We start from the raw sequence: 55,614 nt of genomic DNA on the forward strand, positions 1-55,614 counted from the left end.
CCTACGTGTCGATGGCGTGCGGCGACCCGTGGGAGGGCGACGTGCCGATCGACCAGGTGGTGCGCGTCGCGACCCGCATGATGGACCTCGGCTGCGCGCAGCTCAGCATCGGCGACACCATCGGCGTCGGCACGCCCGGCCAGGTCACCGCGCTGATCGAGGCCCTGGTCGCCGCGGGGATCGGCGTCGACCGGCTCGCGGTGCACTTCCATGACACCTACGGCCAGGCCCTGGCCAACACGCTGGCCGCCCTGCGGGCCGGTGTCACCACGGTGGACGCCTCCGCCGGCGGCATCGGCGGCTGCCCGTTCGCCGAGAGCGCCACCGGCAACCTGGCCACCGAGGACCTGGTGTGGATGCTGCACGGCCTCGGCATCGACACCGGCGTCGACCTGGACGCCCTCGCCGCCACCAGCCGCTGGATGGCCGAGCGCCTCGGCCGTCCCAGTCCCTCCCGCGTCGTCGAGGCCCTGTCACCCAAGGAGCAGTAATGATCGACTTCACGCTCACCGACGAGCAGGAGGAACTGCGCCGCACCGTCGAGCGGTTCGCCCGCGAGTCCGTCGCGCCGGTGATCGGCGACCTGTACGAGCGGGGCGAGTTCCCGTACGAGATCGTCGCCGCGATGGGCAAGATGGGCCTGTTCGGCCTGCCGTTCCCCGAGGAGTACGGCGGCATGGGCGGCGACTACTTCACCCTCTGCCTCGCCCTTGAGGAACTGGCCCGCGTCGACTCCTCGGTGGCCATCACCCTGGAGGCCGGGGTGTCCCTGGGCGCCATGCCCATCTACCGTTTCGGCTCCCAGGCGCAGAAGGAGCGGTGGCTGCCGGTGCTGACGTCCGGCGAGAAGCTCGCGGCCTTCGGGCTGACCGAACCGGGCGGCGGCTCCGACGTCCCCGGCGGCATGCGCACCACCGCCCGCCTGGACGGCGACCACTGGGTGCTCAACGGGTCCAAGTCGTTCATCACCAACTCCGGCACCGACATCACCGCGTTCGTCACCGTCACCGCGCTGACCGGCGAGAACGAGATCTCGACGATCATCGTCCCGAACGGCACGCCCGGCTTCACCGTCGGCCGCAAGTACTCCAAGGTCGGCTGGTCGGCGTCCGACACCCGCGAACTGGCGTTCGACGACGTCCGGGTGCCCGCCGAGAACCTGGTCGGCGAGCGCGGCCGCGGCTACGCCCAGTTCCTGCGCATCCTGGACGAGGGCCGCATCGCCATCGCCGCGCTGTCGGTCGGCCTGGCCCAGGGCTGCGTGGACGAGTGCCTGCGCTACGTCCGCGAACGCGTCGCCTTCGGCCGTGAGATCGGCCGCTACCAGGCCGTCCAGTTCAAGATCGCCGACATGGAGACCCGCGCGCACACCGCCCGCCTGGCCTACTACGCCGCCGCGGCCCGCATGCTGGCGGGGCGGCCGTTCAAGAAGGAGGCGTCCATCGCCAAGCTGGTCGCCTCCAACGCCGCCATGGACAACGCGCGCGACGCCACCCAGATCTTCGGCGGCTACGGCTTCATGAACGAGTACGCCGTGGGCCGCTTCTACCGGGACGCGAAGATCCTCGAAGTGGGCGAGGGCACCTCCGAGGTCCAGCGCATGCTCATCGCCCGCTCCCTGGGCCTGCCGCCCGCCGCCTGACGCCCGGCGGCCCCGTTCGGTCTTTCCACGCGCCGCGACCAGGCAGGATGTGTCAGAGGACCCCGGTGCAGTCACGTTCTCCGGTCCAGGGCCGCATGGGGGGTGAAGCATGGGCGAGCCTACGGCACGGGAGGCCGGCCTCGGCGTGGGCGCGGTGGCACGGCGCCTGGGCGTGGCCGCCTCCACCCTGCGCACCTGGGACCGCCGCTACGGCATCGGTCCCAGCGGACGCAGCCCGGGCGGTCACCGGCGCTACACGCCGGCGGACCTGGCACGGCTGGAGGTCATGCGGCGGCTGATCCTGGCCGGCGCCCCGCCGGGTGAGGCCGCGCGGGCCGCCCTGGGGGCGCCTCCCGGTGAGCCAGCGCCGCCGCGCGCGCACGGCGCGGGCGGCCACCGCCTGCCGCTGACGGGGACGGGAGCGCCCGCCGAACGCGGCGGCGAGCGGACCGCGCGGGTGCGGGGCCTGGCGCGGGCGGTGACGGCGATGGACGAGGGCGCGATGAGCGCCGCCGTCCGGTCCGCGTTGCGCCGGGACGGTGTGGTGCGCGCGTGGGACGAGCTGCTCGTCCCGGTCCTGGTCGGGATCGGCCGCAAGCACGCGGCGACCGGCGCCTGCGTGGAGATGGAGCACCTGCTGTCGGAGGTGGTGCTGCGCTGCCTGGCCGAGGTGCCCGCGCGGCGGCCGCCCGACGGCCGCGCCGCCCTGCTCGCGTGCGCCCCCGACGAGCAGCACAGCCTGCCGGTGCACGCGCTGGCCGCCGCGCTCGCCGAGGCGGGCGCCCCGGCCGTCGCGCTCGGCGCGCGCGTACCGGCGGCGGCGCTGTACGCCGCGATCGACCGGGTGGGCCCGCACGCGGTGTTCGTCTGGTCGCAGACCCGCGCGACCGGGGACCCCGCCTGGCTGGCGGACCTGCCGAGGACGCGTCCGCCGCTGCGGGCCCTGGCGGGCGGTCCGGGCTGGGCGCGGCACCGGTTGCCGCGCACCGTCGGGTTCGTGACCACCCTCGCCGAGGCGGTCGCCGAACTCACCGCAACGTCCTACTGATCCGGTTTTGTACGCCTTTTACCGATTTGCGGTTGTTTGCGGGGCGCCCCTCCGACTATGAACAAGTTTTGAAGCGATTCGTCGGAGATGGTGCCCATGTTCCCGGCAGCACGGACGTCCTGCGACACGGACGCCGCCCAACGGCGCGAGAGCGTGCCGGCACAGCCGCGGCCACGGCTCGCGGTGTCCGGCTGCCTGCTCGGCGCCGCCGTCCGTTACAACGGCGGCGACAGCCGCGACCGGTTCCTCACCGGCCCGCTGTCCCTCCACGTCGACTGGGTACCAATCTGCCCGGAGATGGAGATCGGCCTGGGCGCGCCGCGCGCCCCGGTGCGCCTGCGCACGGACGGCGCGCTCGTCGCCAGGGACGGGACCGCCGACCACACCGCGGCCATGGTGCGGCTCGCGCGCGACCGCGTTCCCGAGCTGGACCGGCTCGACGGCTACGTGCTCAAGTCGCGTTCCCCCAGCTGCGGGCTGTTCGGGCTGCCGCGCTACGCGCCCGGCCGTCCGGGAGAACCCCCCGGCGGCTGGCCGGCGGACCGCCGCGGCCGCGGCCTGTTCGCCGCCCTCGTCGCCGAGGCGCTCCCGGGCCTGCCCGCCGAGGAGGACGGCCGGCTCAACGACCCGCTGCTGCGCGAGCACTTCCTCGAACGCGTCTTCGCCCAGGCCCGGCTGCGTGAGTTCTTCGCCGGCGACTGGCGCGCCCGCGACCTCGTGGCCTTCCACAGCAGGCACAAGATGCAGTTCCTCGCGCACGACCCCGCCGCCTACCGCCAGACGGGACGGATCGTCGCGCAGGCCGGGGCCCGCGACCCCACCGAACTGGAGGCCGAGTACCGCCGCGCGTTTACCACCGCGCTCGCCGCCCGCACCACCCCCGGCCGCCACGTCAACGCGCTCCTGCACCTGCTGGGCTTCCTCAGCGACCGCCTCGACCCCACACGCCGCCACGACATCCTCACCGCGATCGACTCGTACCGCCGCGGTGAGGCGCGCGTCGTCCCGACCGCCCTGCTGCGCCACCACGCGGCGGGCGAAGAGCTCGGCTTCCTGTCCCGGCAGACCTACTTCGCCCCCTTCCCCGCCGAGCTCCTCCTCCCTCACCACCTGTGATCGACGATGACGGCCGCCCCGGATCCCGCGCAGCTGTTCGACGTGCTCCCCGTCCCCGCCGCCGTGCTGTCGCCCGACGCGGTGTTCGTCACCGTGAACCGCGCCTACCAGCGGATGTCGGGGCGCTCCCGCGACGAGCTGGTCGGGCGGAGCCTGTTCACGATCTTCCTCGGCGGGTCCTCCGGGCACGGCGCCGGCGAGCTGCGGGCCTCGCTGGACCGGGTGCTGGCCGAGGGACGGACCGACGTCATGGCGACGCGGTGCTTCGCCCTGGAGGCCCCCGGACGGCCGGGAGTCCTCCAGGAGCGGTACTGGAGCACCCTCAACGCGCCGATGCTCAGCCCGGACGGCGAGGTCACCGGCATCGTCCACTGCGTGGCGGAGATCACCCCCCGGTCCGGCGCCCCGGCGGCCGCGGACGGGCGGGCGGCCGAGACCGAACCGCGGGCCCCGGCCCGTGAGCCGCACGAACTCAACGCGGGTCTGCGCCACGCCTACACCGAGGAACGGCGGACCGTCCGGGCGCTGCGGCAGGCGATGGAGCGGCAGCGGCAGGCCGTCAGCGACACCTCCCACGACCTGCGGGCCCCGATCACCGGCCTGCTGACGCGGCTGGAGGCGGCCCTCGCCGACCCCGCGGCCGATCCCCGCGAGGCTCTGCGCGCGGCCCTGCGCGACGTCGAAAGGCTCGGCGACATCGTCGCCGACCTGCTCGAACTCGCCCGGCTCGACGGGGACGTCCAGCTTCCCGCCGAACCCGTCGACCTGGCCCGCCTGGTCGAGACCGACCTCGCCCACCGCACGCCCGTGATCGTCCTCAACGTCCGCCTGCAGCCCGGAGTCGTGGTGAACGGCTCCTCGGTCCGGCTGGCCCGCCTGCTGGGCAACCTGATGGCCAACGCCGAACGCCACGCCGGCTCCCGGGTCGAGGTGACGGTCGCCGCCGACGGCGACCATGCCGTCCTGCAGGTCAGCGATGACGGGCCGGGGATCCCCGCGCCGGAACGCGAGGAGGTCTTCCGCCGCTTCTACCGGCGCCACGACGCCCGCCACCGCGATCCCGCGGGCACGGGCCTGGGCCTGCCGATCGCCCGTGAGATCGCCCGCGCCCACGGCGGTTCCCTGAACATCGCCGACACCGCGAGCGGAACCCGCATGGTGCTGCGCCTGCCGCTGCACGCCTCGTCCACGGCACAGGCGGCCGCCGAGGTCCCGCCCCAGGACGCGAAGACGAACGCCGCCCCGCCCCGAGAACACGACGGGGACGCCTAGAACACCGGCGGCCTCCCCCACCGCACCGGCCGCCGGGCGCCCGGCCGGACACGAATCGGGCGGAACGGTGACGGGCGAAGTGGCTCTCGATCGCGGCGGGTTGCCGGGATACTGGTGCCTTCAAGTGAATTGGGGGTGCCGTGTCCGTCGAAGGGGTCGCGCTGGGCGTCGGCAGGTCGGTGGTGCAGCTCGCCGTGGGGCGCCTGGTGGCCGGACGCGCCGACCGCAAGGCGCAGGGGCAGGACCTGGTCGATCTGATCAGGCTCGGTTTTCCCGACGAGATCCGGCGGCGCCGGGCGCGGCGACAGTTCGAGGAGATCGCCGACTCGGTCGGCGAACGGCTGATGACGTACTGCCGCCAGGAGTTCGGCGGCCTCACCGACGGCGACCGGGAGGCGGTCCTGCACCAGGTGGTGCTGACGCTGGAGCGCGCCGACCTGTCGGACGAGGCGCTGCTGTCCGTCGACGCCGATCCGGTGCGGCTCGCCCGCGCGTTGCGCGCCACGCTGCCCGCCCGACAGGCCGGGTTCCAGCTCGGCGAGGCGGGCGCCCGCCTGTACGAGGTGGTGCTGGACGAGTGCTGCGACTGCCTGGCGCGCATCATCGTCCACCTGCCGCAGTTCGGGCCGCGCGCGTCGGCCGAGACGCTGGCAAGGCTCTCCGGGCTGGCCGACCAGGTGACCGCCGTCCTGGCCCGGCTTCCCGCACGCTCCCTCGTCGCGCCGGAGGGCGAGTCCGACGACGAGGAGTTCACGCGCCGCTACCTGGCCTCGATCAGCGAGAGCCTGGACACGCTGGAGCTGTTCGGTGTCCGTTTCGAGCGTTTCAGCCGCCCGCAGACGAAGCTGAGCATCGCGTACATCAGCCTGAACGTCCTGCGGGAGGACAACGCGGACCGGCGCAAGGCCGACCATGGCGCGGTGCCGGTGAGCGAGTGGCGGATCGACGACCGGGAGGCCGGTGCCGTCCGCGTCGAATCGGCGCTGGGCGAGCACCGCCTGATGCTCGTCCGCGGGGAGGCGGGCGGCGGGAAGAGCACGCTGCTGCGCTGGCTCGCCGTCACCGCCGCACGCGGCGAGTTCTCCGGCGACCTGGCGTCCTGGAACGGCTGCGTCCCGTTCCTCATCAAGCTGCGCAGCTATTCGGGTGCGCGCCTGCCCCGGCCGGAGGAGTTCGTGGACGGCGTCGCCGGTCATCTGGCCGGGCTGATGCCGCGCGGCTGGGTGCACCGGCGGCTGCTGTCGGGCCGGGCCCTGCTGCTGGTGGACGGGGTGGACGAGGTCACCGCGAACCAGCGTCACGACGTGCGGCAGTGGCTGCGCGATCTGGTCGGCCAGTTCCCGGGCGTGCGGGTGGTGGTCACGTCCCGCCCGGCGGCGGCCGGTTCCGCATGGCTGCGCGCCGAGGGGTTCGCGACCGCGTTCATGGAGCCGCTCGGCCCCGCCGACCTGCGGGCCCTGATCGAGCACTGGCACGACGCCGTCCGCCACTGCGCCGACCTGCCCTGTGAGCCGGAGCGCCTGCCGGGCTACGAGGCGCGGCTGCTCGCCCGTCTCGAAGCGGCCCCGCACCTTCGCACACTCGGTTCCAGTCCCCTGCTGGCCGCGATGCTGTGCGCGCTCAACCTCGACCGCGAGACACTTCCCCGCGACCGGATGGGGCTGTACGCGGCGGCGCTCGACCTCCTGCTGGAGACCCGCGACGCCAAGCGCGGCATCCCGAGCGCCCAGACCATCGACCTCGAACGCGACCAGAAGATCCGCATCCTGCAGGAACTGGCCTGGCACCTGTCGACCAGCGGGCGCGTCGAGCTGCCGAAGCCGATGGTCGAACGCGTCATCGCCGAACGGCTGCGGACGATGCCGCGCGTGCGGGCGCAGGCCGCCGACGTCCTCGATCTGCTCCTCCAGCGAAGCGGCGTCCTGCGCGAACCGGTTCCGGGCCGGATCGACTTCGTGCACCGCACCGTTCAGGAGTACCTCACCGCCAAGCAGGCCGCCGACCTCGGCGACATGGACCTGCTGATCCGCAACGCCCACCGCGACCAGTGGCGCGAAACCGTCATCATGGCCGCCGGACACGCCAACGAGCCGCTGCGCCGCGAACTGATCGGCGGCATCCTCGAACGCGTCGAGGCCGAGCCGCGACGCGCCCGCTTCCTGAAACTGCTGGCCGTGTCGTGCCTGGAGACGCTTCCCTCGGTCCCCGACGACCTGCGCGCCGCGCTCGACCGCTGCATCGACGCCCTCGTCCCGCCCCGCAACCTGGCCGCCGCCCGCTCCCTCGCCACGGCCGGCGAACCCGTCCTCGCCCGCCTCCCCGAGACCCTGGACGGCCTCTCCGAAGCCTCCGCCAGGGCCACCGTCCGCGCCGCCGCCCTCATCAACGGCCCGGAAGCCCTGGACGTCCTGGCGAGATACGCAACCGATCAACGTACCCGGGTGCAGGTCGAACTCAACGAGTCCTGGGACTACTTCGACGTGGCCGAGTACGCCGAACGCGTACTGGCCCATATGCCCCCCGGTGGAGAGCTCTACCGGGTGAACTCGGCCAGGCGATTGGCCACCCTGGGCATTATCGCTCCGCTCGCCCAGCTCTACGTCAACGTGGAGGAGGTGCCCGACTTCGGCTTCCTTGATGGCCACGCCCATTCGCTGAGAACGCTCAACCTCTGGTTCCGCCGACCGGGAACGGATTTGTCCCGTCTATCCGAACTGCCGGCCCTCCGGGATCTCACGCTGACGTCACCCGGACTGCCCGATCTCCGTTTCCTGAGCGCGATGCCGCCGCTGGAGAGAATCTGGCTGGGAAAGTGCTCGGAGATCGACGACTTCTCCCCCCTGGAGCGCCACACCGACCTGCGAGAACTCTCCTTGGCGGGCGGCCGCCGACTGACGACCCTGGAAGTGCTGCCCCCGTTGGACAAGGTGGTCGCCCTCGGTCTCAACGGCACCGGGCTCACCAAGGGCCTCTCCGAGGTCGCCACAACGGCGCCACATGTCCGCTCTTTGTACGTGGGGGAATGCTCGTGGGTGAACGACCTTGCGGAACTCGACGGCCTTCCACTGCGACATCTCAGCCTGTACCGCTGCACAGAGGTGAAGGACCTGTCTCCCCTCTCCGCTTTCACCACGCTCGACAGACTCGATCTAGAGGGGACGAATGTCCACGATCTGTCCCCGCTGGCGGGACTCACCAACCTCAGCGTCCTGTGGTTGGAGCACTGCCACAAGGTGACCGACCTGACTCCCCTGGCGTCTCTTCCGAATCTCTCCAGGCTTCACATCAAAGGAATCGCACCCGGGACCGACCTTTCGCCGCTGGCTGGGAACCGTAAGCTCACCGTTTACATCACTCCGGGGCAGGACGTCCGCGGCGCGAAGGCACTGGGGCGTCGACTCAAGACCCTCTGATCTGGCCGCCTCTCCGCTCCTGCGGGCGCACCGGACCGAAAGCACGCGACAGTCAGTGAGCCGCGCCTGAATGCACAGACGTCGCGCTGGGAGGTCCGCCGCGGGTCAGGGCGTTGCAGGGCCGGAAACCGCCGCCGGCGACAGAGGGGCAGTCCGCGCGTCAGGCGGAGGCCGCAGAGCGGGCCGGGCGCGCGGCGCGCCGCGCGGGCGGACGGGCGGTCAGAGGGAGATGGCCTGGGATTCCATGTCGGCGACCGTCCACTCCTCGACCTCGTCCAGGTGGACGGCGGCGGCCTCCTGGGCGGCGGCGACGTCGCGGGCGGCCATGGCGTCGAGGATCTGCAGGTGGCGGCGGGTGGATCCCTCGGCGCGCCGGGGCCCGGTCGCGCCGAGGACGCGCAGCCAGGCGACGAACGGCTCGACCGAGGCGCGGGCGCGGACCAGGCGCTCGTTGCCGGTGGCGGCCACGATCTCGCGGTGGATCCGCATGGCGCTGGCGAAGAACGGGTCGAAGTCGCCCTTGCCGACCGCCTCGGCCGCCTCGACGGCCTCGGCGCGCAGGTCGGCGATCTGGCCGGCGGGCATGCGGGTGGCGGCGATGCCGGTGGCCACCCACTCGATGCCCTTGCGCAGCTGGCAGACCTCGTGGACGTCGTTGACGCCGGGCCGGGCCACGAACGTGCCCGAGCGGGGGCGGGTCTCGATGAGCTGGTCGTGTTCCAGGCGGGCCAGCGCGTCCCGTACCGGGGTGCGGGACACGCCGAACTCGTCGGCCACCGCCTGCGGATCCAGCCGGGAGCCGGGCGCGTACACGCCGGTGATGATCCGGTCGCAGAGGATCCGGTAGAGCTGACCGGCGATGGACTCGACGACCAGCGACTGCGTGTCGGATGGACGCGGGGCCACGGCTGACTCCCTGCTGGTGTGAGATGTCTGATCCATCAGGTTAGCCGCCCGGTCGCGGCGACGGCCGAGCAGGCCCATTATTTGACATGTGGTGTCTGATATATTAGTGGTCACGTAGAACGTGCACCACCTGCCCCCGGGGAGACCGCACCGTGACGTCCAGCACGCCCTTCCATCCCTCCGACGGCGATCCCGTCCCGCCCGCGCTGCGCGGCTTCGCACGGGCCCACGCCGACCTCGTCGAGCTGCACGAGGACCCCGCCCACCTGGTCGCGCGGCACCGCGCGCCGGGCCGGCGCGTGGGACTGGTGTCGGGCGGCGGGTCCGGTCACGAGCCGATGCACGCCGGGTTCCTCGGCCTCGGCATGCTCGACGCGGTCGCGCCCGGCAAGGTGTTCGCCTCCCCGCACAACCGGCAGATCCTGGAGGCCAGCCGGAAGGCGGCCGGGCCCGGCGGCGTGATCCACGTGGTGAAGAACTACACCGGCGACCGCATCAACTTCGGCATCGCCGCCGAGCGGCTTCGGCTGGAGGGCGTCGAGGTCCGCCGCGTGCTGGTGGACGACGACCTGGCCACCGAGTCCGCCGAGACCGCGACCGGACGGCGCGGCACCGGCGCCACCGTCGTGGTGGAGAAGCTCCTCGGCGCCGCCGCCGACGACGGGCTCGGCATCGACGAGCTGGCCGAGCTGGGCGCGGCCTTCGCCGGCGCGTCCCGCAGCCTGGCCGTGGCGTCCCGGGCGCAGACCTCCATGCACACCGGCAGGCCGTCGTTCGAGCTGGCCGAGGGCGAGCTGGAGTACGGGGTCGGCATCCACGGCGAGCGCGCCGCCCGGTCGATCCCCCGGCCGTCCACCGAGGAGCTGGTGGCCCGGATGCTGGACGAGGTGATCGCGGGCCTCCCGGCGGGGCCGGACGAGGTCGTCGCCGTCGTCAACGGCCTGGGCGGCACCACGCTGCTGGAGCTGTACGGGCTGCACGAGCTGGTCGCCGGCGGCCTGGAGCGGCGCGGGATCGCGCTGACCGGTTCGCTGGTCGGCACGTTCGTCCCCGCCCTGGACATGGCCGGGTTCTCCATCACGCTGACCCGGATGCGGCCCGAGTGGAAGACCTGGTGGGCCGCCCCCGCCATCACGCCCGCCTTCCCCCGCCCGACCACCGAGGAGACCGTCTGATGCCCGCCACCGACGTCGACCAGGAGGCCGTGCTGCGCCGCTACGCCGCCGCGGCCGAGGACGCGCACGCCGAGCTCACCGCGCTCGACCGGCACAGCGGCGACGGCGACTTCGGCGACAACCTGCGGGGCGGGCTGCGCGACGCGGTCGCCGCGTTCGAACGGTCCGGCGGGTCGGCGTTCACCGTGCTCGGCACGGTGTTCCTGGACGAGGTCGGCGGCACCAGCGGCCCGCTGCTCGGCCTGCTGTTCACCGAGATCGCCCGCGCGCTGGAGTCCGGCGCGGGCGTGGCGGCCTGGGCGGAGGGCGCCGCGGCCGGGCTGGCCGCCATCCAGCGCGTCGGCGAGGCGAAGGTCGGCGACCGCACGCTGGTGGACGCCCTGGCGCCCGCCGTCGACGCGCTGCGCGAGGGCGGGGACGACGCGTTCGCCGCCGCCGCGCGGGCCGCCGCCGACGGCGCCGCCCGCACCGCGGAGCTGCGCGCCCGCATGGGCCGGGCCAGTTACATCGGCGACCGCGTCAAGGGAGAGCCCGACCCGGGAGCGGTCGGGGTCGCGCTGCTGTTCTGGGCCGTCGCCACCGCCGCCGACCCCTCCGCGGACGTGCCCGCTCCGGTCCGCTCCCTGTAACGGGCACCCCCCACGACAGGAAGCCCTCCCGTACCAGCGTCGCCGTCACGTCCACCCTCGACGCGCTCACCCGCGACTGCCGGACGGCGCGGCCGTGCGCGGCCCGGCGGGCCGCCGCGTCCGCGCCGCTGGAGCGGCTCAGTCGCCCCGGGACGGGTCGGGCCGCACCAGCCCGTGGTCGTAGGCGAACACGACGGCCTGGATGCGGTCGCGCAGGTCCAGCTTGGCGAGGATGCGTTTGACGTGCGTCTTGGTCGTGGCCTCGCCGACGTGCAGGGCGCGGGAGATCTCGCCGTTGGACAGGCCGCGGGCGACCAGCAGCAGCACCTGGCGCTCGCGGTCGGTGAGCCGGTCCAGGCGCCGCCTGGTGTGCGCGTCCGGCGGAGCCAGGGACGTGCGGGCGAACTCGTCCAGCAGCCGCCGGGTCACCGACGGGCCGAGCAGCCCCTCCCCCGCCGCGACCGTCCGGACGCCCTCGATCAGCGTCTCCGGCGGGGAGCGCTTGAGCAGGAACCCGCTGGCCCCGGCGCGGACGGCGGCGAAGACGTACTCGTCCAGCTCGAAGGTGGTCAGCACCAGGACGTGCGGCCGCGGCCCCCGCGCGGTGATCTCCCGGGTGGCGGTCACGCCGTCCATGATCGGCATGCGCACGTCCATCAGCACCACGTCGGGCGCCAGGTCCCGCGCCATCCGCACGGCCCGGGTGCCGTCGGACGCCTCGCCCGCGACGGTGATGTCGGGCTGGGTCTGCAGCATCATCCGCAGCCCGCCGCGCATGAGCTCCTCGTCGTCGGCGAGCAGGACCCTGATCACGCGGCACGCCCCTCGGACGGGGCGGGGACGCGGACGTCGACCCGCCAGCCGCCGCCCGCCGCCGGCCCCGCCCGGCACGTCCCGCCGAGCCGTTCCACGCGGTCGCGCATGCCGGTCAGGCCGCGTCCGGGGACGTGCGGCCCGCCGGTCGGCGGGGCGGCGGTTCCGTCGTCGGTCACCGCCAGCACGACGTCCTCCCCGTCGCGGGACAGGCTGATCCGCACGGTCGCGGCGGACGCGTGCCGGACGACGTTGGTCAGCGCCTCCTGCGCGGCGCGGTAGACGGCGCGCCGGACGGGCTCGGCGAGCCCCGCGACGTCGCCGTCGACCGACAGCTCGGCCGTCAGCCCGCCGGGCAGCCCGTCGACGAGGCGCCGCAGCGAGTCCGCCAGGCCGGGGGGCGGGCCCGCGTCGCCGAGCAGCCCGAGGACCTGGTCGAGGCCGGCTGGGCGAACCTGCGGCCGGCGATCGCAGCGAACCAGACGACCGCGGCGACCCGTACCACCGGCGGGCCGTGGAACACCGAAGCGGTGACGTCGGAGTCGCCGATCGGGATGGTCGCCGACGTGTAGGCGACCAGGACGTCGACCGCGACCCAGCGCCACCTGCGGTCGGCGCCGCGGTCCGGCCGCAGGCGGCCGGCGGGCCGCGGCGCGGGCAGCGGGGACCGCCGCATCGCGGACCTGGAGGCGATCCGGCGGCGGATCGGCGCGCGGCGGATGATCCTGGTGGGCGGTTCGTGGGGCGCCACGCTCGGCGCCGCCTACATGGCCGGGCATCCCGGTCGCGTCGCCCGGTCGGTGTTCGTCTCCCCCGGCGCGCTGTGGGCGCCGGAGTGGGAGAAGACCGGCGAGGGCGAGCTGTGGGACCGGCTGACCCCGGCCCAGCGCGCCGCGATGGACGCGCTGGAGGCCCGTCCGAAGCTCATGGCGTGGTCGCTGCTCGTGGAGGCGAACCCGCGCGCCGCGCACGCGCTGCTGCCGGACGAGGAGATCGACCCGCTGTTCGACCGGCTGCTGGCCACGGTCGGATCGGCCGCGACGTGCCACCCCGGGCGTCCCTTCACCGAACCGTCGTCCCGCTCCGGCTTCTACGCCAACCAGATGACCTCGGCCGACGCGCTCACCGTCCCCGACCCCCGGCCCGCCCTGCGCCGCGACCCCACGCCGGTGCTGGTCCTGCGCGGCGAGTGCGACTACAAGAGGTGGGAGATCGCCCGCGAGTACCGGGACACCCTGCCCGGCGCGAAGCTGCTGTACGTGCGCGGCGCGGGCCACGTCATCGAGGCCGAGCAGCCCGCGCTCTACCGCGCGGCGGTCACCTCGTTCCTCACCGGCGGGCCCCTGCCGCTCGCGCCGCACACCGGCCGCTGACCACGGGTCACCGCCCCGCCACCACCCCCTCAGGCGGCACCGATGAGTTCTCGCTTCGCGGCGGGTCCGTACCGGTGTCCGAGGAGCCTGAGGGGGGTGTCGGCTATGTCACATCCGCATGGCGGCGCAGGTCACGGCGCGTTGCGGGAGGAGATGGCCGACGTGCACAGAAATGTCAGACCCCGACGGAATACTCCCGGACAGGCGGGGGTTTAATCGTTCGCGAAAGTGTCAGTCGCTGCAGTATTTTGCTGCGGCATCCCCAGCCCCGTCATGATCCCCTCGTGCCCGCATGCCCGGGCCCACATGATTGGAATACCGTCTTGACCGCTCCCGCGTCTTCGCAGACGAAGGCCGATCCGCCGGACTCGGCGTCCGCTGGAGGGCTCGACCGCGGCGTGCTCGCGGTGGCCATGGTCGTCGTCCTCGGCGCGATCATGTCCATCCTGGACGTGACCGTCGTCAACGTCGCGCTCAAACATCTGTCCGAGGACTTCGACTCGCCGCTCGCCACCATCCAGTGGGTGGCCACCGGCTACACGCTCGCGCTGGCCACGGTCATCCCGGTGACCGGCTGGGCCTCGGCTCGGTTCGGCACCAAGCGCCTGTACATGCTGTCGATCGCGCTGTTCGTCGGCGGGTCGGCGCTGGCGGGCACGGCCTGGAGCGCCGAGTCCCTGATCGCCTTCCGGGTGCTGCAGGGCCTGGGCGGCGGCATGATCATGCCCGCCGGCATGACGATCCTCACCCAGGCCGCCGGCCCGCAGCGGGTCGGCCAGGTGATGAGCATCGTCGGCATCCCGATGCTGCTCGGCCCGATCACCGGCCCCATTCTGGGCGGCTGGCTGGTCGACGACGTCTCCTGGCGCTGGATCTTCTACATCAACGTGCCGATCGGCGCGGTGGCGCTGATCATGGCCGCGCGCATCCTCAAGCGCGACGAGCCGCGTCCCGCCGAGCGGCTGGACTTCCTCGGGCTGCTGCTGCTGTCGCCGGGTCTGGCCGCGCTGATCTACGGGCTGGCCACCGGCGCGGAGAAGTCCGACTTCGGCCGTCCGGGCGTGCTGATCCCCACCGTCGTCGGGGCGGTGCTGACGCTCGGCTTCGTCTTCCACGCGCTGGGCCGCCACAACGGCAACCCGCTGATCGACCTGCGGCTGTTCCGGCGCCGTTCGGTGGCCACCGCGTCCGGCACGCTCGTGCTGTTCGCCTGCGCCTTCTTCGGCGCCATGCTGATCCTGCCGCTGTACTACCAGTCGGTGCGCGGCGAGAGCGCGTTCGCCGCGGGCCTGCTGCTGGCCCCGCAGGGCCTGGGCGCCATGGTGACGATGCCGATCGGCGGCAAGCTCACCGACCGCGTGGGTCCCGGGCGGGTCGTGTGGATCGGCCTCACCGTCGTGGTGCTGGGCGTCGCGGGCTTCGCCTCGCAGCTCACCGCCGACGCCTCGTACTGGGCGCTGGGCGCCGCGCTGTTCGTCATGGGTCTCGGCATGGGCCTGACGATGATGCCGACCATGTCGGCCGCCATGCAGACCCTGCAGCACGACGAGGTGCCGCGGGCCAGCACCGCGCTGAACATCATCCAGCAGGTGGCGGGCTCGATCGGCACCGCGTTCATCGCGGTCCTGCTGGCCTCCCAGCTCAAGGACCGCGGGCTGCCCACCGGCGGCGCCGCGGCCGAGGCCCCCGCCGGGGCGCCGCAGCCGCCGCCCGAGGTCATGGCCCCGATCCTCGCCAAGATGGCCGACGCCTTCCAGACCACCTACTGGTGGTCGCTGGCGCTGCTGGTGCTGGCCTTCATCCCCGCGCTGCTGCTGCCGCGCAAGAAGCCGGACGGCGCCGTCGACGCTCCCATGCCGATGCACTGAGCACCCCTCACAGCCGAACGCCCCGTCCCGAGGTCCTGCGACCTTCGGGGCGGGGCGTTCGCCGCTCTGAGCCCCCCTCAGCCCGCCGCGAGGGGCGAACGCGGCACGACACCGGGCGCAAGACCGCGATCTCCATGGTCAGCGCTCGGCGCGGGCGGCTTCGGCGCGGGACACGAGGGTCGCGGTTCAGGGGCGCGGCCGGGAGTCGGAGTCCTTCCAGTATTCCTCCTTGAGCAGGCGCTTGTAGAGCTTGCCGGTGGCATGGCGGGGCAGTTCGGCGCGGAAGTCGACCGAGCGCGGGCACTTGTAGTGGGCCAGGCGGTCGCGGCAGTAGGCGATCAGCTCGGCCTCCAGGCCGGGGCCCGCGTCGTCCATGGACACCGGCTGCACGACGGCCTTGACGGACTCGCCCATCTCGGCGTCCGGGACGCCGATGACCGCCACGTCGGCGACCTTGGGATGGACGGCCAGGACGTTCTCGGCCTCCTGCGGGTAGATGTTCACCCCGCCGCTGATGATCATGTACGAGCGGCGGTCGGTCAGGTAGAGGAAGCCGTCGTCGTCCACGTAGCCGACGTCGCCGAGCGTCGTCCAGCCGCGCCCCCTCGGGTCGCGGGACGCGGCGGTCTTGTCGGCGTCGCCGTGGTACTCGAACTCGGGGCCGGCGCCGAAGTAGAGGGTGCCGGGCGTGCCGGGCGGCACCTCGTCGCCGTTCTCGTCGCAGACATGGATCTCTCCCAGAAGGGGTCTTCCGACCGTCCCCTTGTGGGCGAGCCAGTCCTGGGAGTTGGCGTAGACGAAGCAGTTGCCCTCGGTCCCGGCGTAGTACTCGTGCAGGATCGGGCCCCACCACTCGATCATCTGTTCCTTGACCGGGACGGGGCAGGGCGCGGCGGCGTGCACGGCGCAGCGCAGCGTCGACAGGTCGTAACGGGCGCGGACCTGCGGCGGCAGCTTGAGCATCCGGATGAAGTGGGTGGGCACCCACTGGCTGTGCGTCACCCCGTGCTTGTCGATGGCCGCGAGGGCCTGCTCGGGGTCGAACTTCTCCATCACCACGACGGTGGCGCCGAACCGCTGGAAGGTCAGGCTGTAGCGCAGCGGCGCGGCGTGGTAGAGCGGCGCCGGGGACAGGTACACCGAGTCGCTGTCGGGCTGGAACAGCAGGGAGATCAGCTGGTAGAGGGCGCCGGGCGTGCCCATCGGGTCCAGCCGCAGCTGCGGTTTGACGCCCTTGGGCCGGCCGGTCGTGCCCGACGAGTACAGCATGTCGACGCCTTCGCACTCGTCCGGGATGGGGGTCGGCGGATGGGCCGCGACCCGCTCCTCGTAGGACTCGAAGCCCGGCGCGACGCCGTCCAGCATCAGCCGCAGCCGCACCCGGGGCGTGCGCTCGGTGACGGCCGCCGCGGTGCCGGCCAGGGCCCGTGAGGAGACGAAGACCTTCGCCCCGCAGTTGTCGACGATGTAGGCCAGCTCGTCGGCCTGCAGCCGCGAACTGACGGCGGTGTAGTAGAGCCCGGAACGCTGCGCCGCCCAGGCCACGGCCAGGAACAGCGGGTGGTTCTCGAGCATGAAGGCGACGTGGTCGCCGGGGCGCAGCCCCTCTGCACGGAGGAGCTGCGCGAGCCGGTTCGACTCCTCGTCGAGTTCCCGGTACGTGACGATCCGCCCGGAGCCCGCCATGATCACGGCGGGCCTGCCGGGGGTTCGCTCGGCGATCTGGCCCAGGTGCATGCGTCAGCACGCTACCTGGCGGAACACCGAAATGGAACGGGATTCGGTTTACTGACGGTCCCGACCGGACCGGCGGTTCAGACCAGCATGTGGTCGAAGTCGCCGTCCTTGGCACCGCCCACGAACGCCTCGACCTCCTCCCGCGTGTAGACGAGGATCGGTCCGTTCGGATACCGGGAGTTGCGCACCGCGATCTCCCCTGTGGGGAGTTCGGCCAACTCGACGCAGTTGCCGCTCGGGTTGCTGCGGCGGCTCTTCTGCCAGACGAGTCCGTGCCGCCAGAGGTCCGACAGCTCGTCGCCGTACATGCGTGCCCCCTTGTCAGGCCGTCTCGCCTCCCTCGCGGGAGGCTGCGATCTCGCCCCACCCCTGTAGTCATGGTACGAGATGCACGTGCATTCGTTCTTGCATTGGTTCATGCAGACGGTCTTGCATCTGCACGACATGGGGAGCAAGATAGCGAACGCCGCGCACTGCACACCCGCTCGCCACTGGGGTCTGACAATGATCGTTGACCAGGCAGACGACGTCGCCGCTCCGCCCGCGCACGGGGGGAGGCGGACCTGGCGGCCCGCGACCGCCGGGCGCGCGCTGTGGCCGGACGCCGGCCCGACGGCGCTGGTCCCGCCGGCCACACCGGGGCTGGCCGGCCACTGGCCGACCCCGCCCTCGGGCCGTCCCCGCACCGCCCGCCGGGTCCTGCCCGCCGACGCCGCCTCACCGAAGGCGGCGCGCGAGTTCACGCTGGCCACGCTGGAGGACTGGGGGCTGGCCGACGCCGCCGAGGACGTCCTGGTCGCCGTGTCGGAGCTGGTCACCAACGCGTTCCGGCACGGCCTGACGGGCCTGCTGCGCCCGGCGCCGCCGTGTCCCATCCAGCTCGTGCTGCTGGGCCACCCGCGGCGCCTGGTCGTGGCCGTCACCGACCCGGGCACCCAGGTCCCCGAGCAGGCCGAGCCCGACCCGGACCGCTTCGGCGAGGCGGGCCGCGGCCTGGTGGTGGTCGGCGCGGTCAGCGACGCGTGGGGCTGGGCGCCCCTGTCCACAGGCGGCAAGGCCGTTTGGGCGGCCTTCGACCTACGCCCCGCCTCCACCGACCGCTGACGGAGCCCTCACCGGCCCTCTGGCAGGGGCACCCGGTACGCACGCCCTGACCAACGGCTGCCCGCCTCCAGGCGCCACCTGTCCGGAACGGGCGGGCGCCGTCGCCTGCACGACGAGCCCACCTGGCCTGGGACGGCTGGTCCGGCCGGCAGCTCACCTGCCACGTCCCCGAAACCGCTCGCTGCTCACGGGACGCTGCCCCGCAGTGAAGTCGGCGCGGGTCGCGAACCCGGCGTCCCGGTCTGGCGTCTGGAGCGCCGCCCGGACGGCGGGAGGGCGCCGAATGCGTGTGGCGCGGGAGGGGCTGGGGCGCCGCCAGGAGATGCGGCGTTCGGCCTTGCGGTCACGGGACGGCGGGTGCGCTCGGCGGCGCTCCCGGCCGTGACCGGGAGGCGCGCCGCGGCCGTGAGCGGTGAGCCGAGCCGCCGGCTGACCCCCCGCAGCGGCGGGGCGCCGCACCCGGCGGAAGGCGACCTGGGCTCCGCTGGCAGGTCGTGGACGCGGCGTCCCCGCGCTGGTCGGGCGGGACCACGGGCGGTGGTGACGGCACGTCCGTCGTGTCGGTGGCACGCTCCAGAAGAAGCGCGCGAGGTGTTGCGCCGGTGGGCGCGGTCGCCTCAAGGCCGGGCGGCGTGGAGGGTCCGAGCGGGGGGCCGTCCTTTCGGGTGGGTCAGGGTCGCGTTGCTCAGGGGTTCGAATGTGGTGTCCCCCTGGGGGGACGGCGGGTCAGTTGACCCGTTGCGGCTGTTCCAGGGCGCTGAGGAAGTCCTGGGCCCAGCGGTCGACGTCGTGTTCGAGGACGCGCTTGCGCATCGCGCGCATGCGGCGGGCCTGTTCCGCCGGGTCGGCGTTCATCGCGGCCAGCATCGTGTTCTTGAGCCCGTCGATGTCGTACGGGTTGACCTGGAAGGCCCGCTTGAGCTCGGCGGCCGCGCCGGCGAACTCGCTGAGGACCAGGGCGCCGCGCAGGTCGTCGCGGCAGGCGACGTACTCCTTGGCGACCAGGTTCATGCCGTCCCGCAGCGGGGTGACCACCATGACGTCGGCGGCCAGGTAGAGGGCGGCCAGCTCGGCGCGGTCGTAGGAGGTGTGCAGGTAGTGCACGACGGGGAAGCCCAGTTCCCCGTAGTCGCCGTTGATGCGGCCGACCTGCTGCTCGATCTGGTCGCGCAGCAGCTGGTACTGCTCGACCCGCTCCCGGCTGGGCGTGGCGATCTGCACGAACACCGCCTGGCCCGGCTTGAGGTGGCCGTCCTCGAACAGCTCGCCGAACGCCTGCAGGCGCTGGGCGATGCCCTTGGTGTAGTCGAGCCGGTCGACGCCGAGCAGGATGGTGGGGTCGCCGAGGTCGGCGCGGATCTCCTCGGCCCGCTCGCGCACGCTGGGCTGGGCGATGAGCGACTTGAGCTCGCCCACGTCGACAGAGATGGGGAACGCGCGCGCCCGCACGACGCGCTCCTCCCACAGCACGTCCTGGCGGAAGTGCCGGGCGTCAAGCAGGCGGCGGCACAGCCGGACGAAGTTGGCCGCCGCGCCGGGCAGCTGGAAGCCGACCAGGTCGGCGCCCAGCAGGCCCTCCAGGATCTGCCGCCGCCACGGCATCTGCCAGAACAGCTCCAGCGGCGGGAACGGGATGTGCAGGAAGAAGCCGATCCGCACGTCGGGACGGCGGCGCCGCAGCATGGCCGGGACGAGCTGCAGCTGGTAGTCCTGCACCCAGACCACGGCGTTCTCCGCGGCCACCTCGGCCGCCGCGTCGGCGAACCGTTCGTTGACGCGCACGTAGGCGTCCCACATCTCGCGCGAGTACACCGGCGGGGCCACCACGTCGTGGTAGAGCGGCCACAGCGTGGCGTTGGAGAACCCCTCGTAGTAGAGCTCGACGTCCCGCCTGGTCTGCTTGACCGGCCACAGGGACATGCCGTCCTCCTCGAACGGCTCCAGCTCCTCGTCGGGCGCGCCCGCCCATCCGATCCACGTGCCGTGACGCCGGCGCATCACCGGTGCGATGGCGCTGACGAGGCCCCCCGGGCTCCGCCGCCAGGACGCCGTCCCGTCCTCGCCGACCACCCGGTCCACCGGCAGCCGATTGGCCACCACCACGAACTCACTACCGTGCGTCACCAACGCACCGCCTTCCCAGGAATCTTGACGATCACATGCCCAGAAACGGGCATCTGGAACTTCTCGTCATTCTGCCGTGATCCATATGACATCGACATGACAGGGCGGTCGACGTAACCAGTCGGTACATATCGGTACAGATAGTGGTATGCCGGGACCTGGCAACTCTTCCGGCCGCTTTCACGCGGACGTCCCGCAGCGGGCGTTCGTCCCCGCCCGAAACGAGGCCCGGTCAGTGGGTGCGGGTGACCTCGCCGGAGCGGGCGGAGGCGATGTGGTGGTACGCGGGGTCGGCGGGGGTCAGCGCGGCGGCGGCGAGCCGGGCGTGCACCTGACGCAGCGCGTCCGCCCGGGCGCGGCGCTGGTCCTCGTTGACGCCGAACGCGGCGATGCCGGACGGCGTGTGGTCGACCCGGATCGTCGTGGGGGCGCCGGGGTCGCGCGTGCAGAGCAGGCCGATGGTCAGAGCGCCGGGGTCGGCGGTGGCGTCGGGGACGTCCGGCAGGACCGTCACCCGCGCGAGGGCCCTTCCCTTGGCGTGCAGGCCGTTGTCCGTTTTCAGGGCCGCCCAGGCGCCGGGGCCGCCCTCGCCTGCCGTGATCCCCAGGACGGCGTGCGGGCGGGGAGCGTCGAGCCGGCCGTCGAGGGGTGTGACACGCCAGCCGGGGCGGGCGGCGGCCTGGTAGTGCCGGGCGAGCCACAGCGCGTCGTCCGACACGGCGTCGATGAAGAGGACGACGTCGTTGGGGTCGTAACGGTCCCAGCCCGCCAGCCGCGCGGACAGGGCGTCCTGGAGGGCGGCCGACCGGGCGGCGAGGGCGGCGGCTTCGGAGTGCCACTCCAGCTCGCGCGCCGCCGTCAGGTCGTCGCGCGTGCTCCGCAGGTGGACGGCCGTCTCGTACAGCGGACGCAGGTGGTCCCGGCGGCGTCGCAGCAGGCGGGCGAGCCCGTGGTCGCGGTGGACGGCGGGGTCGCACAGGCGGGCGTCCAGCGCCGCGTACTCGGCGATGATCTCCCGCTCGTCCACGCCTCCATGATGCCGGGCGCCGGGCCGGCGGAAGGACCCGGCGCCCGTGCGGGACCGTCAGGTGCGGGCGGGCTCGCGGCCGGACGCCTCGCGGCGGCCGAAGACGACGGCGTCGACGCCGAAGCGGCCGCCGCCGGCCAGGGCGAGCAGCAGGCAGGTGGCGCCGAGTGCGAGGACGAGCTCGTAGCCCCCGTCACCGGCGAACAGGCCCTTGTCGGCGTGCGCGTACCAGAACGCGCCGGCCATGTCGACCGCCAGCAGCACGCCGGCGACCGGGACGAGCACCCCGAGGACGAGCGCGGCGCCGCCGAGCAGCTCCACCCACGTGGCGAACGCGGCCGACAGCGACGGGAACGGGATGCCGAGGCCCTCGAACATCGCGGTGACGCCCGAATGCCCGGTCTCGGTGAGCTTCTGCCAGCCGTGCGCGATGAAGATCACGCCGATGGCCAGGCGGCCCACCAGCAGACCCGCGTCGGGCAGGTAGGGGAAGCGGCGAGCGGGGTTCATGCTCTCCTCCTGCGAGATAGGCGGCCGCCGCACGCGCCGGACGGCGGCGCATACGGCGGCGGAAATAGTTCAACTCTCAACCGACGCTAGCAACATTTAGTTCAAATCCAAACCAACTATGATGGTGATGTGACAGGCACCTCACCCCTCGATCCCCGGCAGATGCACGCCTGGCTGGGCTTCCTGACCGCCTCGCACCTGCTGGAACACGAGATCGAACGCCAGCTCAAGCGCGACGGCGGGCTGTCGCACGCGGAGTTCGAGGTGCTGGTCCGGCTGGACTGGGCCGAGGGGCACCGGATGCGCATGTCCGACCTGGCCCGCGAGGTGATGGTCTCCAAGAGCAGGCTGACCTACCAGGTGTCGGGGCTGGAGAAGGCCGGGCTGGTGCGGCGCCGGCCGTGCGACGCCGACCGCCGCGCGGTGTGGGCGGAGCTGACCGACGAGGGCGCCGCCGCGCTGGCCCGGGTCCGGCCCGGCCACCGGGCGGTGGTGCGCGAACTGCTCATCGAGGAGCTGTCGGACGACGAGCTGGAGGTGCTCGGCGAGGCCCTGAACCGCGTGGCCGACCGGCTGCGCGAACGGGCCCGGCAGCGCAAGCGGTAGCGCGGTGGACGACTTCGGCGGCATCGTCCGCACCTCGCCGCTGCGCGTGGCGCGTCCGTCGTGCGCGCGCGACGTGGCCGACGCGGTGCAGCAAGCCGAAGCGGACGGCCTGGCGGTGGCGGCGCGCGGGTGCGGGCATTCCACGGCGGGCGAGTCGCAGGCCCCGGGCGGCGTCGTGATCGACATGCGCGGCATGCGGGCCGCCCACGAGGTGGGCCGCGGGCACGTCACCGTGGACGCGGGCGCGACGTGGCGGGAGGTGCTGGACGCGACGCTGCCGCACGGGCTCACGCCGCCGGTGCTCACCGACCACCTCGACCTGACGGTGGGCGGGACGCTGTCGGCGGGCGGTGTGGGCGGGGCGTCCCATGTGCACGGGACGCAGGCCGCCAACGTGCTGGAGCTGGAGGTCGTCACCCGGCAGGGCGAGATCGCGGTCTGCTCGGCGTCGCGCCGTCGCGGGCTGTTCGACGCGGTGCGGGCGGGCATGGGCCGGTACGGCGTCATCACGCAGGCCACGCTGCGGCTGGTCGCGGCGCCCGAACGGGTGCTGGTGTGCACGGTGCCGTGCCGGGACGCGGGCGAGCTCGTCGGCCTCCAGCGCCGCGTCCGGGCCGATCACGTCTCCGGCCAGGCCAAGCCCGCCGAGGCGGGGTGGCGGTTCGAGGCCAAGGCCGTGGTGTACGACGGGACGCGTCCGCCCGAGGGCGTGGAGCCGTCCGAGGTGGAGCGCCTGGCCTACCGCGACTTCGCCGACCGGATGCGGCCCGACGTGGCGGAGCTGGTCCGGCTGGGCGAGTGGGCGCGGCCGCATCCGTGGGCGATGGTGTTCCTGCCCGCCGCCCGCGCGGCGGAGCTGATCGGCGAGGTGCTCGCCGGGACGACGGCCGGCGATCTGGGGCTCAGCGGCGTCGTGCTCGTCAAGGCCCTCAGGATCGGCCGCGTGCCGATGCTGCGCTCCCCCGCCGACCCGGTGCTGTTCGGCATGCTGCGCACCGCCTCGCCCGGCTGCCGGACGGCCGCGGAGATGACGGCCGCCAACCGCCGCCTCCACGAGCGGGCCACCGCCGCCGGCGGCACCCCCTACCCCGCCGCCTGATCAGCCGTGTTCCTCCGCCCGGCCTTCCCGAGCCGCCTGCCCGTCCCGGACCGGGTGGGCGGACTGGAAGGCCAGGCGGTCGTCGGCGCGGGCGGCGATGCGGTCGAGCACGTCGTCGAGCTTGAGGAACGTCTCCCAGGCCTGCTCGCCCGAGGCGGCGGCGAGCCGGTCGACGACGCGTTGCTCCAGGTCGGGGACGCGCTTGGCCTTCCAGACCTTGTCCGCGAGGCTGACGAGCAGGTCCTCGATCGTGACGCCGTCGCCGTCCCAGGCGGCGTGGGTGCGGGCGAACCGCGCCAGCCTCTCCTCCACGCCGTGCGCGCGCAGCAAGTCGTGGCCCGCCGGCTCGTGCCGGGCGCCGGGGCCGGACAGCTCGGCGGGATGCAGCACCTTGCCGATGTCGTGCGTCGCCGCGCCGAACAGCACCGCCTCCGCGTCGACCGCGACGTCCGGGTACGTCGCGGCGACCCAGTCGACCAGCTCGCCGGCCGCCTCGTGCACGGCGCGCAGGTGGGCGGCCAGCCGGGGCGGGGCGTTCAGCTCGGCCAGCAGGCGGGCGGCGTCGACGGGCAGCGGCGGCGGCCCGGGTGCCGTCAGCGCGCGTCGCAGGGCGGCCGAGGTCACGCCTGGGCCAGTGCGATGACCTCGGCGCCCGGCAGCGCGGCCAGGGCCTTGCCGGGCACCAGCAGCTTGGACCCGCGGATGCCGCTGCCGACGACGGCCCGCGGGAGCGCGGCGGCCGCCTCGTCCACCAGCACCGGCCAGTCGCCGGGGACGCCGAACGGCGTGATGCCGCCGTACTCCATGCCGGTGAGGGAGGTCGCCTCGTCCATGGGGGCGAACGACACCTTGCGCGCGCCCAGGTGCCTGCGCACCGCGCCGTTGACGTCGGCGCGGTCGGTGGCCCGCACCATGCACGCGGCGTAGCGGACCTCGCCGCCCCGCTTGGCGGCGACGATCACGCAGTTGACGCTGGCCTCCAGCGGCACGTCGTAGTGCGCGCAGAACTCGGCGGTGTCGGCCAGGGCCGGGTCGATCGGCGCGACGTACGCCTCCGGCACGTCGCGCACGGCCGCGACGACCGGCTCGGCGAGCAGGCCGGCCCGTTCGGCCGCGGGCACCCAGTCCAGCTTTCCCAGCATCGTTTCGTCTCCCCCTGTGTCGTTTCGCGTCCCAACAATGCCATGCCCGGCCGCCGTCGCGGGGCGGGCGTCAGGAGCCGAGGTAGCGCAGGACGGCCAGGACGCGGCGGCTGTAGCCGGCGGCCTGGGACAGGTCGAGCTTGTCGAAGATGGCGTTGACGTGCTTTTCGACCGCGCTCTGCGACACGTGCAGGTGCGCGGCGATGGAGGCGTTGGTGTGCCCCTGGGCCATGTGGTCGAGCACGTCGCGTTCGCGGGGCGTCAGGCGGCTCAGCGGATCGGCGTGCGAGCTGCGCATCACCAGCCGGCGGACCACCTCGGGGTCGAACGCGGCGCCGCCCGCGCCGACCCGCTCCAGCGCGTCCAGGAACTCGTCGACCTGCGCCACCCGGTCCTTGAGCAGGTAGCCCACCCCGGTGGCGTCGGCGGTGATCAGCTCGGTGGCGTAGCGCTTCTCCACGTACTGCGACAGCACCAGCACGCCGATGCCGGGACGGCGGCGGCGGATCTCCAGCGCCGCGCGCAGTCCCTCGTCGGTGTGGGTGGGCGGCATCCGCACGTCCACCACGACCACGTCCGGCGGCTCGGCGTCCACCGCGTCCAGCAGCGCCTGCCCGTCGCCGACGGCGGCCGGCACCTCGTGCCCCTCCTCGGCCAGCAGCCGGACCAGGCCCTCGCGCAGCAGCGTGGAGTCCTCCGCCAGGATCACCCGCACGGCAGCGCCGCCCGGATCACGGTGGGGCCGCCGGACGGGCTGTCGACGGCGAACGCGCCGTCCAGCGCGGCGACCCGGCGCGCCAGCCCGGCCAGCCCGGTGCCCGCCGGGTCGGCTCCCCCGGCGCCGTCGTCCTCCACCCGCACGAAGATCATTCCGTTGCTCCCTGTCTCGGCGGCGTCGTCCCGCAGCGTCCGCATGGCCCCGGCGGCGCCGGCGGCCCCGCCGACGACTCCGCCGACGGCTTCGTCGGTGACCCCGCCGGTGTCGCCGTCGGCGACGCGGACGGTGACGCGGGACGCGCCCGAGTGCTTGGCCGCGTTGGTGACCGCCTCGCACACCACGAAGTAGGCGGCGGTCTCCACCGCGTGCGGCGGGCGTCCCGCCACGTCGTAGTCGATGGTCACCGGGACGGACGAGCGTTCGGCCACCGTCTCCAGAGCCGCCCGCAGCCCCTCCCGGTCGAGGGCCGCGGGGTAGACCCGCCAGGCGACCTCCCGCAGGTCGCCGAGGGCGCGCTGCGACTCCTCGTGCGCCTGGCGCAGCAGCTCGCGCGCCCGTTCGGCGTCCCCGGCCCGCCGCGCGCGGCCGATCAGCATGCCCAGGGCCACCAGGCGCTGCTGCACGCCGTCGTGCAGGTCGCGTTCGATGCGGCGGCGCTCGTCGTCGACCGCCTCCACCACGGCGGCCCGGCTGACCGCCAGCTGCGCGATGCGCCTCTCGTACTGCTCCAGCGGGCTCGGCCCCAGGCAGCGCCGCGCCACGCCCCGTTCCAGCACGGCCACCCCTATCAGCCCCTGGACGGCCAGGAACAGCAGCACGGCCGCCATCACGAGCATGTAGGCGACGATCCCCGGCTCCGGGGGAATGTGGTCCAGGTAGTCGCCGGAGACGCTCCAGCTGAAGATGAGCGCGGTCATGGCTCCCGCGCCGTACGTGGTCAGCGTCAGGATGATGCCGCCGAGCAGGCCGACCGGGACGCGCAGCAGCAGGTACACCAGGGCGCGCACCGGCTCGTACCCGGCGGGCTGCTCATGGCCGAGGAACACCGTCAGCCGCCGCCGTTCCAGCCCGGTCAGCGCCGTCGCCGCGCCGGTCACCACGCGGGGCACCGGCCGCCGTCCCCGGGAGAACGCCAGCGCGCACACCACCAGTGGCCCGGCCACGGCCAGCAGCACCAGCTCCACGACCGCCGACACCGCGCCCAGGCACAGCCCCGCCAGTGTCCGCGCGGACATCCGCAGCAGACGCGGGAAGGGGCCGCGACGCCGCTGCGGTGGCGGCGGCGCGGCCCCGTCCACGTCCACGCCCGCCCGGTCAGCCGACGTGCTCACCCTGGGAGCTGCGGGTCCGCCGGTGCGCCCCCGGCGGCTGGCCACCCTTGCCGCGCCCCTTCACGATGCGCACGATGAGGAAGACCACCACCGCCAGCCCGGCGAGCCCGACGACGACCTTGGAGTAGGTGCCGACGTACTCCTCCACCAGGTGCCAGTTGTCGCCGAGCTGGTAGCCGGCCAGCACGAAGATGGTGTTCCAGATGGCGCTGCCCGCCGCGGTGTAGAGCAGGAACGACGTCATCGGCATGCGCTCCACGCCCGCGGGCACGGAGATGAAGCTGCGGAACAGCGGGATGAACCGGCCGAAGAACACCGCCTTGCCGCCGTGCCGGGCGAACCACGCCTCGGTGCGGTCCAGGTCCTCCAGCTTCATCAGCGGCATCCGCGCCACCAGGCGGCGGATGCGGTCGCGGCCGATCAGGGCGCCGATCCAGTACAGCGCCAGCGCGCCGACCACCGAGCCGACCGTCGTCCAGATCAGCGCGGCGACCAGGCTCATGTCACCGCGCGCCGCGGTGAACCCGGCCAGCGGCAGGATCACCTCGCTGGGCAGCGGGGGGAAGAGGTTCTCCAGGGCGATGGCCGCGCCCGCGCCGACGGCGCCCATCCGCTCCATCAGGTCGGTGGCCCAGCCCGCGATGCCGCCGGTCGGCTCGGCGGCGCCGCCCGCGTCCGCCCGGCCTGCGGCGAGCGCCAAGTGCGTGATTGCGATCATGTCCCAAAGGCTACGGATGCCGGAGTGTGCCCCGCCATGGAAACGACCGCCCGGCTCACCGGCCGTGTGCCGCACCCTGACGCCTGCGGAAAACCACAGGATACCCGCAAAGGCCGGGACGCGGCCGTGATCGGACCGAACCGGGTCAGGTCAGGGCGGCGGACGCGTCGCCGCGGCGGGACGCCAGGTGCGCGCCGCGCTCCCACTCGTCCTCGAACGCCAGCACGGTCGCCATGACCGGGCCGCCGGCCGGCGCGTCCTCCCGCGTGATCACCACGTGGCACAGGCCGCCGCGTTCGGCCAGGTAGACGGCCTGCTCGGCGTCGCGTTCGTAGAGCCGGACGCCGTGGAAGCGGGCGATCACCTCGTCGAACCGGACGGTCTGCCTGCGCATGCGCGCCTCCCCCTCACGCCCTCCACGCCGTCCCGGGCGCCGGGCGGGCGGCGTCCGCCGGGACGCGGGCGCGCACGGCCCGGGCCGGGCACCGACATTCCCTCATCCCCGTGTTGCGGGCTCGTGTCGGCCGGATGAAGGCTCACCGAACGGGACGCCGCGCGGTCCCGTCGTCGGACGGCAGCGGGTCGACCTCCGGCGGCGTCGCGATCGCCGGCGGCCCGGAGCCCGGCGTCCCCGCGGTGCCCGCCGACACCGGGAACCACAGCACGAACGTGCTGCCGGCGCCGGAGGCGGAGAACAGCCGCACGTGGCCGTTGTGCGCCTCCACGATGCTGCGCACGATCGCCAGGCCCAGGCCGGTGCGGCGGTCCCGGTCGCGGGAGCGGCGCGTCTCGGGGCCGCGCCAGAACCGGTCGAACACCCGGTGCTGCTCCTCGGCGCGGATGCCGGGCCCGGCGTCGCGGACCGCGATCCACTGCCAGCCGCCCATCCGGTCGGCGGCGACCGTGATGGTCGACCCGGCGGGCGCCAGCCGCACCGCGTTGGACAGCAGGTTGCCCACCGCGCGGCGCAGCGCGTCGTGGTCGCCGATCACCGTCAGCCCGCGCCGCAGCCGCCGCTCGACGGTCATCCCGCGCGCCGCCGCCAGCGCGTCGAACTCCTCGGCCGCCTCCCGCGCGGCCAGGCCCAGGTCCACGTCGTTGTCGTCGAAGGCCGGAGCCGAACGGCGCGCGGTGGCCAGCAGGTCCTCCACCAGGCGGGTCATGCGGGTGGTGGCGCGGTCGACCACCTGCACGGCGCGGCGCCGGTCCTCGGCCTCGGCGTCGGCGTCGCTGAGCACGGTGTCCAGGTTGGCCCGGATGATCGCCAGCGGGCTGCGCAGCTCGTGCGAGGCGTCGTCGATGAGCCGGCGCTGCGCGTGGAACGCCGCGTCCAGCCGGTCCAGCATGGAGTCGATGGTGTCGGCCAGGTAGCGCAGCTCGTCGCGCGGCCCGGACAGGCGGATGCGCCGCGACAGGTCGGTCGCCTGGATCTCCTCGGCGGCGCGGGCGATCGCCCCGACGGGTTTGAGCGCCCGGCCCGACAGCACCCAGCCGATGCCCAGGCTGGCCACGAACAGCCCGCCCAGCGTCAGCAGCGAGTAGTGCTTGAGGGTCTGCTGGGTCTCGTAGTTGACGGCCTGCTCGACCTGCTGCACCTTGACGACCTCGACCTGCCCGAGGCGCTGCTGGCTGCCGTCCGGCATCTGGACGACCTTCTCGGCGTTGAAGGTCTTGGTGATCGGCTGGGCGTCGGTGCTGCGCGCCACGGCCCAGTAGACGCCGCCCAGCACCACGGCGGTCAGGGCGAACAGCAGCGTGGAGTACAGGACCGTCAGGCGGAACCGGATCGACTGCATCGGCCCCGGCAGCCGCCAGCCCGCGGGCGGGCGGGGCCGCCACCGGCGCGGCGGCGGGCTCTCCAGGTGCTCGGCGCGGTCGAAGCCTTCGGCGGGGCCTTCGGTGGGGCCTTCGGGGGTGGTCATGACGGCCTCGCTGGGGTGGTGGCGGCGTCGCTCTCGCGCAGGCGGTAGCCGTGCCGCACGACGGTCTCGATCAGCTGCTCCTCGTCGGAGGCGGCGAGCTTGCGGCGCAGCGTGCCGACGGTGACGCGCACGGTGTTGGTGAACGGGTCGGCGTTCTCGTCCCAGACGTGCTCCAGCAGTTCCTCGGCCGACACCACCTGCCCGGGACGGCTCATCAGGTACCGCAGGACGGCGAACTCCTTGGGCGTCAGCTGCAGGCGGCGCTCGCCGCGGAACGCCTCCCGCCGCCCGGTGTCCAGGCGCAGGTCGCCAACGGTCCACACCGCCGACCCGCCGCCGGAGTCGCGGCGCAGCAGGGCCCGCACGCGCGCCAGCAGCTCGGGGAACGCGAACGGCTTGACCAGGTAGTCGTCGGCGCCCTCGTCCAGGCCGCGCACCCGGTCGGCCAGCCGGTCGCGCGCGGTCAGCATGAGGATGCGCAGGTCCGGGCCGCTCTGCCCGTCCAGCTCGCCGCTGCGGATCCGGCCGCACAGGTCGAACCCGTCGCCGTCGGGCAGGTTGAGGTCCAGGATCATCAGGTCGTAGGCGGCGGCGTAGAGCTTGTGCGTCGCCGTCTCGACGTCGGGGGCGACGTCGACCGCGTAGTCGGCGCGGACCAGCCCGTACCGCAGCGCCTCGACGAGGTCCTCCTCGTCCTCGACCACCAGCACCCGCATCCGATGCGCCCTCTTCCCGAGCCGAGGGGCCGGGTACGGCCCCGTTCCACCATGACGGCCGCCACGGCGGCCACCTACCTCGACAGCCGCCTCGACGGCCACCTCGACGGTATGACGTGTCAGCGGATGAGCCGCTGCGCGCCGTCCACGGCGCGATCCGCGGGGATCGCGAAGCCGATGCCGCCGACCTGCCCGCGCGCGATCGCGGTGTTCACCCCGACGACCTCACCGCGCGCGTTGACCAGCGGGCCGCCGGAGTTGCCCGGGTTGATCGACGCGTCGGTCTGCAGCGCGCTGCGCCGCCCGCTGTCACCGAGGCTCACCTCGCGGCTCAGCGCGCTGACGATGCCGCTGGTGACGGTGCCCTGCAGGCCGAGCGGCGAGCCGAGCGCCAGCACCGGGTCGCCCACCCGCACGTCGGCCGAGCGGCCGAACGTCAGCGGCGGGGGGCTGTCCCCGGCCGGGATCGCCAGGACGGCCAGGTCGTTGGCGGGGTCGGCGCCCACCACGCGCGCCCCCAAGCGACGCCGGTCGGCCAGCACCACGGTGACCTCGCCCGCCCCCTCCACGACGTGCGCGTTGGTCAGGACGTGACCGCCCCGGTCGATCACGAATCCGGACCCGGTGCCGCGCGAGCGCGCCGACCGGGTCTCCACCGACACCACGCTCGGCTGCACCCGCGCCGCCACGTCGCTGAGGTCCCCGGCCCCGCCGTTGACCGGCCCGGCGGTGGACCGGGCGATCGGCGCGGCGGCGGCCCGGTCGCCGGTCAGCCGTCCGGCGGCGGCGCCGGCCGCTCCCCCGGCCAGCAGGCCCGCCACCACCGCGACCACGACGGCGCGGCCCGGCCCCCGCCGGTTCGGGCCGCTCCCGCCGGGCCCGCCGGGGTCGTCCTGCCGCGTCCACGGGGCGGGCGGCGCCGGGACGCGGAACGGGTCGCCGCCCTGGGGCCAGGCGGGGGCGGGCGGGGCGGGCAGGAAGTCGGGGCCGCGCGGCTCGCCCAGCCCGAACCGGGCGTCCCCGTGCGCTTGGTGACTCATCAGGCTCCTTCGATGCTCAGGGCGGGCTCACGGCGGGATCCGGCGGGCTCACGGCGGGATCCGGCGGGCTCACGGCAGGCGGGAGAACCACAGCAGGGACCCGGCGGACACGGCGACCGACAGCAGCAGCCCGGCGGCGACGAACCACGCCCAGATCTCGCGCTGCTCGACGCGGTAGCCGATGCTGCTGCCGATGTCCTCGTAGACGCGGCGCAGCTCGCCGCCGGACGCGGCCTCGTAGTAGCGGCCGCCGGTCTCCTGCGCCAGGCGTTCCAGCGCGGGCCCGTCCACCGGCACCGGGACGGCCGTGCCGTTCTGGTACATCACGCCCTCGGCGGTGCCGTAGGCGATCGTGGACACCGGGATCCCGGCCCCCAGGGCGCGCTGCGCGGCGTCCCTGGGGCTGCGTCCGGCGGTGTTGGTGCCGTCGGACAGCAGCACGACGCGTCCCGGCGGGGGCTGCCCGCCGAACTGCGCCCCGAACCCGGCGATCGCGTCCAGCGAGACGATCACGCCCTCGCCGATCGCGGTGCGCGGGCCCAGCGTCAGCCGGTCGATGCCGGCGAGCATGGCCCGCCGGTCGGTGGTCGGCGGGACCAGCACCGACGCCGTCCCGGAGAAGGCGACCAGGCCGACGTTGAAGCGCGCGGGCAGCCGCTCGACGAAGGTGCGGGCGGCCTGCCTGGCGGCGGTCAGCCGGTCCGGCTGGACGTCGGTGGCCTCCATGGAGTGCGACACGTCGACCGCCACCATGATCGTCGCCTGCTCGCGCGGCACCCGCACGTCCGCGGCCGGACGCGCGAACCCGGTGACGAACAGCCCCAGCATCAGCAGGAACGCCGCCGCGGGCAGGTGCCGCCGCCAGCCCGGCCGGGTCGGCGCCACCCTGTCCAGCAGCGCCAGGTTGGTGAAGCGCACCGCGTACCTGCCGCGCCGCACCTGCGTCACCACGTACGCGGCGATCAGCACGGGCAGCGCCAGCAGCAGGAGCAGCCGCAGTGGTTCCAGGAAGCTCACGCCGCACCCCCTCCCGGGGCCGGCGGCGCCCCGGACGCCGGGCCCGCCGCGGGCGGCGGGGCGGCGGCCGCGGCCGTCCTGCGCTGGGTCAGCACGTGCCGGACCAGGTCGCGGACCCAGTCGCCGTCGGTGCGCAGCCGCAGGTGCGCCGCGCCCGCCGCGCGCAGGCCCGCCGCGATCTCCGCGCGCTGCCGGGCGGCGGCCGCCGCGTACCGTTCGCGCAGGCGGCCGCTGGCCGTGGGGATCTCGCGGCGCCGTCCCGTCTCGGGGTCGACGACGGTGAGCATCCCCACGTCCGGCAGCGTCAGCTCGCGCGGGTCGACGACCTCGACGGCCAGCAGCTGGTGCCGGGCGGCCAGCAGCCGCAGCGGACGCTGCCACGACGCCACCGGGTCCAGGAAGTCGGAGACCGCGACGACCAGGCCGCGGCGCGCGGCGCCGGTGCGGCGCAGCAGGCCGGCGGCCGCGCCGAGGGAGGCGGAGGCGCTCCCGTCGCCTCCGCGCCCGGGAGCGCCGCGCGGGACCGCCAGCAGCGTGCGCAGCAGGCCGAGCAGGTGCGGCCGCCCGGTGCGCGCCGGGACGTGCAGCGGGCCGTCGTCGCGCACGATCTGGGCGCCGATCCGGTTGCCGGCCCGCTCGGTGAGGAACGCGACCGCGGCCACCGCGAACACCGCCAGGTCGCGCTTCTCCAGGCGTCCGGTGCCGAAGTCCATGCTGGCGGTGGCGTCCACCAGCGCCCAGGTCTCCAGCTCGCGGTCGGCGACGCGGTCGCGCACGTGCGGGACGGTGGAGCGCGCGGTCAGGTTCCAGTCCATCGTGCGGACGTCGTCGCCGGGCACGTACTCGCGTCCCTCGGCGGGCTCTGACCCCGGTCCGGGCAGCAGTCCCAGATGGTCGCCCTGCAGCAGCCCGTCCAGGCGCCGCGTGACGGTCAGCTCCAGGCGGCGCAGGGCGTGCTCGGGGGCCAGTTCCCGCAGGGCGGGGGTGGGGTTCATGCGGCCCTGCGCTCCTCTCCCTGCGGGCCGGTCTCCTCGGGGGCGACGCGCGGCGCGGGCACGGCCGCCACGATCCGGTCGACGATCGACCGCACGCCCACCCCGTCGGCCAGCGCGTCGAACGACGGCACCAGCCGGTGGGCGAGGACGTCGCCGGCCAGGTCGCGCACGTCGCCGGGCAGGACGTACTCGCGGCCGCGCAGCAGGGACAGCGCCCGTCCGGCCGCGACCAGCCCGAGGGAGGCGCGCGGCCCCGCCCCGTAGGCCAGCAGGCCCGCGACCTCGGGGACGCCGTGGCCGACCGGGTCGCGGGTCGCCGCCACCAGCCGCACGGCGTACCGCGCCACCTCGTCGTGCACGAAGACGCCGGTGGCGGCCTCGCGCAGCGCGGTGACCTCGCCGGTGTCCAGGATGCGGTCCGGCTCGGGCGGCCGCACGCCCATCCGGTACACGATCGCCAGTTCCTGCGCCTCGGTCGGATAGCCGACGTCGATCTTCAGCAGGAACCGGTCGCGCTGCGCCTCGGGCAGCCGGTAGACGCCCTCGGACTCGATCGGGTTCTGGGTGGCCAGCACCAGGAACGGGCGCGGCACCGGGAACGTGCGGCCCGCGATGCTGACCTGGCGTTCGGCCATCACCTCCAGCAGCGCCGACTGCACCTTGGCCGGGGCCCGGTTGATCTCGTCGACCAGCACCACGTTGGCCATCACCGGGCCGAGTTCGATGTCGAAGCTCTCGGTGGAGGGCCGGTAGATGCGGGTGCCGACGATGTCGGCGGGCACCAGGTCGGGGGTGAACTGCAGGCGGGCGAACGACCCGCCGACGACGGTGGCCAGCGTCTGCGCGGCCAGCGTCTTGGCCACGCCCGGCACGCCCTCCAGCAGGCAGTGGCCCCCGGCCAGGACCGCGACGAGCATCCGTTCGATCATCCGGTCCTGGCCGACGATCACACGCTTGACCTCGAACAGCGCCCGTTCGGCCAGCGCGCTGGCCGGCGGCCGGACCCGGGCGGCGTCGATGCCGCCGGCGCGGCCGCCCGGCGCGGCGTCCCCGCGGAGGCCGCCGGTCGCGACGCGATCGTCCGTCCAGAGGTCTCCGCGCTCGCGCGCCGTCCCGGCGGGGGGCTCGGGCGGCGTGCCCGGCGTGCCGTGCTCCTCCGGCCGGCTCATTGCGTGCCGGCGGCCTGGTTCGGGCTCTGCCCGTGGCGCCACGGGCAGTCCTTGCCCGGCTGCCCGGCGTCCTGGGCCTGGTAGTCGACGATCCGCAGCTCGGTGCGGCCCGGTTGCGGCCCGGTGTCGGCCAGCGCCGCGCTTCCGGCGACGAGCGTTCCGGCCCCCGCCAGCCCGGCCGCCGCGATCACGATCTTGGTACGTCCGCTGAGACTCATGCTCGCCGTCCCCTCGCTCTCCGCTCGGTGGTGTCCGGCCGCCTCCGGCCGGACGGCACACGACGATCACAGCAAGCCGGGGCGAAAACGAACTTAAGGACGCCGCGGCGCCGCGGCCCCCGCAGGCGCCCGAAACCCCCCACCGGCGAGAGATGCGTCACGCTGCCGGGCGCCCGCCCGCAGGGCGCCGGGCACGCCGAATCCGCAGGCCGCCGCGGGCGCGCGTGACGGGACCGGGGCGCCGGGCGGCGGCACCCGCCCGATCCCGCCGAAGATTCTTTTCTGATCGACTTTTCCGTTAACTGCCTTTCTTGTAGCGTTCGCAGCGTTTTGTAAACCGCTTTCCTGATCTTGGTCCCCCGCCACAAGATCGCGAAAGGAGATCGCGATGCCCACGGCGACAGGCCTGGCCGCGGCCGCGCTCCTCGGCCTGCTGACGCTGCTGGCCGCCGCGTGGCTCGCGACCGGGCGCTCCCCCCGGCTGTCCGCCGCCACGGCCGGGCCCGCCGACACGCCCGGAGGCGCCGCCGGCGCCCCGGACGCCGGCGACGGCTCGGCCGACCATCCCGAGTCCCTCACCGCCGTCCTCAACCAGGACAGCGAGGAGTACCTGGCGTGGCTGGCCGACCACCTGTGGCCCGGCGACGAGTACCTGGACCTGGAGCAGGAGTGGCGCGTCGAGCTCGGCGCCGGCGAGCTGCCCGAGCCGTACGAGTCGCCGCTGTGCCCGCAGTGCCGCCTGCGCCGCGAGGACGTGTGGCCGTGCCCGCACTGCGGCAGGCTGCTGCACCCCACCTGCGGCCACGGCATGCGCCGCCGCCGGGTCGAGCGCCCGTACCGCGCCCAGGGCGCCGGGTCGGAGGCCGTCGTCGGCGAGTGGATCTGCACCGGCTGCCGCTCGGTGGTGGGCCTGGACGTGGCGGGCGGCGACGAGGCCGGGGGCGGCGAGGCGGGCGACCTGCTCACCTGAGCCCCTCGCTAAACGCCAGGAAGGTAAAGATTCCGCCATCCGCTTGCGAGTTTCGGTCGACGGTCTGCAAACTCGAGGTATGTCCTAATTCTCAGGACATCCGTGGAGGTATCCCGTGACCGCTCAGCGACTGCCGGCCTGTGTCCACCAGCCGCCCTGTCCAGGGCCGGACAGCGTCGACCACGACGCCGCCCGCATCGTGGCCAGCCACCCCGAGCAGGGTTGGAGCCTCCTGTGCAACGGCATCGTCCTCTTCGAGGACACCGGCGAGCTGCTGCCCGACGGGCGTGTGATCGCACCGCACCGTCCCACCCCGCACCTGCGCCGCGCCGCTGCGACAGCGACGGTCTCCTGAGGTGAGCGCCCCGCCGCCCGGCACCGGCGGCGCACGGCTCATCGACCAGAACTCCCCGAGGTGAGGCGCGTACCGCCCGCCTCCCCGCACCACCCCACCCGCCATCGCGGGGCATGTCCCATCTGACGTGCGGGCCTCGGCCGCCCTGCGGCCGAGGCCCGCACGTGTTTTCTTCCGGGACGGACCAACGGCCGCCGCGCTGCCGCGCGGCGCGTTGAGCTGCTGGAACACGCCCCGCGCGTACACTTTCACGCGTCGCCGGGCCGCCCCGGCGACGCGCCGTCACGGCATGTCGTCTCCCCGCCGCCCGATCCGGTCTTGTAGCGTTCAGTTGTTTTGCTCCTTACGCAAGGTTCTTCGCGGAAGGGCGGCGCGGCGTGTTCGTGGTCCTCGTCCTGGTCTCCCTGACCTGCCTGCTGTGGGCCGGCCGGTGGGTGCGCCCTGCCGCGCGTCCTGGCATCCCCCTGATCTCGCCGGGCGGCCTCGGCGGGCCCGACGGGGCGGGCGGGTACCCCGAGTCGATGACGGCCGTCCTCGACCCCGCCGACGAGGAGTACCTGGCCTGGCTGGCCGACCACCTGTGGCCCGAGGACGAGTATCTCGACGTCGAACTCGGGATGGGCGACGGCGAAGAGGAGCCCGGGGGCGGCCTGCGCCGGTGACCCCCGGGCGGGATCCCGCGTTCGACGGCCGGCGACGCACGGCGAACCGTTCCATACGGGAGAATCGTCGCCATGCGGTTCGGCGTTCTGGGGACGGTGGAGGCGCGTCTGGACGACGGGCGTGCCGTGGCCGTCGGGGGCCCACGTGTGCGCGCGCTTCTGGCCCTGCTGCTGATAGACGCGGGCCGCGTCGTCCCCACCGAACGGCTCATCGACGGCCTGTACGGGGAGGATCCCCCGGCCGGGGCGGCGAACGCGCTGCAGTCCCAGGTGTCGCGTCTGCGCCGGGCCTTGGGCGACGCGGAGCTTGTCGAGGGCACCGCCTCGGGTTACCGCCTGGCCGTCTCGCCGGACAGTGTGGACGCCCACCGCTTCGAGCGTCTCGCCCGTGAGGGACGCGACGCCCTGGCCAACGGCGACCACACCCGCGCCACGGCGTCGCTGCGTGAGGCCCTGAGCCTGTGGCGGGGCCCCGCCCTGGCGGACGTGCCGTTGCCAGGCGGTCAGGCCGCACGCCTGGAGGAGTCGCGGATCGCCGCCATAGAAGACCACGCCGAAGCCGCACTCGCGCTGGGGGAGAACGCATCCCTGCTGTCCTCCCTGCAGGAGGTGGTGGACGCCCACCCGCTGCGCGAACGCGCCCGGGGGCTGCTGATGCGCGCCCTGTACGGCAGCGGACGGCAGGCCGAGGCGCTCACCGTCTATGAGGACGGGCGGCGGATCATCGCGGACGAACTGGGAGCCGACCCGTCCGCCGAACTGTCGGACCTGCACCTGTCGATGCTGCGCGGCGACCTGGACCGGCCGCGCCCCGCTCCCCCCGACCACGCCTCGCTGCCCGCGCAGCTGACCAGCTTCGTGGGGCGCGAGGAGGAGCTGCGGCAGGTGGGCAAGCTGCTCGCCGAGGCGCGGCTGGTGACGCTGCTGGGGCCGGGCGGCGCCGGCAAGACGCGGCTGGCGGTGGAGGCGGCGGCACGCGACCAGGGCCCGGTGTGCTTCGTCGACCTGGCCCCGCTGGGCGCCGGGGCGGAGGTGCCGAAGGCGCTGCTGGGCGCGCTCGGCCTGCGGGAGAACCCGGTACGGCCGGAGGCGCCGGGCGAGCCGTCCGGGCATCCCGACCCGGTGGGACGGCTCGTCGCCGCGCTGACCGGCCGCCGCATGCTGCTCGTCCTGGACAACTGCGAGCACGTGATCGAGGACGCGGCGCGGATCGCGCACCGGCTGCTGAGCGCCTGCCCGGACCTGCGCGTCCTGGCCACCAGCCGGGAGGCGCTGGGCGTCACCGGCGAGTCGCTGCGGCCGGTGCCGCCGCTGCCGGTGCCGCCCGCCGAGCTGCCCCCCGAGCAGGCCCTGCGCTACCCGGCGGTCCGGCTGTTCACCGACCGCGCCGCCGCCGTGCGGCCCGGGTTCACGGTCGACGACGCCACCCTCCCCGCGGTGCTGCGGATCTGCGCCGCGCTGGACGGGCTGCCGCTGGCGATCGAGCTGGCCGCGGCGCGGCTGCGCTCCCTGCCGGTCGCCGAGGTCGCCGCACGGCTGGACGACCGGTTCCGGCTGCTGTCGCGCGGCAGCCGCGCCGCCGCGCCCCGGCACCAGACGCTGCGCGCCGTCGTCGAGTGGAGCTGGGACCTGCTCGACGAGGAGGAGCGGCGGCTGGCCCGCCGCGTGACCGTGTTCGCCGGCGGGTTCTCCCCCGCGGCGGTGGCCCGGATCTGCGACCTGCCCGAACCCGACGCCGACGAACTGCTGATCGGCCTGGCCGACAAGTCGCTGCTGCAGCCCGAGCCGGCCCCGGCGGGCGTCCGCGAGGGCACCCGGTACCGCATGCTCGACACCGTCCGGGCGTTCTGCGCCGAACGGCTGGAGGAGGCGGGCGAGCACGACCGGGTGCGCCGCGCCCACGCCGAGTACTTCCTGGAGCTGGTGCTGACCGCCGACCCGCACCTGCGCGGTCCCGCGCAGCTGGAGTGGCTGGAGCGGCTGGCCGCCGAGCACGGCAACCTGCACGCGGCGCTGCGGCGCTGCGTGCACGCCGACCCGCCGCTGGCGCTGCGGCTGGTCGCGGCGCTGTCGTGGTACTGGTGGCTGCGCGGCCGCGTCGAGGGCGCCGCGCTGGCCGCCGAGCTGCTGCGCGTGATCGGCCACGAACCGCCGGACGGCCTGGAGGAGGAGTTCGTGGCCTGCGTCGCCAACGCGGTGTCGGGCGGGTCGGTGGTGATCGGCGGGGACGCGCGCCCGCTGCTGGACGCGGCGTCGTCCGCGCTGCGGCGTCTGGACCGCGAGCTGCGGTATCCGGCCACGCTGGTGCTGTGGGGGCTGACCATCGGCCCGATGGACGACGACCCCACGGCGTACGACAAGCTGATCGGCTCCGCTCCGTGGACGACGGCGCTGATGCACATGAGCGAGGCGTTCGTGCGGCAGTTCCGCTCGGAGACGTCCGCGGCCGAGGCCGAGTGCGAGGCCGCGCTCACGGGATTCCGAGCGGTGGGCGACCGGTGGGGCATCGCCAACACCCTGGACCAGCTGGCCCAGCTGACCGCGTGGCGGGGCGACCGCGACCGCGCCCGGCGGCTGCTGGACGAGGCCCTCACCATGATCGAACCGCTCGGCGCCATGGAGGACACCGCCGACCTGCTGTGCAGCCGGGGCTTGATGTCCCTGCAGGACGGGGACCTGGCCGCCGCCCAGGCCGACTTCACCACGGCCGTCGGGCTGGCCCGCCGGTCGGGCGTCCCCGACAAGGTCGCCGCCGCGTACAACAGGCTCGGCGACGTGGCGCGGCTGCGCGGCGACCTGGCCGAGGCCCGCAGGCGGTACGAGGCGGCGATGCACGCCTTCGGCAGCGAACGGTTCCTCGCGCTGGCCACGCGGTCGGCGGCGCACGTCGGGCTCGGCTGGGTGGCCACCGCCGAGGGCGACCTGGACACCGCGCGGCGGCTGCACCGCCGGGCGCTGGACATGTCGTTCGACCACCCCATCTTCCTGCACCGCGCGGAGGCCGTCGTGGGGCTGGCGGGCGTCGCGCTGCGGGAGGGCGACGCCGAGCGCGCCGCCTTCCTGCTGGGCGCCGCGGCCGCGCTGCGGAGCGGCCACCCCGACGGCACGCCCGACGCCTCACAGGTCACCGCGCGGGTGCGCGCGCTGCTCGGCGACGCCGCCTTCACGTCCGCCCACCACCGCGGCGCGGCCCTGCCCCCGGACGAGGCCCTCGCCGCCGCCCGCGCCTAGCGTCTCCCGGCGGCCGCGCACCGCCCCGGCCACGCACCGTCCCGGCCGCGCACCGTCCCGGTCAGCGGGCGGTGCGCCGACGGTCAGCGGCGGGCCCGACGCTGCCGTGCATGAACACCTCAGCCATCCCGCCCCACCGCAAATGGGGCACGTTCGTCATCGGGTGCCTGCTCATGGTGGTGCCCGGCATCGACCTGACGGCGCTCAACCTGGCCGTCCCCCACATCACCGCCGACCTGGACCCGTCGGCCACGCAGATCCTGTGGATCGCCGACATCTACGGCTTCGCGCTGGCCGGGCTGCTGATCACGATGGGCGCCGTCGGCGACCGCGTCGGGCACCGCAACCTGCTGCTGACCGGCGTCGCCCTGTTCGCCGCCGCGTCCGCGCTGACCGCCTACGCCTGGAGCGCCGAGCTGCTGGTCGCGGCGCGCGCCCTGCTCGGCGTGGCCGGGGCCACGCTGATGCCGTCCGCGCTGGCGCTGATCCGCCGCGTGTTCACCGAGCCCAAGGAGCGCACCATGGCGGTCGGCGCGTTCATGGGGTCCGGCGCGCTGGCGGTCGGGCTCGGCCCGGTGCTCGGCGGCGGCCTGCTGGAGCACTTCTGGTGGGGCGCGGTCTTCCTGATCAACGTGCCGATCATGGCGGTGATCCTGGTGGCCGGGGCCGTGCTGCTGCCCGGCTCGCACGGGCCCGGACACGGCCGGGTGGACGCGCTGAGCGTGCCGCTGTCGGCCGCCGGGGTCCTCGGCATGGTCTACGCGATCAAGGAGGCGGCGGTGCACGGGCTGGACGTCGCGCAGGTGCGCGTGGGCGTCGCGGTCGGGGTCGCCGGGCTGGCGCTGTTCCTGTGGCGGCAGACGCGGCTGGCGCACCCGATGATCGACGTGCGGCTGTTCCGCCGGGTCACCTTCACCGGCTCGGTGGCGATCAACATGTTCGCGATGTTCGGCCTGGTCGCCCAGTCGCTGATCTTCTCGCTGTACTTCCAGCTGGTGCTGGGCTGGTCGCCGCTGTGGGCGGGACTGGCCGGGCTGCCCGGCGCGGTGGGCGCCGCGGTGGGCGGCGCCGCGCTGGCCGCGCCGCTGATCTCCGCCGTCGGCCGGGCCCGGACCGTGACGATCGGCATGGTCGTCAGCGGCGTGTCGTACGCCACGTTCATCGGGTTCGGCACCGACCCGTCGTACCCGCTCATGGTGGTCCCGATGCTGCTGGGCGGCCTGGGCATGGGCATGGCGATGACCGTCACCGGCGACACGGTGCTGGCCTCGGTGCCCCGGCGGCGCGCGGGCTCCGCGTCGGCGATCGCCGAGACCGCCACCGAACTCGGCGGCGCCCTGGGCATGGCGGTCCTCGGCAGCGTGGTGACCGCCGTCTACCGGCACAGCCTGGACCTGCCGTCCGGCCTGCCCGCGGGCGCCGAGCACGCCGCCCGCGAGTCCCTGGCCTCCGCCGCGGGCACCGCCGCGGGCCTGCCGCCGGACCTGGCCGCGCGGCTCCTGGACGCCACACGGGTCGCCTACGTCGACGGCATGCACGCCGCCATGCTGGCCAGCGCCGCGGTGATGGCGTGCGTCGCGGTGACCGCGCTGTTCACCCTGCGTTCCGTGCCCAAGGTCATCCCGGACGAGGCGCACGACGACACGCCCGTCCCGGCGGCCATCTGAACGGCGGACGGCCCCGCCCAGACGGGGGGCGTCCGCCGTCTCGGGCGAGCCTCAGAGCTTCTCCTGCGACCAGGTGATGCGGGGGCCCAGCAGCGAATGCAGGATCTTCATCGCCTCGGCGGGCTCGGTGCACGGCGGCTTGCCCTGGACGCGGACGGCCGCCTGCCGACGGACGCCCTGGTCGTCGGTCCAGGCGCAGTCCACGCTGAGCGTCCACTTGTCGCCCTTGGCCCACATCGCGGCACGGGTGACGTCCTTGGCGCCCAGCAGCCAGTTCCCGTCGCGTTCCAGCAGCTCGGCCGGGCTGGAGCGCAGCATGTGCTCGGTGCGCTGGTGCCATGCCGTCTGCGACATCCCGCCGCGCATGACCTCGGTGCCGGACAGGCGGACGAACAGCAGCCCCACGTCGAGCACCAGCGCGTCGTAGTACTCGCCGTCCTGCTCCACCGCGTACAGGACCCCGAGCAGGTCGATCGACGCGCGGTCGGGCCGTGGCGGGCGGTAGGCGAGGTCGACCCCGGCCTGCCGCAGCCAGGACCGCAGTCCCGGCACGTGCCGCGGGCCGATCTGCTCGGGCACGACACGGGACATGTCGATCTCCGTGCCGTCGTGGGCGACGGGCCGGGCGGGCGCCCCCGACCAGGAGAACCGGTACCGCACGCTGCCCGCCGCCAGCAGCGCCGAGGTGAACAGGCCGATCACGTGCCCGCGCAGCACCGCCGCGTGCGCCTCCCCGACCCGGTCGGGCGGCAGTTCGGGCAGGTCGCGGCACAGCTCGGCGGCCAGCGCGGGGCCGCCGCCGCGTTCCAGCAGGTCGAGCACCGTCCCGAGGGTGGGCGCCGGGCCCGGCGCGCCCGTCACCCGCTCGACCTGCTCCAGCAGCCGCGTGCCCTCCTCCGCCGCCTCCAGCGCGGCGGACCGGCACACCAGCTCGGCCCAGTCCAGCACGGTGGCCTCGTCGCCGAACATGGCCTGGCGCATGGCGTGCGCGGCGCGGTGCGGGTCGGTGAGCAGCGCCGTCGCCAGCCGCTGGTCGGGGCGCAGGCCCTGCGGCTCGGGGCAGCGTCCGATCGCCTCCAGCCGTTCGGCGAGCGTGGGATGGGAGTCGTAGGGGTCGCGCTCCTCGGGCTGGCGCAGCACCTCGGCCATCTCGCCGCGGCGGCTCGGCTCGGCCAGCAGCGCCCGGAAACCGCCGAACAGGTCGGCCGGGGCCAGGCCGTACCGCACGCCCGCGCCCGCGAACCGGTCGAGGAAGAACGACCAGGCGGCGGCGGTGGCACGCACCTGCTGCAACGCGGTGGCCGCGGCCGCGCGCCCCGCGATCTGCACCATGAACCGGTCGGCCTCGATCTCCTGCCGGCGCCGCACCCCCTGCGAGACCCGGAAGTAGAGCTTGGCGTAGGCCTCGAACACCCGCCGCGCGAACGACGAGCCGGACAGGGCCTCGACGGTGTGCGCCAGCGACACCGCGCCCCGGTACGTCAGCCCGCCGAGCCGGGTGTGCCGCCCGCTGTAGTGGCCCAGTTCATGGCCGAGCACCGCGCGCATCTGGTCGATGGTGAGGGTCTCCAGCAGCGGCACCCCGGTGAGCATGTACCGGCGGCGCCCCCGCAGCCCCAGCCAGCGCGTGTCCTCGCTGACGGCCGCGTTCACCTCGGGGACGAACAGCACCTCGTCCGGCGGACGCGTGCCCACCCGCGCGGCCAGGTCGTCGATCACGTTCCACAGCACGGGCTCGTCCGCCCGGGTCACCGGGACCCCGGCCGGCCGCTCCGCCCGCTGGCGCACCGCCCGCACCATCGCCCCGAGCAGCGGGACCGACACCGCCAGCATCACCAGCGTCAGCTTGATCGTGCCCGCGTTCGGATACCGGACGGTCAGCACCGCCGCCGCCACCGCGAGCCCCAGGAACACCAACGCCAGCAGGTAGTACCCCGCCAGCAACGCCACCGCCACCACGGCCCGAACCACGATCGTCACGCCGACCTCACCGCGCACATCCCCTGACCTCGAAGAATCCGCTCATGATCCCGCCGCCCCCGGACCGGGTCAAACCATCCCCCTTCTCGTGACCACACGGTCACCGAAAGCGCCCTCCGGCGTTCCGGGAAGGCCCGGCCGCCCGGAGCGCGAAGGCCGCCTCCCGGCGCGGCCGAGCTAGGAGCGGCAGGAGGTCATCGCAGCCACTCCCCCGCGAACATGGCGGTGACCGTGCGGCCGGAGTCGTCGCCGTACCAACCCCAGCTCGTCGCCAGGTGGGAGACGGTCCGCAGGCCGCGCCCGCTCTCGGCGAGCTCGTCGACGTCCCGGACGGTGGGCTCCCCGGGGCCGCCCTGGTCGGTGACGGCCACGGCCACACCGCTGCAACGGCCGAGGACCTCGACGGTGAACAAGCCGTCCCCCTGCCCCGACTTGGTGTGCCGCAACGCGTTGACGACGAGTTCGTCCACGGCCAGCAGCACCTCGTCGAGTGCGGGGAATCCGGTCAGCAGGCAGGAGGTGAACCGCCGTGCGGCGCGGGCCTGTTCGGCGTCACCGGGAAAGGACCGGAGCCAGTAGAGGGCGGTCGGGGGTGTCGTCAGAAGCATCGGATACCTCGGGGTCGGAGATCTGGCGTGACCTCTCGGAAGGGCAGCGCCATTTCATGCTCACACCAGAACCCGCGACAGTCCGTCAGTGCGGCTGTCGAATCACCGCGACGGCCTCGTCATCACCACGTATCGCGGAAAATTCTCATCCCGGGCGTCTGGCGGCGGGCACCACCGGGCGGCGGGGGCGAAAGTTTCCCCGCAAGAACGCATGACAAAGTCGCCGGCCGCAGCCGAACAGACTGTCGGCACCTTTCGCACGCGGCCCCCGAGCCCCATCCGACCATCGCCGTCCGGGGCCGTCGCGCGGCGCACGCCACCGCACCGCCGGTCGCCCAGCCGGCCGAGGAGCGGGGCCGGCGCCGTGGACGTGCCGGGCCCCTCACCCTGCACGGTCATCCGGTGACCGGCCGCCCGCCGGGGAACGGATTGGAAAAGTGATATCAGTTTGATAGCTTGGTGCCATACCGAGAGGAGCCGGATGATGAAGGTCGACGGGGGTGCCGCCGGGCTGGCGGAGCTGCCCAAGGTGGACGTCGCCGAGCGGGAGGCGCGCAACCTCAGCGGATGGCCCATGCTGCTGCTGGCGCTGGGGCTGATCGTGTTGGCCGCGGTGGCGGTCGGGCTCGGGGTCGTGGCGGGAGGCTCGGCGATCGCGGTCGGGCTCGTGACCGGCAGCGTGCTGCTGGTGGCCGGGGTGGTGGTGGCGGCGGGGCTGACGCCGGTGGCGCCGAACGAGGCCCGGGTGCTGCAGGTGCTCGGGCGCTACACCGGGACGGTCCGGACCGACGGGCTGCGCTGGGTGAATCCGATCAGTGAGCGCAAGCGGGTGTCGACGCGCATCCGCAACCACGAGACGGACCGGGCGAAGGTCAACGACCTGGACGGCAACCCGATCGAGATCTCCGCGGTGGTGGTGTGGCAGGTCGAGGACACCGCGCGCGCGGTGTTCGCAGTGGACGACTTCGTGGAGTTCGTGGCGTTCCAGACCGAGGCCGGGCTGCGGCACATCGCGGGCAGCTTCCCCTACGACGCGCACGACCGGCTGTCGCTGCGCGACAACGCCGACGAGATCACCGCCAAGCTGTCGGAGGAGCTGACGCTGCGGGTCGCCGCGGCCGGGGTGCGGATCGTCGAGTCGCGGATCACCGGGCTGGCGTACGCGCCGGAGATCGCGCAGGCCATGCTGCGCCGCCAGCAGGCGGGCGCCGTGGTGGCGGCGCGGCAGCGGATCGTCGAGGGCGCGGTCGGCATGGTGCAGCTGGCGCTCGACCGGCTGGACGAGGAGAACGTGGTCGAACTGGACGAGGAACGCAAGGCAGCGATGGTCAGCAACCTGCTGGTCGTGCTGTGCGCCGATCGCGACGCGCAGCCGATCGTCAACGCCGGCTCGCTCTACCAGTGACGGACCGCAAGAAGATCCTTTTGCGGCTGGATCCGGCCGTGCACGACGCGCTGGCCCGCTGGGCGTCCGACGAGCTGCGCAGCACCAATGCCCAGATCGAGTTCCTGCTGCGCAAGGCGCTGGCCGACGCGGGGCGCATGCCCCGCGGGGCCGCGCGGATGCGGCGGCCGGGCCGGCCGCGCAAGGACGGCGACGACACCGGGCGGAAGGACGAGGACTAGGTCATGGTGAAGGTGCCCGAATCACTGCCGGCCAGGATGTACCTGCTGGCCTACGACCTGAGGCGGGGCCGCATGCCGTACAACGGCGGCCGCCTGGGCTACGTGCTGCGCGGCGCGGCCCTGGCCGAGCTGTACCTGGACGGGCGGCTCGTCGAGGAGCGCCGCGGGCCCCGGCCCGGCACGCCGGGCGAGGACCCGTACGGCCTGGTGGAGCAGATCGCGGCGTCGCGGCCGCGGTCGTGGCACTACTGGGTGCGCAAGGACAGCCGCGCGATGGTGCGCAGGGTGCGCGAGGAGCTGGCCGCCGACGGCTGGATCCGCGTGCGCCGGCACCGGGTGCTGGGGGTGTTCCCCGCGCACCGGGTGGAGGTGAAGGACCCGCGGGTGGTCAAGACGCTGTGGGGCGGGGCGTCCTCGGCGCTGCGCGGCAGGCCCATCGCGCACGTCAACAGCTATGACGCGGCGGCGGTGGCGCTGGCGGCGGCGGGTGAGCTGAACACGGTGCTGCCCGGCCCGGAGCGGCGCCGCCACAAGCGGCGCATCACCGAGTTGAGCGCGCGGACCGGGCCGGCGGCCGGGGCCGTGCGGAGGGTGGTCCGCGCGGACCAGGCCGCCGGCGGCGGATGACCGCTGGATCAGGGTCGGATCAGGGACACCTGCCTGGCGCAGGAGTTGGAGAGGCGTCACCCGAGGGGGACGCCTCTCGATCATTCGACGACCAGTTCCACGGGGATGTTGCCGCGGGTGGCGTTGGAGTACGGGCAGACCTGGTGGGCCTTGTCGACCAGCGCGCGTCCCGCCTCGCCCTGCAGCTCGTCGGGCAGTTCCACGCGCAGCACGACGCTCAGGCCGAAGCCGGACTGCACGTCGCCGCCGATGCCGACCTCGGCGGTGACGGAGACGTCGCGCACGTCCTGGCCGGTGCCGCGGGCCACGGCGCCGAGCGCGCTGGCGAAGCAGGCGGCGTATCCGGCGGCGAACAGCTGCTCGGGGTTGGTGCCGCGGCCGGTGCCGCCCATCTCGGCCGGCAGGGCGAGGGCCAGGTCGAGCCGGCCGTCGGAGCTGACGGCGCGGCCGTCCCGCCCGTTGGCGGTGGCGACGGCGGTGTACTGGGCGTCCATGACCTCTCCTTTAATTGGATGCAATTCGATTGTACGCAATCGAACTCTAGGATGGAACGCATGGACAGTGCAACGCCGCGCGACCTGCCCGCCGAGGAGGCCATGCGGCTCGACCGCCAGGTGTGCTTCGCCGTGCACGCGACCTCGCGCGCGTTCGACGCGGTGTACCGGCCGCTGCTGCGCGACCTCGGCCTGACCTACCCGCAGTACCTGGCGATGCTGGTGCTGTGGGAGCACGGCTCGCTGACCGTCAAGGAGCTGGGGCTGGCGCTGCGGCTGGACTCCGGCACGCTTTCGCCCCTGCTCAAGCGGCTGGAGTCGGCGGGCCTGGTGCGGCGCGAGCGCAGCGCCCGCGACGAGCGGCAGGTGACGGTGTCGCTGACCGGCCCCGGACGGGAACTGCGGCGGCGGGCCGCGGCGGTGCCCTTCCGCATCATGGCGGCGACCGGCCTGGACGAGCAGGAGCTGGTCGCGCTGCGCCGCTCCCTGGAACGCGTCACCGCCGCCCTGGACGCCGCGTCCGGCCGCGGCTGAGCGCCCCGGCGGCCCGCGCGCCGGGCGGCCGGAAAAACGATCGCCGGTGGCCGGGCGAGGGCGCTAGCGTGCCGGGGCATGGAACCCCATGGCCGCTTTCTCAACGTCGTCGACGTGGAGGCCACCTGCTGGGAGGGCCGTCCCCCGGGCGGGCAGGTCAGCGAGATCATCGAGATCGGGCTGTGCGTGGTGGACCTGGAGACCCGCGAGCGGGTCGAGCGGCACCGCGTGCTCGTGCGGCCCGAGCGCTCGTCGGTCAGCGCGTTCTGCACCGAGCTGACCGGGCTGACCCAGGAGGAGGTGGACGGCGGGATCGGGTTCGCGGAGGCGTGCGCGCTGCTCGAACGCGAGCACCGCGCGCATTCGCGGGCCTGGGCGAGCTGGGGCGACTACGACCGCAAGCAGTTCGAGCGCCAGTGCGCCGCCGCCGGGGTGCGCTACCCGTTCGGCCGCCGCCACACCAACGCCAAGGCGACCTACTCGGCGGCGCACGGCCTGCCGCGCAGGCTCGGCATGGCCGGGGCGCTGCGGCACGCGGGCATCCCCCTGGAGGGCCGCCACCACAGCGGGGTCGACGACGCGTGGAACATCGGCGCCCTCGTCCTGAACATCGTCGCCAGGGGCGCCTGGCCAGGCTGAACGCCCGCCGCGCGGCACATTCCACGCGCGAGCCATGATTCGGGACGCCTGTCACGGGCAGGGGTGCCCCCAGGAGAACAGCCGTCCGACGGAGTCGACATGGAGATCAGCCTTGATCTTCGCTTGCCGCGGGACGCCGCGAGCGTTCCCGCGGCGCGACGCCTGCTCGACTCGTCCCTGTGCGCGCTCGGGGTGGACGCGGCGATCCGCGGCGACATCGAGCTGATGCTCACCGAGGCCTGCACCAACGCGATCCGGCACGCGGGCAAGGGCGAGGAGTACACCGTGCGGGTGGGCATCCTGGACGAGCGCTGTGTGATCAAGGTGATCGACTCGGGCCCCGGATACGGCGCGGGCCACGGCGAGGCGCCCGGCCCGCTGTCCGAGCACGGCCGCGGGATGCTGCTCATGCGGGCCCTGGCCGACGGGGTGCGGTTCGGGTCGGCCTCCCGGCAGGGCGCCCTGGTGGCGCTGGAGAAGCACCTGCGCTACGGGCGCGACTCGCTGGGCAGCAGGCTCGCCGACCGCGCGGCGGACGGTCCGTGGCCGGGAAGTAGTGTTCGTGTCATGAGCGAGGCCGACCCGGAACTGCAGGAGTTCGCGACCAGGCTGTTCGAGCTGGCGCGCGCGGGACGGACGGAGGAGCTGGTCGCCTACGTCGACGCCGGGGTGCCGGTGAACCTCACCAACGACAAGGGCGACACGCTGCTCATGCTGGCCGCCTACCACGGCCACGCCGAGACCGTCCGCGCCCTGGTGGCCCGGGGCGCCGATCCCGAACGGGCCAACGACCGCGGCCAGCGTCCGCTGGCGGGGGCGGTGTTCAAGCAGGAGGCCGAGGTGGTGCGGGCGCTGCTGGAGGGTGGCGCCGACCCGCGCGCCGGGCGTCCGTCGGCGATCGAGACCGCGCGGATGTTCGACCTGACCGAGTATCTCGCCTGGTTCGACGAGGCCACCGCCACCTGACCGGCGCCGCGCGCGGGCGGGCCGGCGAGGTCGCGCAGGCCGGCGAAAGGGTGCGCGAGCCGGCGAAGGGGCGCGCGGGCTGACGAAAGTCAGGGGGCGGGGCTGCCGTTCGGGCGTGCCGCGCGGGCGCCCGTCCCGCCAGGCTGGGCGAATGCGATCAAGGACTTTCCGGCGGCTCGGCCTGCTGACGGCCGTGGCCGCCCTGCCCCTGTCCCTCACCGTCGCGTGCGGGACCAGCGCCACGGCCGCGCGGACGTCGGCCGCCGCCCCGGCCGGCTTCGACCTGCCCCGCCCGACCGGCCGCCACGCCGTCGGCACCACCGAGCTGCACCTGGTCGACCACGGCCGTCCCGACCCGTGGGTGCAGGGCCGCACGCGCGAACTGATGATCAGCGTCTGGTATCCGTCGGGCGGCGGCGGGACGGTCGCGCCGTACCTGCGTCCGGGGGTGGCCAGGGCGCTGGCGGGAGAGACCGTGCTCGGCATGTTCCCGCCCGGCAGCGTGGACTGGGCGGGCGCCCGCACGCACGCCTTCGAGTCCGCCGCGCCCGACCTGCGGCTCGGCGGCCGCCCGGTGGTGCTCTACTCCCCCGGCTTCGGGACGCTGCGCGGGCTCGGCACGGCCGTGGTCGAGGAGCTGGTCAGCCGGGGGTACGTGGTCGTCACGATGGACCACACCTACGAGGCGGCGCTGGTGGAGTTCCCCGGGGGCCGGGTGGAGGCCGCGCGGCTGCCCGAGCAGGGGCCGGAACGCCTGAAGACCGCCATGGCCACGCGCGTCGCCGACACCCGGTTCGTCATGGACGCCCTTGAGGAGCTGGCGGCGGGCCGCAACCCCGACGCCGAGGGGCGCGCGCTGCCCCGGGGCCTCGGCCGCATGCTCGACCTGTCGCGGATCGGCATGTTCGGGCACTCGGCGGGCGGCATCCAGGCGGCCGAGACGATGGTCGGCGACCGCCGGCTGGACGCCGGGATCGACATGGACGGCACCCTGCAGTACGCCGAGGGCGACCTCATCGAGGCCGCGCGCAAGGGGGTGGACCGGCCGTTCCTGCTGATGGGCGCGGCCACCGGCGGAGAGCCGCAGACGCACCGCACCTCCCCGTCCTGGGGCGCGTTCTGGGACCGCTCGACCGGCTGGAAGCGCGACCTGAACGTCCCGGAGGGCTCCCACTACACCTACACCGACCTGCAGGACATCCTTCCGGACGTCGACCCGTCCGTACACGTCCCCGCAGACGTGCGGCGCGACTTCATCGGCACCGTCGACCCCGCCCGGATCATGACGTCGCAGCGCGCCTACATCACGGCGTTCTTCGACCGTCACCTGCTGGGGCGACCCGGGCGCCTGCTGGACGGGCCGTCCCCCCGCCACCCCGACGTCCGCTTCGTCCCCTGACCCGCGTCACCTCCTGATCGGCTCCGTGCGGGGACGGGCACCGGCCCGTCCCCGCACGGAGGCGTCACGGCTGCCCGGGAGGGGCGGTGAGGAGGTCGCCGGGGTGGTCGGTGTCCAGGAGGACGCGGCGCATGGGGAAGGGGATCTCGATGCCCTCGGCGCGGAAGCGGCGGTGCAGGCGCTTGACGAACTCGTGCTTGATGCGGAACTGCTCGCCGAACTCGTCGATGCGCAGGATCACGTTGAAGGCGATGCGCGAGTCGCCGAAGGTGTGGAAGCGTACCAGCGTCTCGGCGTCCTTGACGCCGCCCTCCACCTCGGCCATGACCTCCTGGCCGACCTCGACGACGACCTTCTCGACCTGCTCCAGGTCGCTGCCGTAGGCGACGCTGCACCCGATGATCAGGCTCATGTCCTGGGCGGGGCGGTGGTAGTTGGTGAGGATCGTGTCGGAGAACCGCTGGTTGGGGATGACCTCGATGTTGTCCGACAGGGTGCGGATCGAGGTGTTGCGCCAGTTGATGTCGACGACGTAGCCCTCCTGGCCGCTGCTGAGCCTGATGTAGTCGCCCGGCTCGATGGTCTTGGACGCCAGCACGTGCACGCCCGCGAACAGGTTGGCCAGGGTGTCCTGCAGCGCCAGCGCCACGGCCAGGCCGCCGACGCCCAGGGCGCCCAGCACCGGGGTGATCGACACGCCCAGGGTCTGCAGCATCACCAGCATGCCGACGCCCAGCACCACCACCCGGGTGATGTTGGCGAAGATCGTCACGTTGGCGGCCGTGCCCTGCCGGCCGAGGGCGATCGAGGCGACGACGCCCGCGCACATCCGCGCCAGGGCCAGCGCGACGACCAGCACGGTCACCGCCGTCAGCACCCGGCCGGTGATGTCCAGGGTGCGCGGGGTGATGTGCAGCACGTTGGCCGCCAGCCACGCGCCGCCCAGCACCGCCAGGGGCAGCGCCAGGTCGTGCAGCAGCCGGGCGACCAGGTCGTCCCAGGCCCACCGGGTGTCCCCGGCCCGCCGGGTCAGCCGTCCCGACAGCATGCGCAGGACGATGGCGACCACGACGGCGACCGCCATGATCACGGCGGCGGCGATGACCGAGCCCCACTCCAGTGAGTCAGGCATAGCGCGCGTTCTCTCCCTCTGGTGGACGGACGTCCGGCGGACCGGCCGGACCGGATGGACCTGCGAAATGACCGGTGCGTGGCAAATGTGCGACATGTCGCACCGATCCCGATAAGGGCTGATCGTAGTGAAGTGCCGGAGCCGGCGGGGGCCTCTCGGCGGGAAGGACCGGCTGACCCGCGGTTACGATCGGTCGGATGGTGAATCTGGGAGTGGTGCGCCGGCTGGGGGTCTCGGCGCTCGGACTGCCCAACGGCCCCCACCGCGTCACGGTCCGCCGCGACCTGCCCGCCCCGGCCGCCGACGGGGTCACGCTGCTGGCCGACCACTACGCCCCCGAGGGCGTCGACCGCCCGCCCACGATCCTGGTCCGCTCCCCCTACGGGCGGCGCGGGCCGTTCGGGCTGATGTGCGGTCAGACGTTCGCCTCGCACGGGTTCCAGGCCGTGGTGCAGAGCGTGCGCGGCGGGTTCGGCTCCGGCGGGGTGTTCGAGCCGCTGGACGAGCGCGAGGACGGCCTGGCCACGGTCGAGTGGCTCAAGCGCCAGCCCTGGTTCGGGGGGACGTTCGCCATGCACGGCCCCAGCTACCTGGGGTACGTCCAGTGGGCGGTCGCCGCCGAGGCCGGGCCGCAGCTGCGCGCCCTGTCGATGCAGGTCACCGCGTCGCAGTTCCGCGACGCGATCAACCTGGGCGGCGGTTTCGCGCTGGAGTCGACGCTGATGTGGGTGGACCTGACCGCGCGGCTGAGCAGCCCGCTGTCGGGCCTGACCGCCGGGTTCCTGTCGCCGCGCCGGGCCCGCCGCGCGGCGCTGTCCGGCCGTCCCCTCGCCGAGCTGGACACCCTGGCCACCGGGGCGCCGCAGCGGTTCTTCCAGGACCTGCTGGTGCACGGCCCCGACACCCCGTTCTGGGACCGGCGCGACTTCAGCCCCACGGTCTCGCGGGTCGCCGCGCCGGTGAACATGACCGGCGGCTGGTACGACATCTTCCTGCCCTGGCAGCTGAAGGACTACGCGGCGCTGCGCGCGGCCGGGCGGCGCCCCTACCTGACCATCGGCCCGTGGACGCACGCCGACCAGCGGATGATGCGCGGATCGATCACCGAGGCGCTCGACTGGTTCCGCGCCCACCTGCTGGACGACCCGTCCGGCCTGCGCGAGCAGCCGGTGCGGCTGTACGTGACCGGGGCGGACGAGTGGCGGGAGTTCCCCGAATGGCCGGTGCCGGGCATGCGGGCCCGCCGCTGGCACCTGCGGCCCGGCGCGGCGCTGGCGCCGGACGGCCCGCCGGAGTCGCCGCCCGACCGGTACCGGTACGACCCCGCGCACCCGACCCCGTTCCTCGGCGGCCCGACGCTGCTGGGCGGCGCCGACCCCGTCACCGACCAGCGGCGCCTGGAACGGCGCCGCGACGTGCTCACCTACACCTCACCCGCGCTCGACGACGACCTGGAGATCATCGGGCCGGTCACCGCCGACCTGTTCGTCCGGTCCGACCGCGCCCACACCGACATCGTGGTGCGGCTGTGCGACGTGGCCCCGGACGGCACGTCGCTCAACCTGTGCGAGGGGATGCGGCGGCTGGTGCCGGGCACGCCCGAGCCGGACGGCGACGGGGTGCGCCGGGTGGCGGTGGAGCTGTGGCCCGCCGGCCATCGCTTCCGCCGCGGCCACAGCGTCCGCGTGCAGGTGTGCAGCGGCGCCTACCCGCGCGTGGCGCGCAATCCGGGCACGGGCGAGCCGATCGGCACCGCCACCCGCATGCTGCCCGCCCACCAGGAGATCTTCCACGACCCGGACCACCCGTCCGCGATCGTCCTGCCCGAGCTGCCCGGCTGACCCGGGGCGCCCGCGCTCAGGTGCCGGGGGCCAGCCGCGCGCCGTCGGCGACGACGGCGGTGTGCGGAGGCTGGGGACAGTCCCCGCCCAGGCCCTTCGGCGTGACGGTGACCTTCCGGTCGAACAGCTTCCCACCGTCGCCGTCGCGCAGCACGACGGCGACCTCGACCGGCTCGGACGGCAGGCCCTTGAGGTCGAAGAAGGCATTGGCGTCGCCGGTCGGGCTCGCCGACGCGCCGCAACTGCCGTCGGGCGGCCCGCTGGGGCAGTCCTGCGGCACCGCGACGGTGGACGGCATGAGCTCCAGGTCCCCGCTGTTCCGGCACCGCCCGTCCCAGCAGACCGTGACCGTGGCGCTCTCGGCCCTTCCCGCCAGCGGCGCCTTCACCCTGAGCGCGACGCCCTCGCGCACCAGGATCGCCGGGCAGGCGACCTCGCCCCCGCCCGGGGCGCAGCCCGCCAGCCCGCCCAGCGCCGCCATCGCGGTGACGATCAACGCACTCGGCCGCATGCGGTTCTGACGCGGCGCGGCCCGCCGTGGTTGCACGGTCGCGCGGCCGGCGCCGGCCACCGGCCCCACGGGACGGTCAGGAGGCGGCGGCGCGGCGGCGGAGGGCGGCGAGGGCGCGGTCGGCATGGACGTTCATGCGGATCTCGCTCTTGACGATCTCCAGGACGCGGCGGTCGGTGTCGATCACGAACGTCTGCCGCCTGGTCGGCGCGAGCGCGAGGCCGCGCCGGACGCCGAAGCGGGCCCGCACCGCGCCGTCGGTGTCCGACAGCAGCGGGTAGCCGAAGGTGTGCTTGTCGGCGAACGCCCTCTGCTTGTCCACGGGGTCGCCGCTGACGCCGACCGGGCGCGCGCCCAGCTCGGCGAACTCGGCGGCCACGTCGCGGAAGTGGCACGCCTCGGCCGTGCAGCCCGCGGTCATCGCGGCCGGGTAGAAGAACAGCACGACGGGGCCGTCCGCCAGCAGGCCGCTGAGGGTGCGGGGCCGTCCCGTCTCGTCCGGAAGCTCGAAGTCGTCCACCACGTCGCCGACGTTCATGGCGACGACGCTATCCGGCGGCGGGCTCCAGCGGCAGACCCGGCCCCGGCCGGAACGCGGAGAACATCGCGTGGAGGGAGACGCGCGGCGCGGACGCCGCGGCGGCGGTGTCGGCGCGGCGCAGCAGCGCGGCGATGGCCGGTTCGGACCAGACGTCGCGGGCGCCCGGGCAGGCCCGCAGGTAGGCGGCGACCTGGCCGGTCCTCCAGCCGTGGGCGTCGCGCAGGCCGCGCGCCAGCATGGTCAGGTACGGGGCGGACGGGGCGTTCAGCACGGCCCGTCCCGCGCCGTGCGGCGCGGTGAAGGTGAGCATCGGGTGCCCGTCCCGCTCGCCGACCTTGAGGACGGTCTCGTAGTGCCCGGGGCCGACCCGCTGCCGCCCGGTGGCCAGCGCCTGCGACAGGTCGGGGTTCTCACCGGCCTCGCGCCGCATCTCCTGGGCCATCACGTCGCAGAACTGCTCGCGGGTCACCAGGTAGGCGCGGGCGGCCGTGCGCCCCGGCAGCTCGGCGTCGTAGAACGCCATGCCGCCGCCCCACGTCAGCGAGTTGAAGGCGAAGTAGACGCCGCCGGGCAGGGTCACCGGTCGTTCGTCGCGCGCGGGCCGGGCGTCCCGGCAGCCGGTGTAGTGGCGCATCGCCCCCTCGGGGCGCCCACCGGCCAGGTAGCAGGCGAACCGGTCCCGTGCCAGGTTGGACCCGTAGGCCACGTACCAGACGAGATCTGCATACACAGTGGTCCAGTATTACCGCCGATCTCCCGTGCTTTGAACCTTCCACGCCAGGTCAGAGGCCATCCGCGCCCGGGGCGCGGCCCCGGATGTCACATGATTCCCCCATGTCCCCCATGGGATCTGTTTCGTGCGTCACGCGGATCGGAGGTTTGATCCTGGCGCGCGACGGAAAAGGACCATCACAAGCGGGTGTCTAAGACGCAGATACCTCCAGGTTTGCGCCACGTGGAACCTTCGGAGGTCTGTGTCATGAAAAGCTCCCTGAACATCGCCTTGGTCTCGATGTCCGTCCTCAACGGGGAGCACACCCACGCGTCCGTGGTCCGTGAGCTGGCCCGCGCGCTGGCGCGGCCCGGCGGCGACCAGCAGAACCACGTGACCGTGTACGCGCGCCGTTATGACGAAGCGACGCGCGAGCGGACGCGTCTCGGCCCGGGGGCCACGCTGCGGCTGATCGAGGCCGGACCGGCGCGCCCGCTGGCCGAGCACGACCTGCTGCAGCACGTGCGTGACGTCGCCGACGAGCTGCGGCGGCGCTGGTCGGGCGCCGGACGCCCCGACGTGGTGCACGCCCACGGCTGGATCGGCGGGCTGGCGGCCTGCGCGGTGGCCAGGGAACTGGGCATTCCGTTCGTGCAGTCCTACCACGGGCT

Annotated in this window: 56 protein-coding genes and 1 pseudogene (2 of these 57 running past the window's edge); 29 read left to right on the forward strand and 28 right to left on the reverse strand. The window is 74.2% G+C overall.

Going from position 1 to position 55,614, the window contains the following annotated elements:
• The 6 genes from ABZ801_RS21425 to ABZ801_RS21450 all read left to right on the forward strand — a co-directional run.
• A protein-coding gene (locus tag ABZ801_RS21425) for a hydroxymethylglutaryl-CoA lyase (RefSeq protein ID WP_360700399.1) crosses the window boundary here: on the forward strand, positions 1-491 show its 3' portion. The gene continues 433 nt to the left of window position 1, outside the view; only the last 491 of its 924 coding nucleotides appear in the window; its start codon lies beyond the left edge, outside the window; the stop codon is at positions 489-491.
• Positions 491-1,642, forward strand: coding sequence for an acyl-CoA dehydrogenase family protein (locus ABZ801_RS21430; protein WP_360700272.1), 1,152 nt, complete (start codon positions 491-493; stop codon positions 1,640-1,642). Before ABZ801_RS21425 ends, ABZ801_RS21430 begins: the two co-directional genes overlap by 1 nt.
• Before the next feature lie 109 nt (positions 1,643-1,751).
• Positions 1,752-2,690: a MerR family transcriptional regulator gene (locus ABZ801_RS21435; RefSeq protein ID WP_360700275.1), complete on the forward strand. Its 939-nt coding sequence runs from the start codon at positions 1,752-1,754 to the stop codon at positions 2,688-2,690.
• A 96-nt stretch (positions 2,691-2,786) separates the two neighbouring features.
• On the forward strand, positions 2,787-3,806 hold the full coding sequence (locus tag ABZ801_RS21440) for a DUF523 and DUF1722 domain-containing protein (RefSeq protein WP_360700278.1): 1,020 nt from the start codon (positions 2,787-2,789) through the stop codon (positions 3,804-3,806).
• Between the two features lie 6 nt (positions 3,807-3,812).
• Positions 3,813-5,078, forward strand: a complete 1,266-nt coding sequence (locus tag ABZ801_RS21445) for a PAS domain-containing sensor histidine kinase (RefSeq protein ID WP_360700280.1) — start codon at positions 3,813-3,815, stop codon at positions 5,076-5,078.
• 140 nt (positions 5,079-5,218) lie between these two features.
• On the forward strand, positions 5,219-8,491 hold the full coding sequence (locus tag ABZ801_RS21450) for an NACHT domain-containing protein (RefSeq protein WP_360700283.1): 3,273 nt from the start codon (positions 5,219-5,221) through the stop codon (positions 8,489-8,491).
• A gap of 219 nt (positions 8,492-8,710) precedes the next feature.
• Here the strand turns inward: ABZ801_RS21450 and ABZ801_RS21455 are convergent, their stop codons facing one another.
• Positions 8,711-9,397 (reverse strand): GntR family transcriptional regulator, encoded by a 687-nt coding sequence (locus ABZ801_RS21455; RefSeq protein ID WP_360700286.1) that lies wholly within the window; start codon positions 9,395-9,397, stop codon positions 8,711-8,713.
• Positions 9,398-9,549: 152 nt separating this feature from the next.
• Between ABZ801_RS21455 and ABZ801_RS21460 the strand changes: the two genes are divergently transcribed.
• Both ABZ801_RS21460 and ABZ801_RS21465 read left to right on the forward strand, forming a co-directional pair.
• On the forward strand, positions 9,550-10,572 hold the full coding sequence (locus ABZ801_RS21460) for a dihydroxyacetone kinase subunit DhaK (protein ID WP_360700289.1): 1,023 nt from the start codon (positions 9,550-9,552) through the stop codon (positions 10,570-10,572).
• Positions 10,572-11,201 (forward strand): DAK2 domain-containing protein, encoded by a 630-nt coding sequence (locus tag ABZ801_RS21465; protein WP_360700292.1) that lies wholly within the window; start codon positions 10,572-10,574, stop codon positions 11,199-11,201. The genes ABZ801_RS21460 and ABZ801_RS21465 overlap by 1 nt, the downstream gene beginning before the upstream one ends.
• A gap of 138 nt (positions 11,202-11,339) precedes the next feature.
• Here the strand turns inward: ABZ801_RS21465 and ABZ801_RS21470 are convergent, their stop codons facing one another.
• Both ABZ801_RS21470 and ABZ801_RS21475 read right to left on the reverse strand, forming a co-directional pair.
• A complete protein-coding gene (locus ABZ801_RS21470) occupies positions 11,340-12,014 on the reverse strand; it encodes a response regulator transcription factor (RefSeq protein ID WP_360700295.1) in 675 nt (224 codons plus the stop codon).
• A complete protein-coding gene (locus tag ABZ801_RS21475) occupies positions 12,011-12,373 on the reverse strand; it encodes an ATP-binding protein (protein WP_360700402.1) in 363 nt (120 codons plus the stop codon). Before ABZ801_RS21475 ends, ABZ801_RS21470 begins: the two co-directional genes overlap by 4 nt.
• Here ABZ801_RS21475 and ABZ801_RS21480 point away from each other — a divergent pair.
• From ABZ801_RS21480 to ABZ801_RS21490, 3 genes are all read left to right on the forward strand, one after another.
• Positions 12,254-12,586 (forward strand): hypothetical protein, encoded by a 333-nt coding sequence (locus tag ABZ801_RS21480; protein ID WP_360700412.1) that lies wholly within the window; start codon positions 12,254-12,256, stop codon positions 12,584-12,586. The genes ABZ801_RS21475 and ABZ801_RS21480 overlap by 120 nt on opposite strands.
• Before the next feature lie 102 nt (positions 12,587-12,688).
• Complete coding sequence (locus ABZ801_RS21485) at positions 12,689-13,387, forward strand: alpha/beta hydrolase (protein ID WP_360700405.1); 699 nt, start codon at positions 12,689-12,691, stop codon at positions 13,385-13,387.
• A 323-nt stretch (positions 13,388-13,710) separates the two neighbouring features.
• On the forward strand, positions 13,711-15,255 hold the full coding sequence (locus ABZ801_RS21490) for a DHA2 family efflux MFS transporter permease subunit (RefSeq protein WP_360700298.1): 1,545 nt from the start codon (positions 13,711-13,713) through the stop codon (positions 15,253-15,255).
• Positions 15,256-15,441: 186 nt separating this feature from the next.
• Here ABZ801_RS21490 and ABZ801_RS21495 read toward each other — a convergent pair whose 3' ends face one another.
• The gene (locus ABZ801_RS21495; RefSeq protein WP_360700301.1) at positions 15,442-16,992 is read right to left on the reverse strand and encodes an acyl-CoA synthetase; all 1,551 of its coding nucleotides are present in this window, start codon (positions 16,990-16,992) and stop codon (positions 15,442-15,444) included.
• 77 nt (positions 16,993-17,069) lie between these two features.
• Complete coding sequence (locus ABZ801_RS21500) at positions 17,070-17,300, reverse strand: DUF397 domain-containing protein (RefSeq protein WP_344940701.1); 231 nt, start codon at positions 17,298-17,300, stop codon at positions 17,070-17,072.
• A gap of 196 nt (positions 17,301-17,496) precedes the next feature.
• Here ABZ801_RS21500 and ABZ801_RS21505 point away from each other — a divergent pair, with 196 nt between their 5' ends.
• On the forward strand, positions 17,497-18,096 hold the full coding sequence (locus tag ABZ801_RS21505) for an ATP-binding protein (protein WP_360700305.1): 600 nt from the start codon (positions 17,497-17,499) through the stop codon (positions 18,094-18,096).
• 726 nt (positions 18,097-18,822) lie between these two features.
• Here the strand turns inward: ABZ801_RS21505 and ABZ801_RS21510 are convergent.
• From ABZ801_RS21510 to ABZ801_RS21520, 3 genes are all read right to left on the reverse strand, one after another.
• Entirely contained in the window at positions 18,823-20,220 is a 1,398-nt protein-coding gene (locus ABZ801_RS21510) for a trehalose-6-phosphate synthase (RefSeq protein ID WP_360700308.1), read from the reverse strand.
• Positions 20,221-20,452: 232 nt separating this feature from the next.
• Positions 20,453-21,247, reverse strand: a complete 795-nt coding sequence (locus tag ABZ801_RS21515; RefSeq protein ID WP_360700310.1) for a PCRF domain-containing protein — start codon at positions 21,245-21,247, stop codon at positions 20,453-20,455.
• Positions 21,248-21,304: 57 nt separating this feature from the next.
• Positions 21,305-21,757 carry a DoxX family protein gene (locus ABZ801_RS21520; RefSeq protein ID WP_344940713.1) on the reverse strand — a complete coding sequence of 151 codons (453 nt, stop codon included), beginning with the start codon at positions 21,755-21,757 and terminating at the stop codon, positions 21,305-21,307.
• Positions 21,758-21,886: 129 nt separating this feature from the next.
• Between ABZ801_RS21520 and ABZ801_RS21525 the strand changes: the two genes are divergently transcribed.
• The gene (locus ABZ801_RS21525) at positions 21,887-22,363 is read left to right on the forward strand and encodes a MarR family transcriptional regulator (RefSeq protein WP_344940716.1); all 477 of its coding nucleotides are present in this window, start codon (positions 21,887-21,889) and stop codon (positions 22,361-22,363) included.
• A 4-nt stretch (positions 22,364-22,367) separates the two neighbouring features.
• Positions 22,368-23,462, forward strand: a complete 1,095-nt coding sequence (locus ABZ801_RS21530) for an FAD-binding protein (RefSeq protein WP_360700315.1) — start codon at positions 22,368-22,370, stop codon at positions 23,460-23,462.
• Here the strand turns inward: ABZ801_RS21530 and ABZ801_RS21535 are convergent, their stop codons facing one another.
• From ABZ801_RS21535 to ABZ801_RS21595, 13 genes are all read right to left on the reverse strand, one after another.
• Positions 23,463-24,086, reverse strand: a complete 624-nt coding sequence (locus tag ABZ801_RS21535) for an HD domain-containing protein (protein ID WP_360700318.1) — start codon at positions 24,084-24,086, stop codon at positions 23,463-23,465. It lies immediately after the preceding gene.
• Complete coding sequence (locus tag ABZ801_RS21540) at positions 24,083-24,604, reverse strand: YbaK/EbsC family protein (protein ID WP_360700321.1); 522 nt, start codon at positions 24,602-24,604, stop codon at positions 24,083-24,085. Before ABZ801_RS21540 ends, ABZ801_RS21535 begins: the two co-directional genes overlap by 4 nt.
• Before the next feature lie 70 nt (positions 24,605-24,674).
• Positions 24,675-25,319: a response regulator transcription factor gene (locus ABZ801_RS21545; protein ID WP_360700324.1), complete on the reverse strand. Its 645-nt coding sequence runs from the start codon at positions 25,317-25,319 to the stop codon at positions 24,675-24,677.
• Positions 25,310-26,653, reverse strand: coding sequence for a histidine kinase (locus ABZ801_RS21550; protein WP_360700326.1), 1,344 nt, complete (start codon positions 26,651-26,653; stop codon positions 25,310-25,312). The genes ABZ801_RS21545 and ABZ801_RS21550 overlap by 10 nt, the downstream gene beginning before the upstream one ends.
• Entirely contained in the window at positions 26,637-27,371 is a 735-nt protein-coding gene (locus tag ABZ801_RS21555) for a DedA family protein (RefSeq protein WP_360700329.1), read from the reverse strand. The genes ABZ801_RS21550 and ABZ801_RS21555 overlap by 17 nt, the downstream gene beginning before the upstream one ends.
• A gap of 145 nt (positions 27,372-27,516) precedes the next feature.
• Complete coding sequence (locus ABZ801_RS21560; protein ID WP_360700332.1) at positions 27,517-27,765, reverse strand: hypothetical protein; 249 nt, start codon at positions 27,763-27,765, stop codon at positions 27,517-27,519.
• 142 nt (positions 27,766-27,907) lie between these two features.
• Positions 27,908-29,293: a HAMP domain-containing sensor histidine kinase gene (locus ABZ801_RS21565; RefSeq protein ID WP_360700335.1), complete on the reverse strand. Its 1,386-nt coding sequence runs from the start codon at positions 29,291-29,293 to the stop codon at positions 27,908-27,910.
• Positions 29,290-30,009 carry a response regulator transcription factor gene (locus ABZ801_RS21570; protein WP_360700339.1) on the reverse strand — a complete coding sequence of 240 codons (720 nt, stop codon included), beginning with the start codon at positions 30,007-30,009 and terminating at the stop codon, positions 29,290-29,292. The genes ABZ801_RS21565 and ABZ801_RS21570 overlap by 4 nt, the downstream gene beginning before the upstream one ends.
• A gap of 119 nt (positions 30,010-30,128) precedes the next feature.
• The gene (locus ABZ801_RS21575) at positions 30,129-31,049 is read right to left on the reverse strand and encodes a trypsin-like peptidase domain-containing protein (protein WP_360700342.1); all 921 of its coding nucleotides are present in this window, start codon (positions 31,047-31,049) and stop codon (positions 30,129-30,131) included.
• Positions 31,050-31,118: 69 nt separating this feature from the next.
• Complete coding sequence (locus ABZ801_RS21580; protein ID WP_360700345.1) at positions 31,119-32,066, reverse strand: VWA domain-containing protein; 948 nt, start codon at positions 32,064-32,066, stop codon at positions 31,119-31,121.
• A complete protein-coding gene (locus ABZ801_RS21585; protein WP_360700348.1) occupies positions 32,063-33,061 on the reverse strand; it encodes a DUF58 domain-containing protein in 999 nt (332 codons plus the stop codon). The genes ABZ801_RS21580 and ABZ801_RS21585 overlap by 4 nt, the downstream gene beginning before the upstream one ends.
• A complete protein-coding gene (locus tag ABZ801_RS21590) occupies positions 33,058-34,230 on the reverse strand; it encodes a MoxR family ATPase (protein ID WP_360700351.1) in 1,173 nt (390 codons plus the stop codon). The genes ABZ801_RS21585 and ABZ801_RS21590 overlap by 4 nt, the downstream gene beginning before the upstream one ends.
• Positions 34,227-34,448, reverse strand: coding sequence for a hypothetical protein (locus ABZ801_RS21595; protein ID WP_344940759.1), 222 nt, complete (start codon positions 34,446-34,448; stop codon positions 34,227-34,229). Before ABZ801_RS21595 ends, ABZ801_RS21590 begins: the two co-directional genes overlap by 4 nt.
• 388 nt (positions 34,449-34,836) lie before the next feature.
• Here ABZ801_RS21595 and ABZ801_RS21600 point away from each other — a divergent pair, with 388 nt between their 5' ends.
• The 5 genes from ABZ801_RS21600 to ABZ801_RS21620 all read left to right on the forward strand — a co-directional run bounded on the left by ABZ801_RS21600 (position 34,837) and on the right by ABZ801_RS21620 (position 41,333).
• Positions 34,837-35,418 (forward strand): hypothetical protein, encoded by a 582-nt coding sequence (locus ABZ801_RS21600; RefSeq protein ID WP_344940762.1) that lies wholly within the window; start codon positions 34,837-34,839, stop codon positions 35,416-35,418.
• Positions 35,419-35,533: 115 nt separating this feature from the next.
• A complete protein-coding gene (locus tag ABZ801_RS21605) occupies positions 35,534-35,773 on the forward strand; it encodes a DUF5999 family protein (protein ID WP_344940765.1) in 240 nt (79 codons plus the stop codon).
• Between the two features lie 377 nt (positions 35,774-36,150).
• Positions 36,151-36,435: a hypothetical protein gene (locus tag ABZ801_RS21610; protein WP_344940767.1), complete on the forward strand. Its 285-nt coding sequence runs from the start codon at positions 36,151-36,153 to the stop codon at positions 36,433-36,435.
• Between the two features lie 72 nt (positions 36,436-36,507).
• A complete protein-coding gene (locus tag ABZ801_RS21615; protein ID WP_360700355.1) occupies positions 36,508-39,666 on the forward strand; it encodes a BTAD domain-containing putative transcriptional regulator in 3,159 nt (1,052 codons plus the stop codon).
• Positions 39,667-39,776: 110 nt separating this feature from the next.
• Positions 39,777-41,333: an MFS transporter gene (locus tag ABZ801_RS21620; RefSeq protein WP_360700358.1), complete on the forward strand. Its 1,557-nt coding sequence runs from the start codon at positions 39,777-39,779 to the stop codon at positions 41,331-41,333.
• Positions 41,334-41,384: 51 nt separating this feature from the next.
• On the opposite strand, the gene ABZ801_RS21625 is transcribed toward ABZ801_RS21620, so the two are convergent.
• Positions 41,385-43,313: a M48 family metallopeptidase gene (locus ABZ801_RS21625; RefSeq protein ID WP_360700361.1), complete on the reverse strand. Its 1,929-nt coding sequence runs from the start codon at positions 43,311-43,313 to the stop codon at positions 41,385-41,387.
• 194 nt (positions 43,314-43,507) lie between these two features.
• A complete protein-coding gene (locus ABZ801_RS21630) occupies positions 43,508-43,921 on the reverse strand; it encodes an ATP-binding protein (protein ID WP_344940780.1) in 414 nt (137 codons plus the stop codon).
• 481 nt (positions 43,922-44,402) lie between these two features.
• On the opposite strand from ABZ801_RS21630, the gene ABZ801_RS21635 reads away from it, so the two are divergent.
• From ABZ801_RS21635 to ABZ801_RS21645, 3 genes are read left to right on the forward strand one after another with little or no spacing between them, the layout of a single operon-like run.
• Entirely contained in the window at positions 44,403-45,326 is a 924-nt protein-coding gene (locus ABZ801_RS21635; RefSeq protein ID WP_360700364.1) for an SPFH domain-containing protein, read from the forward strand.
• Entirely contained in the window at positions 45,323-45,547 is a 225-nt protein-coding gene (locus ABZ801_RS21640; RefSeq protein ID WP_344940786.1) for a hypothetical protein, read from the forward strand. Before ABZ801_RS21635 ends, ABZ801_RS21640 begins: the two co-directional genes overlap by 4 nt.
• Before the next feature lie 3 nt (positions 45,548-45,550).
• Positions 45,551-46,174 carry a GPP34 family phosphoprotein gene (locus ABZ801_RS21645; protein WP_344940789.1) on the forward strand — a complete coding sequence of 208 codons (624 nt, stop codon included), beginning with the start codon at positions 45,551-45,553 and terminating at the stop codon, positions 46,172-46,174.
• 80 nt (positions 46,175-46,254) lie between these two features.
• On the opposite strand, the gene ABZ801_RS21650 is transcribed toward ABZ801_RS21645, so the two are convergent.
• On the reverse strand, positions 46,255-46,668 hold the full coding sequence (locus ABZ801_RS21650) for an organic hydroperoxide resistance protein (RefSeq protein ID WP_344940791.1): 414 nt from the start codon (positions 46,666-46,668) through the stop codon (positions 46,255-46,257).
• Positions 46,669-46,728: 60 nt separating this feature from the next.
• Between ABZ801_RS21650 and ABZ801_RS21655 the strand changes: the two genes are divergently transcribed.
• The 5 genes and pseudogenes from ABZ801_RS21655 (at position 46,729) to ABZ801_RS21675 (ending at position 50,206) form a co-directional block, all read left to right on the forward strand.
• Positions 46,729-47,202 (forward strand): MarR family transcriptional regulator, encoded by a 474-nt coding sequence (locus tag ABZ801_RS21655; protein ID WP_344940794.1) that lies wholly within the window; start codon positions 46,729-46,731, stop codon positions 47,200-47,202.
• Between the two features lie 78 nt (positions 47,203-47,280).
• Entirely contained in the window at positions 47,281-47,841 is a 561-nt protein-coding gene (locus tag ABZ801_RS21660; RefSeq protein WP_360700369.1) for a 3'-5' exonuclease, read from the forward strand.
• A gap of 99 nt (positions 47,842-47,940) precedes the next feature.
• Positions 47,941-48,297: pseudogene (locus ABZ801_RS21665) on the forward strand (ATP-binding protein); the annotation flags it as partial.
• A 111-nt stretch (positions 48,298-48,408) separates the two neighbouring features.
• Complete coding sequence (locus ABZ801_RS21670) at positions 48,409-48,807, forward strand: ankyrin repeat domain-containing protein (protein ID WP_344941070.1); 399 nt, start codon at positions 48,409-48,411, stop codon at positions 48,805-48,807.
• Between the two features lie 151 nt (positions 48,808-48,958).
• Entirely contained in the window at positions 48,959-50,206 is a 1,248-nt protein-coding gene (locus tag ABZ801_RS21675) for a lipase (protein ID WP_360700372.1), read from the forward strand.
• Between the two features lie 64 nt (positions 50,207-50,270).
• Here the strand turns inward: ABZ801_RS21675 and ABZ801_RS21680 are convergent, their stop codons facing one another.
• Positions 50,271-51,338 (reverse strand): mechanosensitive ion channel domain-containing protein, encoded by a 1,068-nt coding sequence (locus ABZ801_RS21680; RefSeq protein ID WP_344940802.1) that lies wholly within the window; start codon positions 51,336-51,338, stop codon positions 50,271-50,273.
• Between the two features lie 197 nt (positions 51,339-51,535).
• Between ABZ801_RS21680 and ABZ801_RS21685 the strand changes: the two genes are divergently transcribed.
• Entirely contained in the window at positions 51,536-53,179 is a 1,644-nt protein-coding gene (locus ABZ801_RS21685; RefSeq protein WP_360700375.1) for a CocE/NonD family hydrolase, read from the forward strand.
• 16 nt (positions 53,180-53,195) lie between these two features.
• On the opposite strand, the gene ABZ801_RS21690 is transcribed toward ABZ801_RS21685, so the two are convergent.
• The 3 genes from ABZ801_RS21690 to ABZ801_RS21700 all read right to left on the reverse strand — a co-directional run bounded on the left by ABZ801_RS21690 (position 53,196) and on the right by ABZ801_RS21700 (position 54,961).
• Positions 53,196-53,660: a hypothetical protein gene (locus ABZ801_RS21690; RefSeq protein WP_360700378.1), complete on the reverse strand. Its 465-nt coding sequence runs from the start codon at positions 53,658-53,660 to the stop codon at positions 53,196-53,198.
• A gap of 106 nt (positions 53,661-53,766) precedes the next feature.
• The gene (locus ABZ801_RS21695; protein ID WP_344940811.1) at positions 53,767-54,228 is read right to left on the reverse strand and encodes a peroxiredoxin; all 462 of its coding nucleotides are present in this window, start codon (positions 54,226-54,228) and stop codon (positions 53,767-53,769) included.
• 10 nt (positions 54,229-54,238) lie between these two features.
• Positions 54,239-54,961, reverse strand: coding sequence for a histone deacetylase (locus tag ABZ801_RS21700; RefSeq protein ID WP_360700381.1), 723 nt, complete (start codon positions 54,959-54,961; stop codon positions 54,239-54,241).
• A gap of 249 nt (positions 54,962-55,210) precedes the next feature.
• Between ABZ801_RS21700 and ABZ801_RS21705 the strand changes: the two genes are divergently transcribed.
• On the forward strand, positions 55,211-55,614 hold the 5' portion of the coding sequence (locus ABZ801_RS21705; protein WP_360700384.1) for a glycosyltransferase. It continues 892 nt past the right edge of the window; only the first 404 of its 1,296 coding nucleotides appear in the window; its start codon is at positions 55,211-55,213; its stop codon lies off the right edge, out of view.

The sequence above is a fragment of the Actinomadura sp. NPDC047616 genome (genome assembly GCF_040642915.1).
Classification (GTDB): domain Bacteria; phylum Actinomycetota; class Actinomycetes; order Streptosporangiales; family Streptosporangiaceae; genus Spirillospora; species Spirillospora miaoliensis.

Bases quoted from the DNA above. Each gene is read 5' to 3' on its own strand.
- ABZ801_RS21430 (WP_360700272.1), top strand. From the start codon at position 491: ATGATCGACTTCACGCTCACCGACGAGCAGGAGGAACTGCGCCGCACC.
- ABZ801_RS21435 (WP_360700275.1), top strand. From the start codon at position 1,752: ATGGGCGAGCCTACGGCACGGGAGGCCGGCCTCGGCGTGGGCGCGGTG.
- ABZ801_RS21440 (WP_360700278.1), top strand. From the start codon at position 2,787: ATGTTCCCGGCAGCACGGACGTCCTGCGACACGGACGCCGCCCAACGG.
- ABZ801_RS21445 (WP_360700280.1), top strand. From the start codon at position 3,813: ATGACGGCCGCCCCGGATCCCGCGCAGCTGTTCGACGTGCTCCCCGTC.
- ABZ801_RS21465 (WP_360700292.1), top strand. From the start codon at position 10,572: ATGCCCGCCACCGACGTCGACCAGGAGGCCGTGCTGCGCCGCTACGCC.
- ABZ801_RS21495 (WP_360700301.1), bottom strand. From the start codon at position 16,992: ATGCACCTGGGCCAGATCGCCGAGCGAACCCCCGGCAGGCCCGCCGTG.
- ABZ801_RS21500 (WP_344940701.1), bottom strand. From the start codon at position 17,300: ATGTACGGCGACGAGCTGTCGGACCTCTGGCGGCACGGACTCGTCTGG.
- ABZ801_RS21505 (WP_360700305.1), top strand. From the start codon at position 17,497: ATGATCGTTGACCAGGCAGACGACGTCGCCGCTCCGCCCGCGCACGGG.
- ABZ801_RS21520 (WP_344940713.1), bottom strand. From the start codon at position 21,757: ATGAACCCCGCTCGCCGCTTCCCCTACCTGCCCGACGCGGGTCTGCTG.
- ABZ801_RS21540 (WP_360700321.1), bottom strand. From the start codon at position 24,604: ATGCTGGGAAAGCTGGACTGGGTGCCCGCGGCCGAACGGGCCGGCCTG.
- ABZ801_RS21555 (WP_360700329.1), bottom strand. From the start codon at position 27,371: ATGATCGCAATCACGCACTTGGCGCTCGCCGCAGGCCGGGCGGACGCG.
- ABZ801_RS21560 (WP_360700332.1), bottom strand. From the start codon at position 27,765: ATGCGCAGGCAGACCGTCCGGTTCGACGAGGTGATCGCCCGCTTCCAC.
- ABZ801_RS21565 (WP_360700335.1), bottom strand. From the start codon at position 29,293: ATGACCACCCCCGAAGGCCCCACCGAAGGCCCCGCCGAAGGCTTCGAC.
- ABZ801_RS21570 (WP_360700339.1), bottom strand. From the start codon at position 30,009: ATGCGGGTGCTGGTGGTCGAGGACGAGGAGGACCTCGTCGAGGCGCTG.
- ABZ801_RS21575 (WP_360700342.1), bottom strand. From the start codon at position 31,049: ATGAGTCACCAAGCGCACGGGGACGCCCGGTTCGGGCTGGGCGAGCCG.
- ABZ801_RS21585 (WP_360700348.1), bottom strand. From the start codon at position 33,061: ATGAACCCCACCCCCGCCCTGCGGGAACTGGCCCCCGAGCACGCCCTG.
- ABZ801_RS21590 (WP_360700351.1), bottom strand. From the start codon at position 34,230: ATGAGCCGGCCGGAGGAGCACGGCACGCCGGGCACGCCGCCCGAGCCC.
- ABZ801_RS21595 (WP_344940759.1), bottom strand. From the start codon at position 34,448: ATGAGTCTCAGCGGACGTACCAAGATCGTGATCGCGGCGGCCGGGCTG.
- ABZ801_RS21600 (WP_344940762.1), top strand. From the start codon at position 34,837: ATGCCCACGGCGACAGGCCTGGCCGCGGCCGCGCTCCTCGGCCTGCTG.
- ABZ801_RS21615 (WP_360700355.1), top strand. From the start codon at position 36,508: ATGCGGTTCGGCGTTCTGGGGACGGTGGAGGCGCGTCTGGACGACGGG.
- ABZ801_RS21620 (WP_360700358.1), top strand. From the start codon at position 39,777: ATGAACACCTCAGCCATCCCGCCCCACCGCAAATGGGGCACGTTCGTC.
- ABZ801_RS21630 (WP_344940780.1), bottom strand. From the start codon at position 43,921: ATGCTTCTGACGACACCCCCGACCGCCCTCTACTGGCTCCGGTCCTTT.
- ABZ801_RS21635 (WP_360700364.1), top strand. From the start codon at position 44,403: ATGATGAAGGTCGACGGGGGTGCCGCCGGGCTGGCGGAGCTGCCCAAG.
- ABZ801_RS21645 (WP_344940789.1), top strand. From the start codon at position 45,551: ATGGTGAAGGTGCCCGAATCACTGCCGGCCAGGATGTACCTGCTGGCC.
- ABZ801_RS21650 (WP_344940791.1), bottom strand. From the start codon at position 46,668: ATGGACGCCCAGTACACCGCCGTCGCCACCGCCAACGGGCGGGACGGC.
- ABZ801_RS21655 (WP_344940794.1), top strand. From the start codon at position 46,729: ATGGACAGTGCAACGCCGCGCGACCTGCCCGCCGAGGAGGCCATGCGG.
- ABZ801_RS21660 (WP_360700369.1), top strand. From the start codon at position 47,281: ATGGAACCCCATGGCCGCTTTCTCAACGTCGTCGACGTGGAGGCCACC.
- ABZ801_RS21670 (WP_344941070.1), top strand. From the start codon at position 48,409: ATGAGCGAGGCCGACCCGGAACTGCAGGAGTTCGCGACCAGGCTGTTC.
- ABZ801_RS21675 (WP_360700372.1), top strand. From the start codon at position 48,959: ATGCGATCAAGGACTTTCCGGCGGCTCGGCCTGCTGACGGCCGTGGCC.
- ABZ801_RS21680 (WP_344940802.1), bottom strand. From the start codon at position 51,338: ATGCCTGACTCACTGGAGTGGGGCTCGGTCATCGCCGCCGCCGTGATC.
- ABZ801_RS21685 (WP_360700375.1), top strand. From the start codon at position 51,536: ATGGTGAATCTGGGAGTGGTGCGCCGGCTGGGGGTCTCGGCGCTCGGA.
- ABZ801_RS21690 (WP_360700378.1), bottom strand. From the start codon at position 53,660: ATGGCGGCGCTGGGCGGGCTGGCGGGCTGCGCCCCGGGCGGGGGCGAG.
- ABZ801_RS21695 (WP_344940811.1), bottom strand. From the start codon at position 54,228: ATGAACGTCGGCGACGTGGTGGACGACTTCGAGCTTCCGGACGAGACG.